The 57671-nt window shown below is 67.1% G+C and carries 51 protein-coding genes (2 of these 51 running past the window's edge); 25 read left to right on the top strand and 26 right to left on the bottom strand.

Annotated features, from left to right (window positions below; genetic code table 11):
• A protein-coding gene (locus AB0H50_RS24945; protein ID WP_357456912.1) for a hypothetical protein crosses the window boundary here: on the bottom strand, positions 1-68 show its start. It extends 343 nt beyond the left edge of the window; 68 of the gene's 411 nt are visible here — the first part of the coding sequence; it begins with the start codon at positions 66-68; its stop codon lies beyond the left edge, outside the window.
• Between the two features lie 87 nt (positions 69-155).
• On the opposite strand from AB0H50_RS24945, the gene AB0H50_RS24940 reads away from it, so the two are divergent.
• Entirely contained in the window at positions 156-989 is an 834-nt protein-coding gene (locus AB0H50_RS24940; RefSeq protein ID WP_357456910.1) for a helix-turn-helix transcriptional regulator, read from the top strand.
• Here AB0H50_RS24940 and AB0H50_RS24935 read toward each other — a convergent pair.
• Positions 911-1216 carry a VOC family protein gene (locus AB0H50_RS24935; protein ID WP_357456997.1) on the bottom strand — a complete coding sequence of 102 codons (306 nt, stop codon included), beginning with the start codon at positions 1214-1216 and terminating at the stop codon, positions 911-913. The genes AB0H50_RS24940 and AB0H50_RS24935 overlap by 79 nt on opposite strands.
• Positions 1217-1450: 234 nt before the next feature.
• On the opposite strand from AB0H50_RS24935, the gene AB0H50_RS24930 reads away from it, so the two are divergent.
• Entirely contained in the window at positions 1451-2044 is a 594-nt protein-coding gene (locus tag AB0H50_RS24930; protein ID WP_357456909.1) for a hypothetical protein, read from the top strand.
• 310 nt (positions 2045-2354) lie between these two features.
• Entirely contained in the window at positions 2355-3269 is a 915-nt protein-coding gene (locus AB0H50_RS24925) for a serine hydrolase (RefSeq protein WP_357456907.1), read from the top strand.
• Positions 3270-3383: 114 nt separating this feature from the next.
• On the opposite strand, the gene AB0H50_RS24920 is transcribed toward AB0H50_RS24925, so the two are convergent.
• Complete coding sequence (locus AB0H50_RS24920) at positions 3384-3752, bottom strand: hypothetical protein (RefSeq protein ID WP_357456905.1); 369 nt, start codon at positions 3750-3752, stop codon at positions 3384-3386.
• Positions 3753-4169: 417 nt separating this feature from the next.
• Between AB0H50_RS24920 and AB0H50_RS24915 the strand changes: the two genes are divergently transcribed.
• Positions 4170-9632 (top strand): carboxyl transferase domain-containing protein, encoded by a 5463-nt coding sequence (locus tag AB0H50_RS24915; protein WP_357456903.1) that lies wholly within the window; start codon positions 4170-4172, stop codon positions 9630-9632.
• A gap of 82 nt (positions 9633-9714) precedes the next feature.
• Here the strand turns inward: AB0H50_RS24915 and AB0H50_RS24910 are convergent, their stop codons facing one another.
• Positions 9715-10287, bottom strand: a complete 573-nt coding sequence (locus tag AB0H50_RS24910; RefSeq protein ID WP_357456901.1) for a hypothetical protein — start codon at positions 10285-10287, stop codon at positions 9715-9717.
• A gap of 4 nt (positions 10288-10291) precedes the next feature.
• On the bottom strand, positions 10292-10603 hold the full coding sequence (locus tag AB0H50_RS24905; RefSeq protein WP_357456900.1) for a hypothetical protein: 312 nt from the start codon (positions 10601-10603) through the stop codon (positions 10292-10294).
• 440 nt (positions 10604-11043) lie between these two features.
• Between AB0H50_RS24905 and AB0H50_RS24900 the strand changes: the two genes are divergently transcribed.
• Entirely contained in the window at positions 11044-11745 is a 702-nt protein-coding gene (locus AB0H50_RS24900) for a TetR/AcrR family transcriptional regulator (RefSeq protein ID WP_357456898.1), read from the top strand.
• 251 nt (positions 11746-11996) lie between these two features.
• On the opposite strand, the gene AB0H50_RS24895 is transcribed toward AB0H50_RS24900, so the two are convergent.
• Complete coding sequence (locus tag AB0H50_RS24895; RefSeq protein WP_357456896.1) at positions 11997-13220, bottom strand: lipase family protein; 1224 nt, start codon at positions 13218-13220, stop codon at positions 11997-11999.
• Between the two features lie 164 nt (positions 13221-13384).
• On the opposite strand from AB0H50_RS24895, the gene AB0H50_RS24890 reads away from it, so the two are divergent.
• Genes AB0H50_RS24890 through pcaC form a run of 7 tightly spaced genes read left to right on the top strand, consistent with a single transcriptional unit; the run spans position 13385 to position 20008 of the window.
• Complete coding sequence (locus AB0H50_RS24890; RefSeq protein ID WP_357456894.1) at positions 13385-14560, top strand: 4-hydroxybenzoate 3-monooxygenase; 1176 nt, start codon at positions 13385-13387, stop codon at positions 14558-14560.
• The gene (locus tag AB0H50_RS24885) at positions 14553-15368 is read left to right on the top strand and encodes a CoA-transferase (RefSeq protein ID WP_357456892.1); all 816 of its coding nucleotides are present in this window, start codon (positions 14553-14555) and stop codon (positions 15366-15368) included. Before AB0H50_RS24890 ends, AB0H50_RS24885 begins: the two co-directional genes overlap by 8 nt.
• Positions 15365-16117, top strand: a complete 753-nt coding sequence (locus tag AB0H50_RS24880; RefSeq protein WP_357456890.1) for a CoA-transferase — start codon at positions 15365-15367, stop codon at positions 16115-16117. Before AB0H50_RS24885 ends, AB0H50_RS24880 begins: the two co-directional genes overlap by 4 nt.
• A gap of 29 nt (positions 16118-16146) precedes the next feature.
• Positions 16147-16878, top strand: a complete 732-nt coding sequence (gene pcaH, locus AB0H50_RS24875) for a protocatechuate 3,4-dioxygenase subunit beta (RefSeq protein WP_357456888.1) — start codon at positions 16147-16149, stop codon at positions 16876-16878.
• Positions 16871-17416 carry a protocatechuate 3,4-dioxygenase subunit alpha gene (gene pcaG, locus AB0H50_RS24870; protein ID WP_357456886.1) on the top strand — a complete coding sequence of 182 codons (546 nt, stop codon included), beginning with the start codon at positions 16871-16873 and terminating at the stop codon, positions 17414-17416. The genes pcaH and pcaG overlap by 8 nt, the downstream gene beginning before the upstream one ends.
• Positions 17409-19628 carry a 3-oxoadipate enol-lactonase gene (gene pcaD, locus AB0H50_RS24865; protein ID WP_357456884.1) on the top strand — a complete coding sequence of 740 codons (2220 nt, stop codon included), beginning with the start codon at positions 17409-17411 and terminating at the stop codon, positions 19626-19628. The genes pcaG and pcaD overlap by 8 nt, the downstream gene beginning before the upstream one ends.
• Before the next feature lie 26 nt (positions 19629-19654).
• Positions 19655-20008: a 4-carboxymuconolactone decarboxylase gene (gene pcaC / locus AB0H50_RS24860; RefSeq protein WP_357456995.1), complete on the top strand. Its 354-nt coding sequence runs from the start codon at positions 19655-19657 to the stop codon at positions 20006-20008.
• 119 nt (positions 20009-20127) lie between these two features.
• Here pcaC and AB0H50_RS24855 read toward each other — a convergent pair whose 3' ends face one another.
• Complete coding sequence (locus AB0H50_RS24855; protein ID WP_357456882.1) at positions 20128-21588, bottom strand: aldehyde dehydrogenase family protein; 1461 nt, start codon at positions 21586-21588, stop codon at positions 20128-20130.
• A gap of 109 nt (positions 21589-21697) precedes the next feature.
• On the opposite strand from AB0H50_RS24855, the gene AB0H50_RS24850 reads away from it, so the two are divergent.
• The 3 genes from AB0H50_RS24850 to AB0H50_RS24840 all read left to right on the top strand — a co-directional run bounded on the left by AB0H50_RS24850 (position 21698) and on the right by AB0H50_RS24840 (position 24645).
• The gene (locus AB0H50_RS24850; protein ID WP_357456880.1) at positions 21698-22174 is read left to right on the top strand and encodes a MarR family transcriptional regulator; all 477 of its coding nucleotides are present in this window, start codon (positions 21698-21700) and stop codon (positions 22172-22174) included.
• 108 nt (positions 22175-22282) lie between these two features.
• Positions 22283-23125 carry a p-hydroxycinnamoyl CoA hydratase/lyase gene (locus AB0H50_RS24845; RefSeq protein ID WP_357456878.1) on the top strand — a complete coding sequence of 281 codons (843 nt, stop codon included), beginning with the start codon at positions 22283-22285 and terminating at the stop codon, positions 23123-23125.
• 14 nt (positions 23126-23139) lie between these two features.
• Positions 23140-24645: a long-chain fatty acid--CoA ligase gene (locus AB0H50_RS24840; protein WP_357456876.1), complete on the top strand. Its 1506-nt coding sequence runs from the start codon at positions 23140-23142 to the stop codon at positions 24643-24645.
• Between the two features lie 371 nt (positions 24646-25016).
• Here the strand turns inward: AB0H50_RS24840 and AB0H50_RS24835 are convergent, their stop codons facing one another.
• From AB0H50_RS24835 to AB0H50_RS24820, 4 genes are all read right to left on the bottom strand, one after another.
• The gene (locus AB0H50_RS24835) at positions 25017-25676 is read right to left on the bottom strand and encodes an MspA family porin (RefSeq protein WP_357456874.1); all 660 of its coding nucleotides are present in this window, start codon (positions 25674-25676) and stop codon (positions 25017-25019) included.
• Between the two features lie 69 nt (positions 25677-25745).
• Complete coding sequence (locus AB0H50_RS24830) at positions 25746-26396, bottom strand: MspA family porin (protein WP_357456994.1); 651 nt, start codon at positions 26394-26396, stop codon at positions 25746-25748.
• A 93-nt stretch (positions 26397-26489) separates the two neighbouring features.
• Positions 26490-27833, bottom strand: a complete 1344-nt coding sequence (locus AB0H50_RS24825) for an MFS transporter (RefSeq protein WP_357456872.1) — start codon at positions 27831-27833, stop codon at positions 26490-26492.
• Between the two features lie 129 nt (positions 27834-27962).
• Positions 27963-28844 (bottom strand): amidohydrolase family protein, encoded by an 882-nt coding sequence (locus AB0H50_RS24820; protein ID WP_357456870.1) that lies wholly within the window; start codon positions 28842-28844, stop codon positions 27963-27965.
• 83 nt (positions 28845-28927) lie between these two features.
• Between AB0H50_RS24820 and AB0H50_RS24815 the strand changes: the two genes are divergently transcribed.
• Complete coding sequence (locus AB0H50_RS24815; RefSeq protein WP_357456868.1) at positions 28928-29695, top strand: IclR family transcriptional regulator; 768 nt, start codon at positions 28928-28930, stop codon at positions 29693-29695.
• 88 nt (positions 29696-29783) lie between these two features.
• On the opposite strand, the gene AB0H50_RS24810 is transcribed toward AB0H50_RS24815, so the two are convergent.
• From AB0H50_RS24810 to mftA, 6 genes are all read right to left on the bottom strand, one after another.
• Complete coding sequence (locus AB0H50_RS24810; RefSeq protein WP_357456866.1) at positions 29784-30125, bottom strand: hypothetical protein; 342 nt, start codon at positions 30123-30125, stop codon at positions 29784-29786.
• A complete protein-coding gene (locus AB0H50_RS24805) occupies positions 30125-30337 on the bottom strand; it encodes a hypothetical protein (protein ID WP_357456864.1) in 213 nt (70 codons plus the stop codon). The genes AB0H50_RS24810 and AB0H50_RS24805 overlap by 1 nt, the downstream gene beginning before the upstream one ends.
• A gap of 22 nt (positions 30338-30359) precedes the next feature.
• Positions 30360-31601, bottom strand: coding sequence for an oxygenase MpaB family protein (locus tag AB0H50_RS24800; protein WP_357456862.1), 1242 nt, complete (start codon positions 31599-31601; stop codon positions 30360-30362).
• Positions 31602-32434: 833 nt separating this feature from the next.
• Positions 32435-33631 (bottom strand): mycofactocin radical SAM maturase, encoded by a 1197-nt coding sequence (mftC, locus tag AB0H50_RS24795; protein ID WP_357456860.1) that lies wholly within the window; start codon positions 33629-33631, stop codon positions 32435-32437.
• A gap of 19 nt (positions 33632-33650) precedes the next feature.
• Positions 33651-33941, bottom strand: coding sequence for a mycofactocin biosynthesis chaperone MftB (mftB, locus tag AB0H50_RS24790; protein WP_357456858.1), 291 nt, complete (start codon positions 33939-33941; stop codon positions 33651-33653).
• A complete protein-coding gene (mftA, locus tag AB0H50_RS24785; RefSeq protein ID WP_357456856.1) occupies positions 33931-34041 on the bottom strand; it encodes a mycofactocin precursor MftA in 111 nt (36 codons plus the stop codon). Before mftA ends, mftB begins: the two co-directional genes overlap by 11 nt.
• Between mftA and mftR the strand changes: the two genes are divergently transcribed.
• Positions 34022-34732, top strand: coding sequence for a mycofactocin system transcriptional regulator (mftR, locus tag AB0H50_RS24780; RefSeq protein WP_357456854.1), 711 nt, complete (start codon positions 34022-34024; stop codon positions 34730-34732). The genes mftA and mftR overlap by 20 nt on opposite strands.
• A gap of 210 nt (positions 34733-34942) precedes the next feature.
• On the opposite strand, the gene AB0H50_RS24775 is transcribed toward mftR, so the two are convergent.
• Positions 34943-36778 carry an acyl-CoA dehydrogenase gene (locus AB0H50_RS24775; RefSeq protein ID WP_357456852.1) on the bottom strand — a complete coding sequence of 612 codons (1836 nt, stop codon included), beginning with the start codon at positions 36776-36778 and terminating at the stop codon, positions 34943-34945.
• A 421-nt stretch (positions 36779-37199) separates the two neighbouring features.
• Here AB0H50_RS24775 and AB0H50_RS24770 point away from each other — a divergent pair, with 421 nt between their 5' ends.
• Both AB0H50_RS24770 and AB0H50_RS24765 read left to right on the top strand, forming a co-directional pair.
• Positions 37200-38174, top strand: coding sequence for a YncE family protein (locus AB0H50_RS24770; RefSeq protein WP_357456851.1), 975 nt, complete (start codon positions 37200-37202; stop codon positions 38172-38174).
• A 331-nt stretch (positions 38175-38505) separates the two neighbouring features.
• On the top strand, positions 38506-39246 hold the full coding sequence (locus AB0H50_RS24765; RefSeq protein ID WP_357456850.1) for a hypothetical protein: 741 nt from the start codon (positions 38506-38508) through the stop codon (positions 39244-39246).
• A 136-nt stretch (positions 39247-39382) separates the two neighbouring features.
• On the opposite strand, the gene AB0H50_RS24760 is transcribed toward AB0H50_RS24765, so the two are convergent.
• A complete protein-coding gene (locus AB0H50_RS24760) occupies positions 39383-40573 on the bottom strand; it encodes a lipase family protein (RefSeq protein WP_357456992.1) in 1191 nt (396 codons plus the stop codon).
• Positions 40574-41021: 448 nt separating this feature from the next.
• Positions 41022-42755, bottom strand: coding sequence for a GMC family oxidoreductase (locus AB0H50_RS24755; RefSeq protein WP_357456848.1), 1734 nt, complete (start codon positions 42753-42755; stop codon positions 41022-41024).
• A 99-nt stretch (positions 42756-42854) separates the two neighbouring features.
• Here AB0H50_RS24755 and AB0H50_RS24750 point away from each other — a divergent pair, with 99 nt between their 5' ends.
• From AB0H50_RS24750 to AB0H50_RS24740, 3 genes are all read left to right on the top strand, one after another.
• A complete protein-coding gene (locus AB0H50_RS24750; RefSeq protein ID WP_357456846.1) occupies positions 42855-43538 on the top strand; it encodes a MerR family transcriptional regulator in 684 nt (227 codons plus the stop codon).
• 108 nt (positions 43539-43646) lie between these two features.
• Positions 43647-44342, top strand: a complete 696-nt coding sequence (locus AB0H50_RS24745; protein ID WP_357456844.1) for a WHG domain-containing protein — start codon at positions 43647-43649, stop codon at positions 44340-44342.
• A gap of 123 nt (positions 44343-44465) precedes the next feature.
• Positions 44466-45455, top strand: a complete 990-nt coding sequence (locus tag AB0H50_RS24740) for a diiron oxygenase (protein ID WP_357456842.1) — start codon at positions 44466-44468, stop codon at positions 45453-45455.
• A 42-nt stretch (positions 45456-45497) separates the two neighbouring features.
• Here AB0H50_RS24740 and AB0H50_RS24735 read toward each other — a convergent pair whose 3' ends face one another.
• Complete coding sequence (locus tag AB0H50_RS24735; RefSeq protein ID WP_357456840.1) at positions 45498-46232, bottom strand: TetR/AcrR family transcriptional regulator; 735 nt, start codon at positions 46230-46232, stop codon at positions 45498-45500.
• A 398-nt stretch (positions 46233-46630) separates the two neighbouring features.
• Between AB0H50_RS24735 and ctaD the strand changes: the two genes are divergently transcribed.
• A complete protein-coding gene (gene ctaD / locus AB0H50_RS24730; protein ID WP_357456839.1) occupies positions 46631-48385 on the top strand; it encodes a cytochrome c oxidase subunit I in 1755 nt (584 codons plus the stop codon).
• A 70-nt stretch (positions 48386-48455) separates the two neighbouring features.
• Here the strand turns inward: ctaD and AB0H50_RS24725 are convergent, their stop codons facing one another.
• Together AB0H50_RS24725 and AB0H50_RS24720 are read right to left on the bottom strand one after the other, a co-directional pair.
• Entirely contained in the window at positions 48456-49019 is a 564-nt protein-coding gene (locus tag AB0H50_RS24725; RefSeq protein WP_357456837.1) for a TetR family transcriptional regulator, read from the bottom strand.
• Between the two features lie 19 nt (positions 49020-49038).
• Entirely contained in the window at positions 49039-50259 is a 1221-nt protein-coding gene (locus tag AB0H50_RS24720) for a cytochrome P450 (protein WP_357456835.1), read from the bottom strand.
• A gap of 207 nt (positions 50260-50466) precedes the next feature.
• On the opposite strand from AB0H50_RS24720, the gene AB0H50_RS24715 reads away from it, so the two are divergent.
• Together AB0H50_RS24715 and AB0H50_RS24710 are read left to right on the top strand one after the other, a co-directional pair.
• A complete protein-coding gene (locus AB0H50_RS24715) occupies positions 50467-52086 on the top strand; it encodes an amidohydrolase (protein ID WP_357456833.1) in 1620 nt (539 codons plus the stop codon).
• A gap of 135 nt (positions 52087-52221) precedes the next feature.
• The gene (locus tag AB0H50_RS24710; RefSeq protein WP_357456831.1) at positions 52222-53553 is read left to right on the top strand and encodes a helix-turn-helix domain-containing protein; all 1332 of its coding nucleotides are present in this window, start codon (positions 52222-52224) and stop codon (positions 53551-53553) included.
• A 46-nt stretch (positions 53554-53599) separates the two neighbouring features.
• Here the strand turns inward: AB0H50_RS24710 and AB0H50_RS24705 are convergent, their stop codons facing one another.
• The 3 genes from AB0H50_RS24705 to AB0H50_RS24695 form a co-directional block, all read right to left on the bottom strand.
• Positions 53600-54925, bottom strand: a complete 1326-nt coding sequence (locus tag AB0H50_RS24705; RefSeq protein ID WP_357456829.1) for a family 1 glycosylhydrolase — start codon at positions 54923-54925, stop codon at positions 53600-53602.
• Positions 54926-55370: 445 nt separating this feature from the next.
• Complete coding sequence (locus tag AB0H50_RS24700; RefSeq protein WP_357456827.1) at positions 55371-56171, bottom strand: class I SAM-dependent methyltransferase; 801 nt, start codon at positions 56169-56171, stop codon at positions 55371-55373.
• A 110-nt stretch (positions 56172-56281) separates the two neighbouring features.
• Positions 56282-57671, bottom strand: the 3' portion of a protein-coding gene (locus AB0H50_RS24695; RefSeq protein ID WP_357456825.1) for an MMPL family transporter. 833 nt of this gene lie beyond the right edge of the window; only the last 1390 of its 2223 coding nucleotides appear in the window; its start codon lies beyond the right edge, outside the window — the gene reads right to left on this strand; the stop codon is at positions 56282-56284.

The raw sequence follows: 57671 nt of genomic DNA, 5'->3' as shown, positions 1-57671 counted from the left end.
TCCACGCGCAGGATTGTGCGCAGTAAGTCGTGAGGGGTGTCGAGGTCCGGAACTGTCGTTGTCGTCATGACGGCAACGCTGCCAGCGGTCGATCATGGTCTCAATGACCTCGGAGGTCATGGAGGACTTGATCGGTGCTTGGATATCCTGCGCGAATGACTCGATCGGCACAGCACTCCCCGGTGGGCACACTCCTACGCGAGTGGCGGCAGCGGCGGCGATTGAGTCAGCTCGATCTGGCACTGGCCGCCGACAGCTCCGCGCGGCATCTTTCCTGCCTCGAGACCGGCAAGTCCCAACCCAGCCGGGCCATGGTGTTGAAACTCTGCGAAGTCATGGCAGTGCCGCTGCGAGAACGTAATACGGTGCTGTTGGCGGGTGGGTTCGCGCCGGAGTATCGGGAGAGCAGTCTCGATGATGTGGAACTGGCATCCGCGCGAGCAGCCTTGGACACCATACTGGCCGCGCACGAGCCGTATCCCGCGGTGGTGGTGGACCGCTACTGGAATGTGGTCGCCACCAATCGCGCGATGGGTCTGTTCAAGGACGAGGTCCCCCAACATCTGCTGGCCGAGCCACGGAACATGTACCGTCTCGCCCTGCACCCAGCCAGTGCCTCCGCCTCCACGCACCTGGTCAATCACCGCGAAGTCCGAGACTTCCTCCTGGAACGGCTGTTTCGTCAGGTCCAAACCACTGACGACCCGATCCTGCGCAACCTGTACGAGGAGGTCTCCCAGTACCCGGTGCCCCCAAAGACCGAATCGGAAGCGGCCGCAATGCCACCGAGCCCGTTCGCGGTTCCCCTGCGCATTCGCACCCCGAAGGGTGAACTGCGAATCTTCACCACAATGGTCACCTTCGGCGCGCCCTCCGACGTCACCCTCTCGGAGCTGGCGATCGAATTGTTCTATCCGCTGGACGAATTCACGGCCGACACCCTGCGCAGCCTCTTCGAGATCACCATCGGCGATGCCCTACCCGCTTGAGTACCGGGTGGGACCGTGAGGCAGAAGGGATGTCCCGAGAGGTCGAGAAGCACCCGCCAGCGATCGGGTGCCGGCTGAAACTGGGCCTTGACCGCGCCACAGTCGATCGCCGCCTTCTCGGCGATATCGAGATCGGTGACGAACAGATCCAGGTGCATCTGCTTAGGCACCCGGTTGCCAGGCCAGTCCGGCGGTATGTGGTCCTCCACCCGTTCGATCGTCTGCATCGCCCCCGGCCCCCGCAGCACAACCAGATCGTGTCACAAGGAGTTCGATCACGTGCTGTCGATCGCATCGATCTCGGCACGGACCTCGGCAAGGGAGGACGGAGTATTCAGGGATGGCGACACTAGCTCGAATCATGTTGCCGTGGAACGTTTTTGTTTGCCGATCAGATCGCGGCCACTCGGCGCACCGCTGGCTCGGGTACGGGCGTCGGTTCTCGGTGGCAGGATGCGGGTGTGGGTGACTATTTCGAACGAATCGTCGACCTCGATGTGACCTCGGCCGACGCGAGCGCGCTGGCCGAGCACATGGTGGACTGGATGGTGTCGCGGCGATGGCTGCTTCGGGAGACTTCGCGTGACGCGGTGTACAGCCTCCAGGTCGAGGAAGGCTATGTGCCAGGCCCCGACTGGCCGCAGATCACCCAAGACTGGGGTGACGACTGGATCCCCGGCCCCGTCGCCGTCATCGTCGGCCGCCACGACCACTATCCCGGACAGGGCGGCATCGAACCGGCCTCCGCGGTATGCCCACGCTGCCAGGCCACCATCGTGATCATCGACTACCCGCAACAATGGGAAGCCGATCCCGCCGTGTGGCAGCCGTTCTCGGACGCGATCGACGCCTGGAAACGAACAGGCACCGGCGCGGCAATCTGCCCGTCCTGCACCACACCGAGCCCCATCACCACCTGGCGATGGGCAGACGGCTTCGCCCTGGGCGCCCTCGCCTTCGACTTCTGGGGTTGGCCGCCCCTGACCGAGGCCTTCATCACCGAATTCGCCGCCCGACTCGGGCATCGAATCGAACACCACACCGGCAAATTCTGAACCGAGGCTTCCGGCAATCAGCTGAGCGCCGCGAGTTTCCGCGCACTCGGCCCGGCCCTGACCGAGCTGGCCGGTGGCCGGGATCTGATCCTGGATGGGATAGGTCTGGAGTAGGCACCGCTCGCGCCGACCACCGTCTACCAGCCTGCCGGTGCACGCAATCTCATGCCGCTGAGCGAGCGGTCGCCCGCTGGAAGGTTCGGGCTCAGAGCATCCTGGATTAGCCGATTGCATGCTATCGCTGGAGTCGAGCGGTAATTCGGTCGGTGAAATCCCACTGATCGACAGAGTCGCACGGCAGAATGCGGCCATGCGAACATTTGCCCGATTGTTGCAGTCCACCGTCGCCGTGGCGCTGGTCGTGGTAGCCGGTCACGGCGTCGCGGCCGCTCCCGCCGCAAGCGTCCCGCATATTCAGTTGCCCTGGCTGACTCCTGAGCCGGACGGAGTGCGGGCGTCGGGAGCAGCGCTGGCGGACGGAATCATTGGCACGGTGCTGTGGTCGCGACAGCCGGACACTCCGGTCCCGATAGCCAGCATCGCGAAGGTGATGACGGCACTGGTCGTGATCGACGCCGGCGACCTCGACCGGACTATCACCGTGCCGCAAGAAATCATCGCCTACTGCACCACGTACGACGGAAGCACCGCAGGCCTGGTCCCCGGCGAGGTACTCACCACGCGACAGCTCCTCTACGCGATGATGCTGCCGTCGGGCTGCGACGCCGCCTACACCCTTGCCGAGGCATACGGGCCCGGCCAAGACGACTTCATCGCCAGAATGAACGACATCGCGCGTCACATGGGCCTGGCCGGAACACATTTCACCGACCCCAGCGGACTGCCCGCCCCCACCGACCACTCCACCTACTCCACACCGGCGGACCTGGTGACCCTCGGCCTTCGCGCCATGCGCCAGCCGGCGTTCCGCGAGATCGTCAGCGCGCAGAGCTATCACCTGCCTGCGGGCCCGGGCAACCGCGATCATCTCTGGCAGACCACGAACCGGCTGCTGCGCGACTATCCCGGCACCATCGGCATCAAAACCGGATGGACCGACGCCGCGGGAACCTGCCTGCTGTTCGAGACGGTCCGGGCAGGAATACCGCTGATCGGTGTGGTCCTGCATAGTTCACCCAACAGCGACGTCGCCGCAAAGGATGACGCCGAGCGCATGCTGAATTGGGCCTACGACCCGATCCTGAGCGTGCTGCCGATCGGCTAGCGCCGAATTCGGCAGGCTGCCTGCGGATCCCGATGCGCACGGATGACGAGTGTGCCGCTCGTTCGGATGCCCTGGTAGGCGCGAACAGCGCCTCGACCAACTATCCGCGGATTGTCAGCTCGCTGTGATGTCCGTGTTCAGGCTCGCCGCGGTGAGATTCCGGGCGGCGAAACCGGCGATGGTGCATGCCTGGCGCGCGTGGGCTTCTGGGTGCGCGGTGCGCTGTTCCAGCGCGGTACGGATCCTCTCCAGCGATGCGGTGGCTTCGCGGGTCGCTCGACGTAGCACGGTGTACCGGTGGTCGAGTTCGCGGTAAGCGAGGTCGATGTCACGGTAGCGACGGTGTAGGTCATCGATGTGGTCGAGCAGGTCCTCTACCTCGCGTGTGGTCAGCGCGAGGTGTGGATGTTCTTCCCCCGAGAGGATCGCCTCACCCGCGATCTCGGCACAGCGAGCGTGCAGTACATCGAGGATGTCGGGCACACAGATCACCTCCCACACTGCGGCGGAGCGTTCCAGAGCTTCTCGGGCACACTTCCGACGATCGTAGACGGCCCGCCGTCGCGTGGCCCGGAAACAGGAGAACATGCGAGAGAAGCAGGGCAGGTCAATACATCTGGCAAGTGGTGGGCTCGAGTCCGGTGGCGAGCGTCTCGAACCCGGAACGCTACTACATCCAGAGGCGATAACCATGAGGTATACCGACGCGTTCGAAAAGGTCCGTCAGCAGCCCGACGAGGAATTCCTCGACTGCTGTCATAACCTCAGAGGAGACATTGCCCACGATACGCGTGGGTAACAGCCGCACGCTGTGCACCTGCGGAAATCGAGGTGCACACTACGCGGGACCGGTAGTCGTAACCCGCCCGACCGGGCCAGTTCTGGGAAAGGAGCCGGCGAGTGTTCAACCGCATCGCCATCGTGAACAGGGGAGAGGCCGCCATGCGCCTCATCCATGCTGCCCGAGATCTGGCCGCGGAAACCGGGCTACCGATCGAAACCGTCGCTCTGTACACCGACGTCGACCGGAACGCGACGTTCGTGCGGGAGGCCGACATCGCCTACGACCTCGGTGCGGCGTCCGCGCGCCCGTACCTGGATCTCAAGGTACTCGAGCGTGCGCTGGTGGCTACCGAGGCCGACTCCGCTTGGGTCGGTTGGGGTTTCGTCGCGGAGGACCCGGCGTTCGCGGAGTTGTGCGAGCAGATCGGAGTCACCTTCATCGGCCCGAGCCCGGAGGCCATGCGCAAACTCGGCGACAAGATCGGCGCCAAGCTGATCGCCGAGGATGTCGGCGTGCCGGTCGCGCCATGGAGCCGCGGCGCGGTCGAGACCGTGGACGCCGCCTTGGCGGCCGCGGCCGAGATCGGCTACCCACTGATGCTGAAGGCGACCGCGGGCGGCGGCGGCCGCGGTATCCGCGTGATCACGAACGAAGCCGAACTCGTCGACGCCTACGAGCGCACCCGTCAGGAAGCTGCACGCGCCTTCGGCAGCGGCGTGGTCTTCCTGGAGCGGCTGGTCACCGGCGCCCGGCACGTCGAGGTTCAAGTGATCGCGGACGGCCAGGGCACCGCCTGGGCACTCGGCGTCCGCGACTGCTCGGTGCAGCGGCGCAACCAGAAGATCATCGAGGAGTCGGCGTCGCCGGTGCTGCTCCCCGAGCAGACGGCCGAGCTCAAAGCGTCGGCCGAGCGGCTGGCGATCGCCGTCGGCTACCGCGGCGCCGCGACCGTGGAGTTCCTCTACCACCCCGGTGACAAGCAGTTCGCCTTCCTCGAAGTCAACACCCGCCTGCAGGTCGAGCATCCGATCACCGAGTCCACCACCGGTTTCGACCTGGTCCGGGCCCAGCTGCTGGTTGCGTCCGGAGGCCGGCTCGAGGGCGAACCTCCGGCGGAACGCGGGCACGCCATCGAGGCCCGGCTCAACGCCGAAGACCCCGACCGCGATTTCGCGCCCGCCCCTGGCCGTATCGCGCGGCTGGATCTGCCTGCCGGGCCGGGCATCCGCGTCGACACCGGAGTCAGCGAGGGTGACACGATTCCCGCCGACTTCGACTCGATGATCGCGAAGATCATCGCCTACGGCCGCGATCGTGACGAAGCGCTTGCCAGGCTGCGCCGGGCACTGACGCAGACCAGGGTCGTCATCGAGGGTGGCGTGACCAACAAGAGCTTCGTGCTCGATCTGCTGATCCAGCCCGAGGTACTCGATGCCAGCGCGGACACCGGCTGGATCGACCGTGTTCGCGGCGAAGGCCGTCTCGTCTTGCACCGCCACTCCACCATCGCGCTGGCCGCTGCCGCCATCGACGCCTACGAGGAGGAAGAGCGGGTGGAGCGGCACCGTCTGCTGTCCACGGCGTCCGGCGGGCGGCCCCAGGTGCAGCACGAGAGCGGTAGGCCGCGCGACCTCAAGTTGCGCGGCGTCGGCTACCGCGTGCGCGTCGCACGCGTCGGTGCTCATCGGTTCCGTGTCGGTGTCGAGGCAGGTGGCGATATTCGTACCGCCGACGTGGATCTCGAACGCTTCGATCAGCACTCCGGGCAGATCGTCGTCAACGGTGCCCGGTACCGCTTGATCACCGGCACGCACGGCCCGATCCACATGGTCGACGTCGACGGTGTGGCGCATCGGATCAGCCGCGACGAGGGCGGCGTCGTCCGCTCCCCGGCCCCCGCACTGGTCGTCGCCACGCCGCTGGAGATCGGCGACGAGGTCGAGGCGGGCGCGCCGGTCCTGGTGCTGGAGAGCATGAAGATGGAAACCGTGCTGCGCGCGCCGTTCCGGGCCCGGTTGAAGGAGTGCGGTGTTTCCGTCGGCACTCAGGTCGAGACCGGCGCGCCACTGCTGCGGCTGGAACCGCTTGCCGAAGACGACGAGGACTCGGACACCGCGGCGGTCGGCTCGGTCGAGCTCGATCTGCCCGGTGAGCCCGCACCGGTTCAACCGCATGTGCGTCTGACCCGCGGCCAGCAGGATCTGCGCAGCCTGCTCCTCGGCTTCGACGTCGACCCGCACGACGACCGCCGAGTGGTCGATGACTATCTCGTCGCGCGCCGAGTCGCCATCGCCGACAACCGCAGGCCCCTCGCCGAGGAACTCGAGCTCGTGCAGGTCTTCGCCGACCTCGCCGAACTGAGCCACAACCGGTCCTGGGACGAGGACGGCGGCCAAGGCCACGTCCACAGTGCCCGCGAGTACTTCCACACCTATCTGCAGAGCCTCGATGTCGAGCGGGCCGGGCTGCCCGCGGCATACCAGGCCAAACTCGCCAAGGCGCTCGAGCATTACGGCGTCACCGATCTCGAGCGCACCCCTGACCTCGAAGCCGCGGTCTTCCGGATCTTCCTCGCCCAGCAACGTCCGGCCGACACCGTCACGATCATCACGACATTGCTGCGCGAGTGGCTTCGGGAGCCGGTGCCGGACAGGGCGCTGCGCGAGCCTGTCGGTCTGACGCTGGAGCGGCTGGTGGCCGCGACACAGGTCCGCTTCCCCGTAATCGCGGACCTCACTCGCGGGCTGGTGTACGCCTGGTTCGGCCAGCCGTTGCTGCGGCGTAATCGCGCCCGCGTGTACGCCGATGTCCGCAAACACCTGAGCCACCTGGACGCGCACCCGGACGCCCCCGGTCGCGGCGAGCGCCTCGCCGAGATGGTGCGCAGCACCGAGCCGCTGGTGCGGCTGCTCGGCCAGCGGCTGGCGCGCGGAAGCGCCGACAACACGGTCATGCTGGAGGTGCTGACCCGGCGGTACTACGGCAACAAGGGCCTTGCCGACGTTCGGACCCGTGAGGTCGGCGGGTGCGCGTTCGTGATCGCCGAGCGGCGGGGCCTCACCCTGGTCTCTGCCGCCGTGAGGTTCGACGCCCTCGCCACCGTCCTGCGCGGGCTCGCCGAACTGGCGAGCGGCGCCGCGTCCATCGAGGCCGACATCTACCTCGGCTGGGAGAAGCAGCCGGAAGACTTCGATGCGATGGCCGAGGCTTTGCGGGAGGCGCTCAGCGCACAACCGTTGCCGAATCAGGTGTGCCGAATCACCGCGACGGTCGCGGGTAGTGGCGGTGCGGTGATGCACCACCATTTCACCTTCCGCCCGTCGGCCACCGGAGTGGCCGAGGAGCGATTGATCCGTGGCCTGCACCCATACATCGCGGAGCGGATGCAGTTGAAGCGGCTGCGCAAGTTCGACCTCACCCGCCTGCCGTCCTCGGACGAAGAGGTCTACCTGTTCCGGTGCGTCGCGAAAGAGAATCCGTCGGACGAGCGGCTCGTCGCGTTCACGCAGGTCCGTGACCTGGCGGCCCTGCGGGAGCAGGATGGCAGGCTGCTCGCGCTGCCGACAGCCGAGAGCACCATCACCGCCTGCGTCGACGCGATTCGGCGAGTACAGTCCCGGCGGCCGTCGGGCAAACGCCTGCACACCAATCGGATCGTGATGTACGTCTGGCCGCCGCTCGACCTCACCCGCGCCGAGCTGGAGTCGATCATCGAGCGCGTGGAAGCCACGACCGTTGGCGCAGGGCTGGAGGAACTCCTCCTCATCGCGCGCCAGCCCGATCCGGAGACCGGCGAGTTGGTCAAGATCGCCGTGCGGGTCGCCTTCGACGTCACCGGCGGCACCACGGTGACCATCGGGGAACGGATCGACGAGGTGATCGAGCCGCTCGACGAGTACCGGCAAAAGGTGCTGCGAGCCGGCAGCCGCAACACCGTGTACCCCTACGAACTCACCGGGCTGCTCGGTGAATTCGCCGAGTACGATCTCGACGACGACCACACGCTCGTGCCGGTCGACCGGCCCAAGGGACGCAATACAGCCGCGATCGTCGCCGGCGTGGTCACCACGCCGACCGAGCGGCATGCGGACGGCGTCACCAGGGTGGTCTTGCTCGGTGATCCCACGAAATCGCTTGGCGCACTGTCCGAACCGGAATGCCGCCGGGTGATCGCCGCACTGGACCTCGCCGAACGGATGCAGGTACCGCTGGAGTGGTACGCGCTGTCCTCGGGCGCCCGGATCTCGATGGAGTCGGGCACCGAGAACATGGACTGGGTGGCGGCGGCGCTCAAGCGGATCGTCGAGTTCACCCAGGACGGCGGCGAGATCAACATCGTGGTCGCGGGCATCAATGTCGGCGCCCAGCCGTACTGGAACGCCGAGGCGACGATGCTCATGCACACCAAGGGCATCCTGGTGATGACACCGGACTCCGCGATGGTGCTCACCGGCAAGCAGTCGCTGGACTTCTCCGGCGGTGTGTCGGCCGAGGACAACTTCGGCATCGGCGGTTACGACCGGGTGATGGGCCCCAACGGGCAGGCCCAGTACTGGGCGCCGAACCTGCTCGCCGCGCGTGACGTGCTGATGTCGCACTACGACCACACCTATGTGGCCCCCGGTGAGCAGGCGCCACGGCGGTCGGGGACCGTCGACCCCCTCGATCGCGACGTCTGCGACTTCCCGCATGCTATGGCGGACAGCGACTTCACGACCGTCGGCGAGATCTTCTCCGCCACCGCCAACCCGGACCGCAAGAAGCCTTTCGACATCCGGACCGTGATGCGGGCGCTGTCCGACCAGGACCACCCGGTGCTGGAACGCTGGGCGGGCATGGCCGACGCCGAGACCGCGGTGGTGCAGGACGCGCGGCTCGGCGGCATCCCGGTGTGCCTGCTCGGCATCGAATCCCGAGGCGTGCCGAGGCGCGGCTTCCCGTCCACCGATGGCCCGGACACTTACACGGCGGGCACGCTGTTCCCACGGTCGTCGAAGAAGGCCGCGCGAGCCATCAACGCGGCCAGTGGCAACCGGCCATTGGTGGTGTTGGCGAACCTGTCGGGCTTCGACGGCTCACCGGAATCGATGCGGAAGCTGCAGCTCGAGTACGGCGCCGAAATCGGTCGCGCGATCGTGAACTTCCAGGGACCCATCGTGTTCTGCGTGATCTCCCGCTACCACGGCGGCGCGTTCGTGGTGTTCTCGAAGGCGCTGAACCCGAATATGACCGTGCTCGCGCTGGAAGGTTCGTTCGCCTCGGTCCTCGGCGGCGCACCGGCCGCGGCAGTGGTGTTCTCCGGTGAGGTCGACACTCGAACCGCAGCGGATCCACGAGTGCGAGACCTGGAGGCGCGCGCGGCGAACGCGACCGGCGCCGACCGCATGGCCCTGACCGCAGAGCTCGACGAGATCCGATCGTCGGTGCGCGCCGAGAAACTCGGTGATGTCGCGGCGGAATTCGATCGCGTGCACAATATCCAGCGCGCTGTCGAGGTCGGTTCGGTCGATGCCATCATCACCGCCTCCGACATGCGCCCACGCATCATTGCCGCCATCGAGGCAGGCCTGCCGGGGTGATCACAGATGACCTGCCGATTGCTCGCTGCCGGTCGGCAGCGAGCATCGGCAGGTCGACGCGATCACCCTCGATCGCCTATCGTCACAGCTTGCTTCGGCACTCCTCATCCCCGTCGGTTTCCTGTTCGGGGAGAGGGCTGTCATTTTGTCGGCTATGTCGGATGCCTCGCCATCCCAGTGGGAGCTGGACGCGGCCGGCCCGGATATCGCCGATGAGCTGTGCGTAGCCTTCACGCACCTCGCCGAGATGGACCCACGCCGAGTGTCTAAGCTCCTCGCAGTCGGCGTGCAGCACCGTCCACCACGCCTCGGCGTAGGACTTTGCGACATGGCTGATCACCTCACCAAAGGAGTGAGTGTGGCGGCGGGCGCACCGGCTATGGCGGACGTAGAACACCGCCCAAGAGTTGATCTTGTCGATGACCTTCGCGATATCCGCATGAAGGGCCGCCTCGGTGACGTCGGCTGGACGCCGAGGATTCAAAACCGCCGAAATCAGGGCGGCGTGTAGATCGCCCAGTTCTCTCGCCCACGCGATCAGCGGCAACGGATCGGCGAGACGACCACCGATCGCGGCCAATAGTTGATCCGGCGACAGCAGAGATCCCGTATCCGTCGCCGGATCCTCCGGTGCTGCCGCCATACCCACGTCCACGGGATCACATGTCCTTTGTCGCGGGCCGACGCTTCAGGCGGGCCAGATGGTCCGCCGTCGCCGGGCCGTCACAGTCGAGGAGCAGGGTATCCAGCGAAACATGTTGTGTGGCAGCGAAATTCGTTGCCAGCGGTAGACATTTCGCCGGGGTCGTCTGCTCGGGCGCAGGGCCCATAACGCGATGGATGGCGACCACCTGGCAGCGAGGGCTCATGGCGCGGGGTGACCATCCGCTGCGGCTGGTGACGACGTTGTGGTCGCCGCCTCGGGCGATGCGCGTCGAGACGTTGGTGTGATGGCCAGAGAGATCGGTCATGCGAAGCGCGGATCGGATGGTGCCGTCGAGGCTGTGCGTGCGCGGTGGTTGCCGATGGCCGTAGACGCCGGACCGTGCAAGCCGTTCGACCTCGCCGATGTCGGGAGCGGGCGAGGGCTATGGACGGTGACTTCGGTCGGCGATGCGAACCCGTGGCCGAGGAGGTCGGCACCGTGGCCGCTACATGTAGTGCGCAGAGTCCACAGGCCGCGGAAGCGGGCTCGGGGATGGAGTTGGAAGGGGCGTTGTTCGATCGCGGCCTCGGCTGGACAAGCGTGTTGTTGCATTTTTGTTGCTCGAATGTGGGTGAAGGGTGATGCGGCAAGTGCACCGCTGTGATTTAGCGCATAATGCTAGTACTGACTGCGCACTCAGTCAACGACCGGGTCGAGCAGGCAGTGGACGCTAGGGTTTGCGGGAAAATGGGACGAGGAGGGGTGGTGGCGGTGGGTAGGCGTGCGGCGGAGCCGGGGAAGTCGGGTGCGATTCTCGATACTTTCACGCGCCATGTCGCCCAGAAGGGCTACGACGGGACCAGCTTCAGTGGCGTTGCGAGTGAGCTGGGCATCTCGCAGGGCTTGATCGTGCACCATTACGGCACGAAGGCTCGCTTGCTGGAAGCCCTGCATATTTCCTATATGCGGCGGCGGATCGATGAGGCAGAGCGCATCATGGCGGCGTTTCCTACGCCGACCGAACGGCTTGCCGCGCTGTTGCACGCGTCCATGCTCTATCAGGTGCACGATCGAAATCGGACTGTCGCATTCCAGCGCGAGGTCGCACGGTTCGCGGAGCAGGATGAGAATTCCGAGGGACGCAAGCTGCGCAGGGATTACATCGGAATCCTGCACGGCCTGCTCGATGCGGGCATTGCTTCGGGCGAGTTCCGGCCTGTCGAGATAAGTATCCGGAGCCTGCTCATCTTCGGTGCCGCTCAATGGGCGTGGACGTGGTTCGAGCCGGAAGGGCGTAGTTCTGCTGAGCAGGTCGGTGCCGAACTGGTGGATCTCACTCTTGGATCTCTGCTGATAGATCGGAGATCGTTGCCGCGGCTCAGCGATCCCGAGGGCCCGCTTGTCGCCGCGGTGATCAAGATCATCACCGCGGCAGAAGAAACGCCGGGAGAACTGCCGGACAGCTGACCATGTTTCGTGTCGGGGGTCTACGTGCGTTGCGGCGCGCAACGCGGCCATTCCGATCGTCACCGTCGATTCGCTGGCGGCCGCGCTGGCCAGGGTCGATACCGCCGACGGCAAGCCCCGCTACGACGTACAGATCGCGGTGCCGAACCGGGTCGTCGACGCGCTGGCCGCGACCACGCAGCGGCGAGTGGCGCCGGCGCGCCCGACGTCGCGGTCGCTGACCCGGCACGCGGTGCGTCCGGGCTGTGCGGTCAGGCGGGGCAGTTGCTCGGCGCCTGCTTGCCCGCCAAGCGGTCGGCTACCCACGCCGGGAAACCCTCGGCGCCGCGAGCGACGACGCTTTCGTGGTCGAGGCCGGGGTATTCGTTGTACTCGACCGCTGAGCCGGCCTTGCACAGCGCGGTGCGCTCACGGGCGGTGAGTTCGACGGGGGTGGTGATGTCCTCGGCACCCTGGTAAATCGTGAACGGCATGGCGCCGGCGGGACGGAAGCCATCGGCCTCGGCCATTGCGTTCGACCAGGGAGCGCCCGCCGCCATCGCCTCGGGCTTGTAGTAGTCGCGCAGCGGCTGTGCGGCGGTCCACATGTCGAAGCAGCCGTCGGCGAGTACCGGCAGCATCTCCATCGCACTGGGCTCGAGGAAGTCGGCGTAGCGCAGGTCCGGGTTGGCGGCCTTGATGCCGGGCAGGGTCGCGATGACATAGCCCGCGTTCTCGGGCCCCTTCATCGAGTTCAGGGTCAGGTCGCGGATTCGGACCGCGGGGGCGATGAGCCCAGCGCCCATTCCTTCGAATTCCGGCGCGTAGCTGCGGGCGATCGACTCGACGTGCATGGTGGTACCGCCGCCCTGCGACCAGCCGTACTCGACGTATCGATTCGAGGTGTTCAATTCGGGCAGCGTGCGGACCGCGCGCAGCACATCCAAGGAGGCGCGGGCGTTCACGTCGCCGACCATGTAGTACGCAGGCCCGGGCAGTCCTTGGCCCGGGTAGTCGCTCATCGCGACTACATTGCCCTGTGCGAGCAGCGCTTCGATGCCGGGCACCCTGGACTCCTCGCCCGCGCCGAGGCTGCGTCGCGACGGCGCGCAGTTGTCGGCCAGTCCGGTGGTCTCGTGGTTCCACAGGACCAGATCGCGCGGGCTGCCGGAGCTGCCGACCGGCGCGTAGATCTCGCCGGAGACGTATGCCTTGACGCCGGGGCTGATCTCGGAGACATAGACGACGTTCCAGCCCTGGGCGCCTGCCGGTGCATCGGATCGTGGTTGTGCCCAGTAGATCTCGCCCGGCTCGGCATCGGCAGGCGGCTGGTCGGCGATGTCCCAGAACGTGGTGCCTGCCGGGCCGGCCTTCGCCGTCAGCTGGACCGGCGCCGCATCGTCGTCCGAGCTGCCGCATGCGGTGAGGGTGAGGGCTGCGGCGAGGGCGAGCGCGGTGCTCGCGATCCGAAACGCGCCGCGTCGGTGGCCGGTCATCTGATGCTCCTACTGGTGCGGGAATGGTGCGGGTCACAGCACACCATCGGTGTGCGGTGCGGCGGCGCCCGGTTCTCATTGAATGGAAGACGACATGGTGTCGCGGCTGGTGGCGGGGACATTCTGGGCCCACCTACCAGCCCAGATGAGGAGTTCGAACCATCATGCGAACCCGAGTCGCGATCATCGGATCCGGTCCGGCCGGGCTGCTGCTGGCGCAGCTGCTCGACCTGTCAGGCATCGATTCGGTGATCGTGGAACGACAGACCGCCGACCATGTGAGTTCCCGCATCCGCGCGGGGATCCTCGAGTCGGGCACCGTCGACGTGCTCAGGAAAGCGGGTGTGGGCGAACGGCTCTCGGCCGAGGCCATCGAGCACCGCGGAATCTATCTGCAGTGGCCGGGGGAGCGCAGGCATCTGGACTTCGTCGAGTCGGCCAATCGCGCCGTCTACGTCTACGGACAGACCGAGGTCACCAAGGATCTGCTCGCCGCACGCGAAAAGGCAGGTCAGCAGGCGTTCTACCAAGCCGGTGAGGTCGCGCTGCACGATCTGACGACCGACCGGCCCTACGTCACCTTCCGTGACGCCGACGGTGTCGCGCAGCGGATCGACGCGGATGTGGTCGTCGGCTGCGACGGCTACCACGGGCCGAGCAAGCAGGCCATGCCGGAGCGCCGCAGCTGGGAGCGCGCCTACCCGTTCGCGTGGCTCGGCGTGCTCGCCGAGGTCGCGCCCTCGACCGACGAGCTGATCTACGCCTGGCACGAGGACGGGTTTGCGCTGCACAGTATGCGTTCCGACACCGTCAGCCGGTTCTACCTGCAGGTCGACCCGGCCGAGCGGATCGAGGATTGGTCCGACGACCGGATCTGGGAGCAGCTGGCGACCCGGCTGCAGCTCGACGGCTGGGACCTGAAAACCGGTCCGGTGCTGGAGAAGAGCGTGTTGCCGATGCGCAGCTTCGTCACCACGCCGATGCGGCACGGCAGGCTGTTCCTGGCCGGCGATGCGGCCCACATCGTGCCGCCGACCGGGGCGAAGGGACTCAATCTCGCGGTCGCCGATGTGGCCGTGCTGGCCGAGGCGCTGGTCGCGCTGCTCGCCGGCGGGTCGCCGGAACTCGCGGATGCCTACTCCGACACCGCATTACGCCGGGTCTGGCGCTGCACACACTTCTCCTGGTGGATGACCAGCATGCTGCACCGGCACGGCGACGACTTCGACGCGCAACTACAGCTCGCACAGCTGCGCCGGGTCGCGGACTCTTCCGCGGCGGCCAGGGAACTGGCCGAGAATTACGCGGGCCTGCCGATCCCGGGAGGCATCCATGGCTGAGATCATGTCGCTGGCCGATGCCGTGCGCGCGCTGGTGCACGATGGCACCACCGTCGCGCTGGAGGGCTTCACCCATCTCATTCCGATGGCGGCGGGTCAGGAGATCATCCGGCAGGGCCGTCGCGATTTGACGCTGGTGCGGATGACTCCTGATCTTGTGTACGACCAGCTGATCGGGGCCGGCTGCGCGCGAAAGCTCGTCTTTTCGTGGGGCGGGAATCCGGGTGTCGGCTCGCTGCACCGGTTCCGGGAAGCGGTGCAGCAGCAGTGGCCGCGCGCGCTCGAGATCGAGGAGCACAGCCATGCGGGCATGGCGAACCGCTATGTCGCGGGCGCGTCCGGGCTGCCGTTCGCGGTGCTGCGCGGTTACGCGGGAACCGATCTCGTGCGGGTCACCTCGACCATCGCGTTCGTCGAATGCCCGTTCACCGGGGAGCGGCTGGCCGCGGTGCCCGCGCTGAACCCCGACGTCACGGTCATCCATGCGCAACGGGCCGATCGGAACGGCAACGTGCAGCTCTGGGGGTTGCTCGGCGTGCAGAAGGAAGCGGTGCTGGCCGCGCGCGCCGCCCTGGTGACCGTCGAGGAACTGGTCGACGAGCTGACCCCGATGCCGGGTGCGATCGTGTTGCCGCACTGGGTCATCGGTGCGGTGGCCGTCGTCCCCGGCGGCGCGCGGCCTTCGTACGCGCAGGGCTACTACGAACGAGACAACGACGCGTATGCCGAGTGGGACCCGATCGGACGCGACCGAGAAGCGTTCCAGCGGTGGCTGAAAGACCTGACCGATGCGGAGGCGACGGCATGACAACGCTCGAACACACCGCGGACGAGATGATGTCGATCGCCGCGGCCCGTGCGCTCGGTGGTGGTCAGCGTGTCTTCGTCGGCATCGGCTTGCCCTCTACCGCAGCAAATCTGGCGCGGCGCATGCACGCACCCGACCTGGTCCTGATCTACGAATCCGGCGCGATCGGCGCGAAGCCGGACCGATTGCCCGCCTCCATCGGCGACGGGATTCTCGCCGACACCGCCGATGCCGTGGTCGGCGTGCCGGAGATGTTCAACTACTGGCTCCAGGCCGGGCGCATCGACATCGGCTTTCTCGGTGCGGCGCAACTGGATAAGTACGGCAATATCAACACCACGGTGATCGGGGACTACGCCGATCCCGCCATCCGCCTGCCCGGCGCCGGTGGCGCACCCGAGATCGCGGCCTCGTGCGGCGAGGTGTTCGTGGTGACCCGCCAGAGCAAGCGCAGTTTCGTCGACCGGGTCGACTTCATCACCTCGGTCGGACACGGTCGCGGCCTCGGCGACCGTGCGAAACTCGGCCTTCGCGGTGCGGGCCCGACCACCGTGATCACCGATCTCGGTGTCCTGCGGCCTGATCCGGAGACCGGTGAGCTCATCCTGACCGCGTTGCACCCCGGCGTGACCGTGGATCAGGTGGTCGCTGCGACCGGATGGGAACTCCGCGTTGCGCCAGAGCTGTCGGTCACCGCACCGCCTACCGCAGCCGAGCTCTCGGCCCTGCGGGCGCTGCAGGAGGCGTGATGTCCGCTGGAAGCACGAGAGGAACTCACATGGTCAACCGACCAGATTCGTCGGACAGCATCGCCTACCGTCTCGATCCGCCGGGCACGCACCCGGCGCTGGACGAGCGGGCCTACCGCTCCACCGCGCTGCGGCATCCCACCCGGCCGCTGGTCTTGCTGCCGCACCTGCTCACCGAGGTGAGCGCTCCCGTGTTCGGCGAAGACCGCCTCGGCCCGAACGACGCCGACCTCACCCGGCAGCACGCGGGTGAGGCGCTGGGACAGCGCATCATCGTCACGGGCAGGCTGCTCGACGGCGACGGCAAGCCGATCCCGCACTCGCTCGTCGAGATCTGGCAGGCCAATGCCGCGGGCCGCTACCGGCACACCGGTGATCGCTGGCCCGCTCCACTCGATCCGAACTTCAGCGGCGCGGGGCGGACCCTCACCGACGACCAGGGCCGCTATTCGTTCACCACGATCAAGCCGGGCGCCTACCCGTGGCGCAATCACGACAATGCCTGGCGGCCCGCGCACATCCACTTCTCGGTCTTCGGCCGCGCGTTCACCCAGCGGCTGGTGACCCAGATGTACTTCCCCGACGACCCGCTGTTCGCCCAGGACCCGATCTTCAACGCGGTGCCGGAAGCGGCGAGGCCCCGGCTGATATCCCGGTTCAGTCTCGCAGGGACCCAGCCGGAATGGGCGATGAACTTCGAGTTCGACATCGTCCTGCGTGGGCGCGATGCCACGCCGTTCGAGGAGCCGCACGATGACTGAACACCTGCTCTCGACCCCGTCCCAAACGGTCGGGCCCTATCTGCACATCGGATTGACCTGGCCCGACGGCGCATTCGCGGTACCCGTGGGCACGGCGGGCGCGGTGTGGATCCGCGGCGAGGTCTTCGACGGCGCGGGCGAGCCGATCACGGACGGACTGGTGGAGACCTGGCAGGTCGACCACACCGCGTTCGCCGAGCCCGATCGATCCCGTTCGGCGCGTACCGGTTTCGGGCGCAGTGACACTCGCGACGGCGGGTACGCCATTCATACGGTTGTCCCGCCGGAACTTCCGGCTCGGGGCGCAGCGGTTCAAGCGCCGCATCTCGATGTGTCGGTCTTCGCCCGTGGACTCCTGCACCGCGTCGTCACCCGGATCTACTTTCCGGAGTTCGACTCCGCCAATGCCGCCGATTCCGTGCTGAATTCGATCGAACCGGCCCGCCGCGAGCGGTTGCTCGCGCGGCGGGCCGGTGACGGCTATGTCTTCGACATCCACCTCCAAGGTGAGCTCGAGACGGTGTTCTTCGATGTCTGAGCTGTTCGGGCCGCTGCGTGCCGCGGGCCCGGTGGCCGCCGAGACCGGCGATGCCGCCTGGCTGACCGCCCTGCTCGACGCCGAGGCGGCCCTGGCGGGAGCGCTCGCCGACTCGGGGGTGATCGCGCCGGAGCACACCGAGGCGATCGCCGCCGCCTGCAGGCCGGAGCTCTACGACGTCGCCGAGATCGGCGCGGAGGCAATCGGCGTCGGCAACCCGGCGGCGCCGGTGGTGCGGGCATTGACCGCGCGGGTCGCGGATCCGGCCGCGGCCGGCGTGGTCCATCTCGGCGCGACCAGCCAGGACATCATGGACACCGCGGCGATGCTGATCGCCGCGCGCTCCATCGACGCCTTGCTCGTGGATGTCGCCGCCTGTACCGAGCTGCTGGCGCGGCTGACCGAACAGCACGCCGCCACCCCCGCTGTCGGCCGGAGCCTGTTGCAGCAAGCCCTGCCGATCACCTTCGGGCTCACCACCGCGGGATGGTTGTCGGCACTCGGCGCCGCGGCCGACCGGATGACCCAGGTGCGGGTGGAACGGCTGGCCGTCCAATTGGGCGGTGCGGTAGGCACTCTGGCGTCCCTCGGCGCCGACGGACCGGCGACGTTGGCCGCCTTCGCACGGCGCCTGAACCTCGCCGAGCCCGAACTGACGTGGCACACCGACCGGACCCGGATCACCGAAACCGCCGGTGCGCTCGGCACTCTCGCCGCCGCCGTGGCCAAGATCGGCCGCGACCTCACGCTACTGTCGCAAACCGAGATCGGCGAGGTGTCCGAACACGCGCCGGGCCACGGTGGTTCGTCGACCATGCCGCACAAACGGAACCCGATCGCGGCGGTCTGCGCCGTCGCCGCTGCCGCGCAGGCCCCCGGCCTCGTCGCCACCCTGTTGGCCGCCGCTCCCGACCTGCAACGCGGTGCGGGGTCATGGCATGCCGAATGGCAGCCCTTCACCGAACTGCTCCGCTGCACCGGAGCGGCGGTGTCGTGGCTGCGGACCAGCCTGTCCCGCTTGCGGATACACCCGGCGCGGATGCGCCGCAATCTGGCCGCCACCGGCGGTGCGTTGCTGACCGAACGGGTGAGTACCGCGCTGATACCCCAGCTGGGCAGGCTGACAGCACACGAGGTGGTGGCGGAATGCGTGGCCCGAGCCGACGGCAGGCTCACCTTCGCCGACGCGTTGCGGGCGCACCCGAGACTGGTCGGACTACTCGATCGCGCCGAGGTCGATGCACTCGTCGAACCGTCTACCTACCTCGGCAGCACGCAGTTCTTCGTCGGCCGAGCTCTGGCCGAACACGCGGGCCGACAGCGCGCCGGGAACACGAGTCTCGACACGGGCCTTTCGCGTGCCGCGAACCGGGCAGGCCACGGACGTGCTGAGCCGGTCGTCGCCCGAGGTGGTGTCCGCGCCGGACCTCGCACAACCGGGCCGGTCGACCTGCGGAGCGAGAGTTCCGGGGATGGCTCGGGCGAGGCGGTGTTGCTCGTCAACGCACTCGGGAGCGACCTGTCGATCTGGGACGACTACGTGCGGCCGTTGGCCGGCAACGGGTTTCGGGTAATCCGGTGTGACACCAGGGGCCACGGCGATTCGCCGGTCCCGCTGGGGCCGTACTCACTCGCCGACCTCGGCGGTGACCTCGAAGCGGTTCTCGATCGGCACGGGGTCGAGTCGGCGCACGTCATCGGGATCTCGCTCGGTGCGATGACCGGGTTGTGGCTGGCGCGGCACCGGCCCAAGCGGGTGCGGCGGCTGGTGGCCTGCTGCACGTCGGCTCGGCCAGGGAACCCGCAGCTGTGGCGCGCTCGGGCCGCGCAAGCGCGGGCCGAGGGGATGGCCGCCATCGCCACCGCCAGTGTGGGCCGGTGGTTCACGCCGGAGTTCGCCGCAGCGCACCCGATGTCGGTCGCAGAGAAACGACTGCTCACCGCGGATACGCCCGCCGAAGGCTATGCCGCCTGCTGCGATGCGCTCGCCGATATCGACCTGCTCGACGAACTGCCCGCGATCACGGCGCCGACTCTCGTGTTGTCGACGGCGCAGGACCCGGCGTTCCCGCCGGACGACGGCAAGTCGATCGCCGACCGCATCCCCGGTGCCCGGTTCCGGATCATCGACAATGCCGCGCACCTGGGCATTGTCGAACAGCCCGGCTCGTTCCTGACCGCCATTGCCGACCATCTCCAGGAGTTCTCGTGACCAGTGATCAGAACACCGACGCCGCCATGGCCGTGCGAAGGGCCGTCCTTGGGGACACGCACGTCGACCGAGCGCAGGCCAAAACCACCGAATTCACCCGACCGTTCCAGGAATACCTGACCGCGGCCGCGTGGGGCGGTGTGTGGACTCGCGACGGCCTCGACCGCCGCACCCGCAGCGCGATCACGCTGTCGGTGCTCACCGCGCTCGGCTGTCATGACGAGTTCGCCATGCATGTGCGGGCGGCGCTGCGCAACGGCCTCACCGAAGCCGAGATCGGCGAGGTGCTCCTGCATACCGCCCCCTACTCGGGAATTCCCAAGGCCAACAGTGCTTTCGCCATCGCCGACCGGGTGTTGCGCGAATCCGCCGCCGAATAGGGCAGGCGCACAGACGAAAAGCCCGGCTCCCACGAGGAGCCGGGCCTTTCGCGCGCTGCCGACCAGTCGACGGCAAGGCCGGACCACCCGGGCGAACGGGTGATCCGGCCGGACCGGGCTCAGCCGGGGAATGGCAGCTGCTCGGTGGCCAGGGTGACCCAGCGGGTGTTGGAGAACGCGTCGATGCCCCAGCGGCCACCGAAGCGGCCGTACCCGGAGTTGCGGACGCCGCCGAACGGCGCCTGCGGCTCATCGCCGACGGACTGGTCGTTGATGTGCACGATGCCGGTGCGCAGGCCGGCCGCGACACGCAAGCCGTGGGTGGCGTTCTCGGTGATGATGCCCGCCGACAGGCCGTGCTCGGTGTCATTGGCCATGGCGACCGCCTCGGCGTCGGTGGCGAAGGTGTCGACGACGCACAGCGGGCCGAAGGCCTCGTCGTGGTGCAGGTTCGCCGCGGGGGTGACACCGGTCAGCACGGTCGCGCGGTGCAGCGCCCGTTCCGGCTCGCCGCCGCCGGCCAGTACCGTCGCGCCCTTGGCGACCGCGTCGGCCACCAGGCCCGCGATGCGCTGGGCGGCAGCGGGATTCACCATCGGACCGATAACGGTCCGCGGATCCGACGGATCACCGGTCGGCAGTCCCGCCACCGCGCCCGCGAACTTCGCGGTGAACTCCGCGGCCAGCGACTCGTGCACCAGCACCCGGTCGGCCGACATGCAGATCTGGCCCGAGTTGGCGAACGCGCCGAACACCGCGGCGCGGACCGCGTAGTCCACATCGGCGTCGTCCAGCACGATGATCGAGTTCTTGCCGCCCAGCTCCAGCACGGCGGGCTTGAGGTGCTCGGCCGCGAGGGTGCCGATGATCCGGCCGACCCCGGTCGAACCGGTGAAGTTCACCGCGCGCACTCGCTCGTCGGTGATCAGCGTGCGCGCGATCTCGGGTGCGTCAGCGGGATCGTTGGTGACCACATTGAGGACACCGGCGGGCAGCCCCGCCTCGTGCAGCACGTCGGCGACGAGCAACCCGCTCGAGATCGGCGCGGCCTCGCTGGGCCGCAGCACCACGGTGTTGCCTGCGGCCAGCGGTGCGGCGACGGCTCGCGCCGACAGGATGATCGGCGCGTTCCACGGCGCGAACGCCGCGACGACACCCAGCGGTTCGCGCACGGCCATGCTCAGCACACCGGGTGCGCCCGAGGTCAGCACGTCACCGCGGGGCGCGGTGATCGCCGCGGCGGCCTCGCGAAAGACGTTCGCGGCGAGCATGACATTGAAGCCGGCCCACGGTGCCGCGCCGCCGACTTCGCTCGCCATATGTCCGATGGCCTGCTCGGCGCGCGCGTCCAGCAGATCGGCGGCGCGCAGGAAGATCGCGCGACGCTCGAACGGGGGCATGGCGGCCCAGGCGGCGAACGCCGAGTCGGCGGCGTCGACGGCGGCGGTGACATCGGCGGGTGTGGCGGCCGCGACCGTGGCGTAGGCGGTGGCCGACCAGGGATCGGTCACGGTCGCGGTCCGCGCCGACGTGGCCGGAACCTCCTTGCCGCCGATCAGAAGAGCACGAGAAATGGGCATGATGTCACTATGGGCTTGCTGTGGCCGGGGCCACTACGGCACTTTCATTGAATGGAAGCCCAGGGTGCGGACGCGCCGCCGGACGGTCGCGCGGTGTAAAGATGGCCGGGTGACCGATCGGCCGAAACCCGAAGCACCATCGACGCTTTACCTGATCAAGCAACTGGAACTGGCGGTGCGCGCGCTGATGGACGACGCGCTGCGCCCGCTGGGCCTGACCACCTTGCAATACACCGCGCTCACCGTGCTGGAGCGCCGCAGCGGCCTGTCCTCGGCGCAGCTGGCGCGCCGGTCGTTCCTGCGTCCGCAGACCATGAACGTCATGGTGCAGACGATGGAGGAACGTGGTCTGATCCTCCGCCACCGCGACCCGGCCAACCGGCGGGTCCTGGTCGCCACCCTGACCGACCACGGGCGCGACGTCCTGCGCGAAGCCGGGCCGCTGGTCGCCGCGATCGAAGGCAAGCTTCTCGACGGGCTGAGCGCGCGCCGTCGCGCGGAATTCCGCGCGGCGCTCGCCCACGGCACCGCGACCCTCGCCGCCGAGGCAGGCGCTCGCGATCTGGGTGAAATGCCCACGGACTGAACGATTCCGGCGTCGATACCGGGAGTGGAAACAGGTATTGACGGACTGGATTCGGTGGGGTAGACCTTTCGCCGTAATCATCAGCAATACTGATAAAGGATGTGTGCGATGGACACCAGCGCCGAACCCTGGGGCAACACCGTCGACGTGCAGTTCGACGACGGCATCGCGTGGGTGACGCTCAACCGGCCCGAGAAGCGCAATGCGATGAACCCGACCCTCAACGACGAGATGTGCGCGACCCTCGACGTGCTCGAGTACGACGACCGCTGCCGCGTCCTCGTGCTCACCGGTGCGGGTGAATCGTTCTCCGCCGGAATGGATCTGAAGGAATACTTCCGCCACGTCGAGGCCGCGGGCACGGTCGCGGCGCAGCACCGCGCGCGCCGGGCCAGCACCGAATGGCAGTGGCGGCGGCTGTCCTACTTCGCCAAGCCCACCATCGCGATGGTCAACGGCTGGTGCTTCGGCGGCGCCTTCAGCCCGCTGGTCGCCTGCGACCTCGCCATCGCCGACGAGAAGGCGCAGTTCGGCCTGTCCGAGGTGAACTGGGGTATCCCGCCGGGGTCGGTGGTCACCAAGGCCATGGCCGCCACCGTGAACCAGCGCGACTCGTTGTACTACATCATGACCGGCGAGCCCTTCGACGGTGCGCGCGCCGCCGAGATGCGGTTGGTCAACGAGGCCGTGCCCGCCGATCGGCTGCGCGGCCGGACCCGCGAGCTGGCGCTGAAGCTGGCCGGCCTCAATCAGGTGGTGCTGCACACCGCCAAGGTCGGCTACAAGTTCGCCGCCGAGATGACCTGGGCGCAGTCCGAGGACTACCTGTACGCCAAGCTGGACCAGTCGAGGACGCTCGATGTCGACGGCGGCAGGGAGAAGGGTCTGAGTCAGTTCCTCGACGACAAGACCTACCGTCCCGGTCTCGGCGCCTTCGACCCGTCCAAATAACCGCGAAGAGAGGGATGAACGTGCGGAATCGGGGACTCGGCTCGTGGCCTGCGCGCCGCGCCCGGATGACACCGACGGCCGTCGCCGTCACCGCGGATGATCGGGAGATCACCTACGCGCAGCTGCGTGAGCGGGTCGACCGTGCCGCGCAGGCCCTGCGCGCCCTCGGCGTCGGCGCCGGGGACCGGGTCGCGTACCTCGGCCCGAATCATCCCGTCTACCTGGAGATACTCTTCGCCGCCGGCCGACTCGGCGCGGTCTTCGTGCCGCTGAACAACCGGTCGGCCGTGGCGGAGATCGAGTACGCCCTCACCGATTCCGGTGCGCGCGTGCTCGTGCACCACGGCGAGCACGATGCCGCGGTCGCGGCCCTGCCCGGCACCGCAGGCCTCGGCATCGTGCGCGTCGGTGGCGTCGGCGGCTACGACGACCTGCTCGCCGCCGCATCGGCCGAACCGATCGACGTCGAGGTCGGCCTCGACGACGACTGCCTGATCATGTACACCTCCGGCAGCACCGGGCGGCCCAAGGGCGCTGTGCTCACCCACGGCAACCTCACCTGGAACTCGTTCAATGTGCTCGTCGAGAGCGATATCGCCGGTGACGAGGTGTCGCTGGTGGCCGCGCCGCTGTTCCACGCGGCCGCGCTCGGCATGATCTGCCTGCCGACCCTGCTCAAGGGCGGGCGGGTGGTGCTGCTGGCCAAGTTCGATCCGGCGAGGGTGCTCGCGCTGATCGAGCAGGAGCGCGTCACCTGGATGTTCGGTGTGCCGACGATGTTCGACGCGCTCGCCGCGCAGCCGGGCTGGGCCGGCGCCGATCTGTCCAGCCTGCGGATTCTGTTGTGCGGTGGCGCCCCGGTGCCGCATGCCACCATCGCCCGTTACGTCGAACGCGGCCTCGGCTTCGTCCAAGGCTATGGGATGACCGAGGCCGCGCCGGGCGTGCTCGTCCTGGATCGGGCGCACGCCGAAGCCAAGCTCGGCTCGGCAGGCGTGCCGTCGTTCTTCACCGATGTGCGCGTCGTCGACGCCGACGGCGCGCAGGTGGCGCCGGGGCAGCGCGGCGAGGTCCTCGTCAGCGGGCCCAATGTGATGCGCGGCTACTGGAACCGGCCCGACGCCACCGCGGATGCGTTGCGCGACGGCTGGTTCCACTCGGGCGATGTGGCCACCATCGATGCCGATGGCTACGCCTACATCGTGGACCGGGTCAAGGACGTGATCATCTCCGGTGGGGAGAACATCTACCCCGCCGAGGTGGAGAACGAGATCGCCCATCACCCGCAGGTCGCGGCCTGCGCGGTGATCGGGGTCCCGGACGAGAAGTGGGGTGAGGTGGGCCGGGCGGTCGTCGTCGCGAGGGAGGGGACACAGCCCGACGCCGACGAACTGCTCGCCTTCCTGAGGGGACGCTTGGCAGGGTTCAAGATTCCCCGCTCCGTCGTCTTCGTCGACGAGTTGCCGACCACCGGCTCGGGCAAGATCCGCAAGACCGAGGTCAAGAAGCAGTACGGCTGAGCCACCCGCTCGATGCCGGACACCACGGCCCCTCGATCCGCCACCAGGGATCGAGGGGCCGTGTGCTGTGTCCGGCATCGGCATCAGAACCTGCTGCGCCCGTCACGGCACCGGGACGGGCGCACCGGCACCCGGCACCGGGATGGGCGACCGGCACCCGGCACGGGCGCACCGGCACCGGGGACGGGACGGGGGACCGGCACCGGGATGGGCGCACCGGCACCGGCACTGGAACCAGGGACGGCGATGGCTGGGCGGCGGCAAATGTCACCGCCGACTGCATCGAGCCGCGCCACCGGTTGCCTCCGGATACGACGAAACCGCCCCGGCTGCAAGGGCATCCGGGGCGGTTGCGGGGTCGTGTATCGAACTCAGCCGAGGCTGAAGGGCTGTCCCCACAAGGTCACCCAGCTGGTGACACTCTCGGTGACGACCTCGACACTCACGAAAGCCCGTGCCTGCGCGTACCCGCCACAACCGGACAGGCCGATCGTCTGGTCCGCCCAGGTGACCGACCCGCTGGTGCCGCCGAAGACGTTGTAGGGCTTGTGGGACTCGGCGCCGAAGTCGTCGGCCTTCTCCCGATCGAGAATGTAGAACGAGGTGGACTGGCCCGGGCCCAGCGAGAGTTCGCCGCCGGTATTCGCGCCCGCGGCGCCCTGGCCTTCACCACTCACCGAACCTTCGACGCCACCCGACACGCCGCCGCCGGCGATGTTGACCTGGCAACCGACCACATACCCGGGCAGGATGAGCCCACCGTCGGCGCCCTCGCCTGCCACCTCGACCTGCGCGCTGCCGGACACCCAGGCATTGCGGTGCACCGGCGTGGAACCGAGCGAGGGACTGATGGTTGCCGACTCGCCGGTCAGGCGCACCGTGACAACGGTGCCGTCGGAGAGGGTCTTCACCAATTCCCCGCCGGGGAGCGCAACGATCGTGTCGGCATTCGCCGCACCGGTTGCGAGCAGGCCGAGCGTGACCGCCGTTGCCGCACTGCTCAGGCGAAACAGATTCTTACGGTTGAACATCACAAATACTTTCGATCTATGTCGAATTCACCGATGCGAGAGGTGAATTCAGGACGGAGTGTCGACAACTCAGCCGATGCTGAACGGCGCGCCGTACAGCGTGGTCTTGGAGTAGTGGTCGCCGATGATCTCGACCACCGTGTACGCGCGGGCCTGCGCGTAACCCGCACAGCCCTGGATCTCGATTTCGGCGTCCTGGTATTCCACCGAATACACCCCCGGCTTCGGGATGTCCTTGTAGTCGATCTGGACGAACTTCACCTCCCCCGGACCGAGATTCACCCCGATGGACCCACCGGCACTCACTCCGCCGGTGCTGATCCCACCCGACACACCTGCGCCGATCGCGTCCTCGGCGATGCTCACCTGGCATCCGACGAGGTATCCGGTGTTCAGCTGCGACGCGCCGTGGGTGGACGAATTGTTCGACCCGGGAATGTCGGCAGGACCGTTGTTCGGGCCCACTTCGCCCTCGGGCGTGACCGAGATATCCGCGGTGGCATTGCCCGATACCCAGACCACCCGGCCCACGCCGTTCGCGGCCATCGACGGTGAAATCACCGCATGCTCCCCGGTGCGCGTCACCGTGACGCCCGGACCCTGCTTCGAACCATCCGGCAACGGCACGAAGGTATCGGCGACGGCCGGGCCGGTGGCGAGCAGCCCGGCGGCGACCGCGGCGGCGACGCTGCCGCCGGTCAGCACAGCTTTACTACGAATCACAGTTCTCGAACTTCCTGTTCCGATGGGATATCGAGGCGCCGCGGGCTGTTCCCCGGCAGCGCCTCCTCGGCCGCTTATCGCGGCGCGGTCTCACGAATTGACCGGTGCCGAAGCGACTTCGGTCTCGGCTTCGGGCTCGCGTGCCTGCAGCGCGGGCAGGTGTGCGATCGCGATCGCGATGCCCGACACCACGGTCAGGACCGCCAGATACACACCGATCAGCAGCGAACTGCCGGTGCCGGTGAAGATGGCGGTGGCGATGATCGGTGAGAGCGAACCGCCGAGGATGGCGCCGAACTGGTAGCCGATCGAGGAACCGCTGTAGCGCACTCTGGTCGGGAACAGGTCGGCGATCAGCGCGGGCAGCGGCGCGTACTGCGTCGTCTGGGCGATCAACGCGATCGAACAGGCCACAATCGCGAGCGCGACGACGCCGGCGTCGAAGATCGGGAAGAAGATCAGCGCGGCGATGGCCTGGAACACCGAACCGACCACCATCAGCTTGTTCCGGCCCCAGCGATCGGCCATGGCCGACAGCACCAGCATCGCGACGAACTGCACAATGCTCACCACGATCACCACGATCAGCAGCGAATTACGGGAGTAGCCGATCTCTTTCGTGCCGTAGGACAGGATGAACGTCAGCACGATGTAGCCGACGGCAGGACTGGCGGCGGAGGCGAAGATCGCGACGAGCACGCCGAGCGGATAACGGCGCAGCACCTCGACGATCGGTGCGCGCGCGGTCTTGCCGTGCGCGGATTCCTGGGCGAACAGCGGGCTTTCGGCCAGTTTGCGGCGCAGCCGCAAACCGTAGAGAACGAGCGCGATGCTGGCCACGAAGGCGATCCGCCAGCCCCAGTCGTCGAACGCGTCACCGGTGACCGCCGAGAGCAGCAGCATCGCCGAGTAGGCGATGATCGCGCCGGCGGGCACACCGAGCTGGGTGGCCGCGCCGTAGAACGTCTTGCGTCCGGCGGGCGCGTTCTCGACCGACATCAGCGCGGCCCCACCCCATTCCGCGCCGACCGCAAGACCCTGCAGCAGGCGCAGGATGAACAGCAGGATCGGTGCGGCCACACCGATCTGGGCGTAGTTGGGCAGCAGGCCGACCAGCACCGTCGAGCCGCCCATCAGCAGCAGCGACATCAACAGCACGCGTTTGCGGCCGATCCGGTCACCGAAATGGCCCGCGATGACACCGCCGAGCGGGCGCGTCAGGAAGCCGACCGCGAAACTGGCGAACGCGCCAAGCTGGCTGATCGCCGGATTGCTCGACGGGAAGAACTGCGGCCCGAAAATCAGCGCCGCGGCGGCTCCGTAGAGAAAGAAGTCGTACCACTCGATCGCGGTGCCGATGAAACTCGCGGTGGCGGCCTGTTTGGCCGCTGCCGGAGTGATCGGCTTGCTGATTTCTGTGGGCTGGTTGTGCATCAACCCGCTCCTGTTCGAAAAGGTGACTGAATGCCGATCAGGAAAGGCGACAGCGGGAGCATGCTCAACGGATCTTTTCATTCAATGAGAACTGGGTCACAGCGCACTGTGGCAGCTATGAACCCGCGGTCAACCCAGGCGAAGCGCTCGGATCGCGTTGTCTTTCATGATGTTCGGCAGCAGGGCCGGATCGATCTCGAGCTGGGCGAAGTCGCGGATCCAGCGCTCGGGGGTGATCATCGGGAAGTCGGAACCGAACAGCACCTTGCGTTCGAGCTGACCGCGGATCGCGCGCACCAGCTGCGCCGGGAAGTACTTCGGCGACCAGCCGGACAGGTCGATGTAGACATTGGCCTTGTGGGTCGCGACCGAGATGGCCGCGTCCTGCCACGGCACCGACGGGTGGGCCATGATGACGGTCAGGCCGGGGAAATCGGCGGCGACGTCGTCGAGCAGCATCGGGTCGGAATAGCGCAGTTTGATCCCGCGCCCACCCGGTAGTCCCGCGCCGATGCCGGTCTGGCCGGTATGGAAAAGAGCTGGGACGCCGAGGCTTTCGATTTCGGCGAAGAGCGGATAGGCGCTGTGGTCGTTGGGTGCGAAGCCCTGCAGGCTCGGATGGAATTTGAATCCGCGCACCCCGAATTCGGTGACCAGCCTGCGGGCCGCGCGCACGCCGGCGACCCCGCGCGCGGGGTCGATCGAGGCGAACGGGATCAGCACGTCTCGGTGGGCGGCGGCGGCCGCGGCGAGTTCCTCGTTCGGCAGCGCCGGGTGCCCGGTCGCGGTTTCGGCGTCGACGGTGAAGACGACGGCGGCCATGCGCGCCGCGCGGTAGCGGGTGGCGAGCTCGTCGACCGTGGGTCGCGGCGGGGTGTCGGTCTTGAAGTACGCCTCGGCCGCGGTCATCAGCTCGGTGTCGAGGGCGAGGTTGCCGCAGTCGTCGGCGTGGATGTGCGTGTGGACATCGATGGCGGTGATCGCGTCGAGGTCGATAGCGGTTGCTGTCACAGGATTGACCTCGGTGGTCTCGGAGTGGTACACATCTCATCTATATCAGCAAAGCTGATGATTGAACGAATGGAGGCGGCAGCGTGGCCCGATCCTCGAGCGGCGAATCGTTGCTGTCGCGTGTGGTGCGTATCTACGAGGCGTTCGGCCCCGATCATCGGGCCGTGACCCTGTCCGAACTGGCCCAGCGCAGCGATCTGCCGCTGGCGACCGCTTCACGTCTGGTCAACGAACTGATCGACTATGGCTGGCTGCGGCGGGATGCCCAGCGGCGGGTGTGTGTCGGCGTGCGGATGTGGGAACTCGCTTCCCGCGCCGCGCCGACTCTCGGCCTGCACGACGCGGCCTATCCGGTCATGGCTGATCTGCACGCCGTGGTCGGGCACAGCGTGCAACTGGGCGTGCTGCAGGACCGTGAGGTGCTCTACATCGAACGGCTCTCCGCGCCGCGTGCCGTCCGCAACCGGGTCCGCGTCGCCGGGCGGCTCCCGCTCCACGCGACCTCGAGCGGGTTGGTTCTGCTCGCGCACGGCCCTCGCGAGCTGCAGGAATCGGTGCTGTCGAGTCCGCTGCGGGCGCTGACGCCACACACGATCACCAGCCCCGATCTGCTGCGCACGACGCTGGGCGAGATCCGGCGCACCGGCCTGGCCTATTGCCCCGGGTTCGTCGACGAGTGCGCCACCGGTATCGCGGTTCCGGTCCGCGCGGGCGGGCGGGTCGTTGCGGCGCTGTCGGTCGTTGTCCCCAACGACGCGTCGGCTCGGACCGCGGTTCCGGCTCTGCACGCGGCAGGTCGGGGGATCTCCCGCATGTTCGGAACCACGGCTCAGACGCGCGTGAGTGCTTGACCGGGATGCGGACAGCAGTGGATGCGCAGATGCTCTGAGCGAGAAGGCATCTGGGGTCCGGTCGATGGCCGGGTCGCCCGGCAGCACCCTAATTCGAGACAGGACTCGTCTTCACGTATCGGGTAGGGGCGCACGGATTCGGGAGTGCCGACATCGTGGCCAGATCGCAGATGCCACTGGTCAGCATCTGAAACGGGGTGACGCCGAGGAGCACGATGATTCCGATGATGTCGCCACGCTCGAAAAATCCCACGGCCGAGCGCGCCGCCGCCGATCCGGCGTCCGCCGCCGCCGATCCGGTTCCGGCTTCGGCAGCGGCCACCGGCGCGGAGGGCGGGGCGGAGCTGGGTTCGGCCGTCGCGGCCGCCGCGGTGCCGACGAGGCAGGCCACCGCGATGCAGGCGGAAGCAAGGCGAAGGGTAGTGCGCATCATCGCGCTCCTTTGTTGGTGAATGGACGTTCGGTTACCGGGTTCGAGATGATGTCATCGGGTAGCGGTGACACTGCGGCAATGATCTGGACCACCAGTTCCAGCGGCACTCCCGCGGCGGTCACGGCGGCGGTCAGGCCGCCGATCTGCACATAGATCGGCGCGGCCTCACGCGGCTCCCGCGTGGGCTCGAAAGATGAAGGGGCAGGCATCGTTTCAGTACCCGACCGTCGTTCAACGTGGCGGCCGGTTCATGTCGCGGTTCATCGTCGGGAGTTCGATGCTGATCGGCATTCGCAGTTCAGCGAGATAGATCAGGGCGGCTTTGCGGAGGAATTCGTCGAGGAGCCAGTAGGGATCCGCCGCTAGCGGTACAGCGGTGAGCAGCCCCTCGCGCACGGCAATGAAGGGACCCCAGCTGAACCGGAGCAGCGGGTCCCAGACCGGTTCCCTCGGGATGGACAGGCCGTCGGCGATCTTGTCACCGAGCAGGAAGCGGGTGAACGCTCCGAGGACCGGCTTGCTGAGGATCGCGAAGTCGATGTTGGCGCCCAGTCCGAGCAGCCGGTCGGCCAGCTTGGCGCCCTCGGGCGTCGGCGCGATGATGGGATCGAGGATCTGCGCCGCTTGGGAGTTGGCTTCGTCCCACGAGTTCGGGATGTATTCGTCGCGGACGCCGAGCATGTGCGCGGCCACCTGCCAGGAGTGCAGGAATGCCTCCGATTCGTGCACCGGGATCGGCACTTTCCAGGCGGTCAGATGCTTCATGACGGTCGTGGGCAGGCTGTGCCAGGTGACCATGATGTCGTTCTGGCTGATCGGAATGTCCTCCTCGGCGGAGCGCACCCAGTGCGGGGACTGTGGCAGCAGATGCCGCACCGCCGCATGGACCAGCCGGGTTTTGACGCAGGTGACGACCATCTCCCCGTCGGGGGCGTAGGCGTTCGCGCTGCCGATGTCATACCCGAGTTTGGCGGTTTTGGAGATGCGGTCCTTGAGATCTTGACCGCCTTTGGAGTAGTAGACCGCCCGTGCCTCCTTGGGAATGACGGTACTCATCATGCCGCTGGCGAACCCGTAGAGCACACCGAGATAGAGTCCACGCTTCTTGTTGAACTCGATCGCGGTACCCAACTTGGCCTGATCGGTCCACTGCGGCAGTTGACGCGTGTACTCCATGAAATCCCGCAACTCCGACGGCAATCCGTCGGGCAAGGGTTGACCGTTCCTGGTCCAGGTCCGCAACAACTCGTTGACCCGGGGGACTTCGCCCCTCTCGATCAATCCGGCGACCAACTCGTCGGCCTCGGGATCCCACACCGTCATCGGGTCGGCACCGGAACCGGATCCGGCGACCGAGCCCTGCGGTGACCAGGTCCACGGCTCCGCCCGCGCGGGCGAAACGATCGCCAAGGCGCCGAGCGCGCCCAGGATTCCGCTGGCCTTCAACGCATTACGCCTGTTGAGTCCATCCATGACGTCACTCCTCATCGAGTACGAGCAGACTTCGATCCCACGGAGAACAGCCACTGCACTCGGTGCTGGAATCTGAGGAATAGTTAGTAACTTAACAGCTCGCGGGCGTGCTGTCCGCGTTTTGCTCAACGTGCGTTCGATGTGCCCTGTTCGACCCGAAGCTGGCTGCGCCTGCTGTGGTCAATCGACTGTAAACCGTACGTCCGGCACATCTTTGACCGCTTTGCCGCGCCTCACGATGACGCAAGGGCGCCGACGGTCAATGTGCAGCCCCGGCGTATGCGCTGCGCAATCGATGAGAAATGTGGAATAACTTATCGCGGCAAGCGGCGAGGTTGCGATGTGCGGTGGTCGGGTCACGCCGCTGTCGCCCGGTTGGCTGAGTCATCCTGGCCCGCAACGGAACTCGCTGCGCTATCCCACCGCCGACTCGTCCTGGCGGGGGAGGCCCGCTGCCGCCGAGCCGGCCGCAGCGGCGCCCTGGCAGCACCTGCACCGGTGTGGCGTACCCGCTCGAGTGGTGGCGGCGATGTATTGCAGGGCTGCCGGAGTCGGGGGCCGCACAGTGCGTCAGCCGTGGATGTCGTTGTGCGAGAGGGGCGGCGGAGGTGCCGTAGTCGAATCGCTGACGTGGCCAAGCCGAAACAGTGTGACGGGGGCTCGCGCTCGACTATCGATTCGGGTTGGTAGCGGACGGTGTGTCCGGCGTCGAGCAGCCGCCACCAGAACCAATAGTTGGAGCGGCGCCCCGCCGAGCACGACTCGACCGCCGCGAAACAATCGCGTGCGGCGGTCGAGTCGCGAATTGGCGATCACCGCGGGAAAACGTCCGGTCAGCGCAGATCCGCCAGCGGGCTGGTGTCACAGGCGCGAGTCGATGCGGTGACGGCATTGCGGGCGGATGGCATCCCCAATCCGACGGCACGGTTGGGCCTGCTGCTGCGCCGGGAATGGTCTTTGTCCGGCGCGGGTCGCGCGCCCTGGGTTCCGACGGCCGCCAGGGCGAGTTCGGCATTGCCGCGCACACATTCGGGGTCGGGTCCGTCGAGGGGAAGGCCGGTGAAGAACTTGGCCGCCATGCAGCCGCCCTGGCAAGCGTCGTACGCCGAGCACGAACTGCACGCGCCCGCACTTTGCGGTTGCCGTAGCTCGGTGAACAATTCCGATGTCCGCCAAACCGTTTCGAATCCGCCAGGGCTTCGGACATTGCCCGCGAGGAACTGGTCGTGGATGGCGAACGGGCAGGCGTAGACGTCGCCGACCGGATCGATGAGACAGACCACCCGTCCCGCGCCGCAGAGGTTCAGCCCGGGAAGCGGGGTCGAGCCGAGCGCGTTGAGGTGGAAGAACGAATCTCCGGTCAGCACCCGCTCGCCGTTGGCGACCAGCCAGTCGTAGATTTGCAGCTGCTGCTCGGTGGTGGGGTGCAGATCATTCCATACGTCGGCGCCGCGTCCGGACGGCCGCAATCGGGTGATGCGCAGCTGCGCGCCGAAACGATCAGCGATGGCTTTGAATTCGTCGAGTTGGCCGACGTTGTGACGGGTCATCACCACGGAAATCTTGAAGTTCTCGAAGCCGGCTTCTGCCAAGTTCTCCATCGCCCGGTAAGCCATCGCGAACGAGCCCGGACCCCGCACCGCGTCGTTGACCTCCGCAGTCGCACCGTCGATGGAGATCTGCACGTCCACGTAGTCGGTGGCGGCCAGCTGTCGCGCCCGCTCCGGCGTGAGCCGCACACCGTTGGTGGAGAACTTCACTCCTACGTTGTGGTCGACGGAGTAGTCGAGCAGTTCCCAGAAATCGGATCGAACAGTGGGTTCGCCGCCGCCGATGTTGACATAGAAGACTTGCATTTGTTGCAGCTCATCGATGACCGCTTTGCATTCGGCGGTGCTCAGCTCGCGGGGATCCCGTCGGCCGGATGACGACAGGCAGTGCTCGCAGGCGAGGTTGCAGGCGTAGGTCAGCTCCCAGGTCAGGCAGATCGGCGCGTCCAAGCCATGTTTGAAATGTTCGACCAGTTTCATCGGGGTTCCTGTTCGCGGGTCACTCGGTGGTTCGCTGCCGGATGGTGCCTGCTTCGGCCAAGCCGGCGAGGGCGCGCAGATAGGGGCGGTGCTCGTCGGCCGGGACCGCGGCCGCCTCCAGCGCGGCGGTCACATTCGGGCTGTCCGCGAGTTCCTTCACGAGCGCCACCAGCAGTGGCGTCTTGAGGAACGAAAGCCGGCGCGTCGCGTAGTCGTAGACCAGAGCGCCGAACGGCTCGGGGCGTAGGGTCACCGACGCCGCGAGCGCGTAAGGCCGAGCCGGATCGAAGACCTCGAACTCAGTAGACACCGCACATACCGTCGATCGAGACCTCCTCGACGAGCAGGTCCTCCTCGATGAGGGCATCGTCGGCGCGGGATACGGTCGGGTTGGTTGCGGGCTCGCTCAAGACGGTCTCCTTCCGGTTTGGTGAGAATGTGACCCCGAGCATAATGACATCAGGTGACAAAATGGAAGAGGCGATGGCGACGCAATCCTCCGAAGGGCACGTCAGCAGACGCGGGCGACGCCGCGCCACCACTGCGGGCGAGTTGGAGCGAGCCGCGTTCGACCTCTTCGAGCGCGACGGATTCGACGCCACGACGGTCGAGGACATCGCCGCGGCGGTCGGTATCAGCAAGCGCTCGTTCTTCCGATACTTCGACTCCAAGAACGATGTCGTCTGGGGCAACTTCGGCGAGGGGTTGCAGCGCATGCGCGAGGACTTCGCTCGTTGTCCGGTGGACCAGCCGATCATGGACGCGGTGCGAACGGTGGTGGTGGATTTCAACCGCTTCGATGCCGATCAGGAGCCCTGGCATCGCAAGCGTATGGAGCTGATCCTGAAAGTGCCTGCCCTGCAAGCGCATTCGACACTGCGCTATCGAGATTGGCGGGATGTCGTCGCCGAGTTCGTCGGGCGTCGGCTCGGACTTCCGGCACATGATCTTGTGCCGCAGGCAGTCGGATACTCGACGTTGGGCGTCGCCATCGCGGCCTATGAGTATTGGTTGGCCGAAGAAGGGGCCGACCTCGCCGAGGTGCTCGACAAGGCACTGCGCGGTCTCGCGACAGGGTTCATGACGGAGGATCGGCGATAGCGCCGGAATTTCTCGGGTTCACCGAACTCGTCCTTGCATAGCTTCACAAGGGGATTGGCGCCGCCAGCTCCAAGGTTTCGATCATTGCTCCCGGCCCCAGGCACGTGGCCGGGTCAGCGACCTCGAGGTCAGCGAATACGATCGCTCGCCGGCCCGGCCGACTTGGGGTAGCACGATGCGGTCGGCCGGGCCCATCGGGCGTCCGACGCCTCAGAACGCGGCTTCGTCGAGTTCCATGATCGAAGCGTCGATCTCGGACAGGACGGCCCAGTCGGCGCTCAGGCGCGGCAGTACGGTCTTGGCGAAGAAGGATGCGACCGCGAGCTTGCCTTCGTAGAAGGCGCGGTCGGCGCCACTATCACTGGAATCGAGCACCGTGATCGCGATCTCGGCGGCAACGAGCAGACGCCATCCGACCAGCAGGTCGCCGACGGCGAGGAGGAAACGCACCGACTCCAGGCCGACCTTGTACAGCTCGGCGGGGTTCTCCTCCGCGTCGAGCAGGTGCTGGGTGAGCTGGCCCACCATGTCCTGTACGTCCTCGAGTGCGGTGGCGAGGAGGATCTTTTCGGCTTTGAGGCGGCCGTTTCCGGTGTCGGAGTTCGCGGTTTCCTGGATCTTGCTGGCGAGGTGGGCGAGTGCGACGCCGTGGTCGCGGGCGATTTTGCGGAAGATGAAGTCTTGGGCCTGGATGGCGGTGGTGCCTTCGTAGAGGGAGTCGATTTTGGCGTCGCGGATGTATTGCTCGATGGGGTAGTCCTGGAGGAAGCCGGAGCCGCCGAAGCATTGGAGGGATTCGGTGAGGTATTGGTAGGCCCGCTCGGAGCCGACGCCTTTGACGATCGGCAGTAGTAGATCGTTGACCCGGGCGGCGAGTTCGGTATCGGCGCCCGAGACATGCTGGGCGACAAGTGGGTCTTGGTGGGCGGCGGTGTAGAGGTAGATCGAGCGCAGGCCTTCGGCGTAGGCTTTCTGCATCATCAGTGATCGGCGGATGTCGGGGTGGTGGGTGATGGTGACTTTGGGGGCGGTCTTGTCGGTCATCTGGGTGAGGTCGCTGCCCTGCACGCGCTGTTTGGCGTAGTCGAGGGCGTTGAGGTAGCCGGTCGACAGGGTTGCGATGGCTTTGGTGCCGACCATCATTCGGGCTTCTTCGATGACTTTGAACATTTGTGCGATGCCGTTGTGTACTTCGCCGACGAGCCAGCCTTTGGCGGGGGTGCCGTGGCCGCCGAAGGTCAGCTCGCAGGTGGCGGAGGCTTTGAGGCCCATCTTGTGTTCGACGTTGGTGACGAAAACGCCGTTACGGTCACCGGGGTCGCCGGTCTCGCTGTCGAAGTGGTATTTAGGCACGAGGAACAGGCTCAGTCCCTTGGTGCCGGGTCCGGCGCCTTCGGGGCGTGCCAGCACTTGGTGGATGATGTTTTCGAAGAGGTCGTCGGAGTCGGCGGAGGTGATGAAGCGTTTGACGCCTTCGATGTGCCAGGTGCCGTCTTCTTGCTGGATCGCTTTGGTGCGGCCGGCGCCGACGTCGGAGCCGGCGTCGGGTTCGGTGAGCACCATGGTGGCGCCCCAGCGCCGCTGTACCGCCAGCGCGGCCCAATGGCGTTGTTCGTCGGTGCCGATGCCATTGATGATGTCGGCCATGCTGGGTCCGCCCGCGTACATGTAGGCCGCGGGCTGTGCTCCGAGGACGAATTCGCTGATAGCCCAACTCAAGATGCGTGGCGCGGGAACGCCGCCGACCACCTCGGCTTTGCCCACGCGCCACCACTCGCCGTCGTACCACGCGCGCACCGACCGTTTGAACGCGTCCGGCAATCGCACCGAATGCGTCTGTGGATCGAAGACCGGCGGATTGCGGTCCGTCTCGGCGAACGAATCGGCGACCGGTCCTTCGGCCAGTCGGGCGGCTTCGGTCAGCATCGTCCGCACGGTGTCGCCGTCCAGGTCGCCGAATGCTCCGGTTCGCAAGACCTCCTCGAGACCGAACACCTCGAACAGGTTGAACTCCAGGTCCCTGACATTGCTCTTGTAGTGCCCCATCGGCCCTGTCCTTCCGACGATTCTCGGCCTGGTTGCCGAGATCTGCCGGGCGCGCACGATCACGCCCAGCCGAAATTCTGGCAGGCAGGAAGCTCGAAAGGCAGTCGTAAGTTACTGGCTATTAGAGAGTATCTTTTCTGTCTGATGCGCGAACTAAAGGAGTACCTCTCGGTATTCGGGAATGGAAGTTACCGAGGGATTATCGCCGAGATCATCCTGCGGCGCTGCCGACCCGCACGCCTTCCACGGCCGATCCGCGTGCGATCGCCAGATGCGCCTCGGCTGGCGCCGGTGACGAGGACAGTCTGGGCGCGACCGCGCCTCGTCCGGCCAGGTAGCCCGCCGTCATCGGTCACCACATCATCGACGATCTCCACCGCGGGCGACTCCAGTCCGGCGCGCACGAAACTCGATCGCCATCGTGTCCTCTTCGATCTGTCGATTCGGCCCCGATTCGGCCCGCTCCTACGACAATGATCGAATGAGAACTGTTACGACAATCGCTGTCGGGGCCAGGCCGACGTGTCTAGCAGCATTTCAAGACCACGTTTGGGTCACGAATACCGACGACGACACTGTGTCGATAATCGAATGTGCAACAAAGTCTGTCATCGCAACGGTGACTGTCGGCTCACGTCCGACAGGTGTGACGTTCGATCCGCAGACCGGCGTTTTCGTGGCGAACAGCGGCGACGGCACCATTACCGTTATCGACCGCAACCGCACAGTGAAGGCCACGATCGAGCTCGATACGAACGCCGGCGGCCCACCGCAGCCGGTCGGCTTGGTGAATCTGCATCCCGCGGCCATGGTGGTCGTGATCAACCGTATGGGCGGGGTCGCGAAGATCGATCACGGCGGCCAGTTACCTGACCGCAGCAGCTTCTTCGACGGCGGCGATCATCCCTTCGTCTTCGACGGCGCCGACCGCAGCCCGCACGGGGTGGCAATCGCATCCGACACGACTCGGTTCGTATATGTGACCAATCCGGCCGCCGATAGTGTTTCGATCTTCGACACGAGTGCGGGTTTCCCTCGCCGCCGTGCGCTCGCCCCGGTCGGCCCGCGGCCGGTGGGCGTCGCCACTCATCCGACGCAACCACTGGCTTATGTCGCCAACTCCAAGTCCGGCACGCTTTCGGTAATTCGCGAGGAAGTAGAGATCGCGGCGGTCGACGTCGGCCCACGACCGTTCGGCGTGGCCGCCGGTCCCGTGGACCGGATCTGGGTCACCCACGACGGCGGTGCCGTGTCGCTGGTCGACGCGCTGACCAATACCGTCACCGCCACAGTCGAGGCCGGCTCGCGCGCGGCCGGGGTCGCGGTCGACCCGGGGACCGGCCAAGCCTACGTCGCCAATAGCGCCGAGGGCACTGTGACCGTCATCGATCCATGACATCGCCGCACATTCTCCAGAACGCGGTCTCTCGCAAATGACCGTTCGTCAAAGCCGTTCAGCCATAACCGTATAGAAAACAACCCGCAATCCAATTCGAATCAACCGACCTGGGCTCGCGCCCGGGCGAGCGTCGATGCACGGAGGCTCCGCGATTCGAGTAGTGGGGTACGCAGGAATTGTTCGCGCCGTGAGTGCATCGTGTCATCACGCGCTTCGGCGGGCGGATCCGAGGAACTTCGCTCCTTATCGCACCGGCACCCGGCCAACGGGTTCGGCCATTGCTCGCGAGGTGCCGCGGCATAGGCAGTCACGAAGAGCGGAGGATATGGTGGCAAGCTTTGTATCATGGCGTTTCGACGAGGACGCGCTACTGGAAGAGATTCTCAACGATCCGGATACCGGGACGAAAAAGCTCCAGGCGGGGAGCCCGCCGGAGAGCGTCAAGAAGGTGCAGCAAGCGTTGTTCGACCTGACTTGGACGCAACGGATCGACCCGCCCGTCTCCGATCGGTCCCAGTTCGTCATCGGCACCTACGGGCCACTGACCACGAAAACGGTGAAGGCCTACAAGACGCGTTACGACATCCGTTTTCCGCCCGGCGACCCGAACGGTTTCATCGACGGACTCACGGGCCCCCGTACGCTCGCGAAACTCGATCGCCATTGCGTCCTCTTCGATCTGTGTGACGCGAAGCTGGCAGGAAAGGCGGCCGAAGTGCGAAACGCGACCGGCCGCGAACACGATTCGCCGACGTTACCCATCCTCGGAACCAAGGGGGCAATGCGGCTGCGTTCTGGAGGCGGACTACCCGGAATTCCGAGCGGCCTATGGTTCAAGAAGGGGTTGGGCACTTTCGAGGTGTCGGGGCCCATTTTCATTGCCTACCAAGACAAAGGAAGCGAGAGCGGGGATCTGGGCTTCCCGTTCACCGACCAGCAGGCAGGCGATGCGCCGGGGCGCTTCCTTCAAGAGTTCGAAGGCGGCGAGATTCGGTTCGAGGATGGTCAGACCTTCGTCCTGTTCGGCAACCCGCCGAACGACATGGACGTGTCAGCAGACTCGTTCTGACCATCCACGACGCGTAGATCGCGTGCGGCTGCCCAGGATGTTCAGGGGCGGCGCACGGCCGACAACTCCGGCAGCATCGACGAGGCCGGCGGCTGTTCCTTATCGGTATGGCCGCCGGTCTCGAACCCTCGATTCGTCAGCAGTTGGACGGCGCGGGCTCGCCGCGAACCCGGGCGCCGAGCCAGGACAGCACCTCGGGTGCACCGATCATCGCGGCGGACAGGTGTTCGGGTGCGGACACTCGCAGCGTCTGTAACGGCACCCCGGCCCTGCACCAGCGGCTGTCGGTGTTGACGATGGCGTCGATCGGAATCAGCGGGTCGGTCGGCGAATGCCATTCGAACATCGGTACTTCCGGCACTCCCGGGTAGAGCTCCAGGCTGTTCTCCTCCACCACCGCCCGGGCTTCCGGGCTGTCGAACATCGAGGTGTTGGCGACGTAATCGCGGACACCGGTGTTGGCGCCCATGGCGAGGATTTCGTTGGTGCAGCTGTTGGCCAAGGCCTCGCGGACCGCGAGACCGCGCGGATTGAGGTACGAGCTGAGCGCCACCTGGTCCGGATACTCCCGTTCCAGACCCATCGCCACCCCCATTACCAGTCCGAAGGCCGGATGCGAACCGTAGCGCACGGCCTCCGCCATGGTCACCAGGTTCATCGGAACGCCGCCGATGGCCGCGCCCGCGAGTGCCAGCTCCGGCGCGTACGACGGTTGCAACGCCGCTGCCCACGAGGTGGCGATGCCTCCGCCGGAGTAACCGGCCATCACCACCGGGCTGCCCTGCGTGGCGAGCTCGGGTAGTCGTTTGGCCGCACGGATGCCGTCCAAGGTGATTTGACCGCCCAGCCGGGCTGCTCCGAGGGCGAATTGCGGCCCGAGATGATCCGGCAGCGCGATACTCCAGCCCTGCTGCAGAAACACGTTCAGGAACGGCGCCGTGGTCGTCAGATTCAGATCGCCGGTGTAGAGCTTGCGCGATACGGCACAGTCGGTGCCGAGCGAATTGATGAAATGCTGATACGACAGCAGCGGCGCGTCGGGCCGATTGCCGGCCGGCGTGACGATCGTGGTGGTGGCCGCGATCGGCGCGCCGTGCGAGTCGGTGGACCGGAATTCGACCAGCCGCACGGTGGCGCCGGGAAAGAGCAGCAGCGGCGGCATTGCCCGCACGTCGAGCACGTCACCGGGTTGGTGCGCTGCCAGATCCGGCGGGGCGGCGTAGAACGGGTCGGGATCGGGCCGCGGATACAACGGTTCCGCGGTCGCTGTCGCGACGAGCAGCAGCCCGACTGCTAAACCTCCGAGTGCACCGAGTACGTCGGTCACGCGGTTGCGCTTGGCGCCGAGAAGACGAAGAAACGGACGAGTCACGAGTGTTGACCTCCACGGATTGTGCAGGGAATTCGTCGACCAGCCATCTTGAATTCGAGTGCCTTTGTCAGCAAATGTTCAGCGACACGTCAAAGGGTAAGCCGAACACCGGGCGCGCAAGTGCCGAATCGACTCCGGAATCGGCGATCCTGGGTAGAACGATTCGGTGAAAGCGAGCATGAGTCGACCCTGTAGCTGCGGTTTCGATCGACGTGGTGGATCTTCGGACATCAGCACATGCCGCGGCCATCGATCCCAATCCGTTCGGCCATGCCCGTAGCGGAGCTGGCCGGATGAGTTTCGCGCACTTTTAAGGCGATCGTGGAGCTATCTCATCTGACGACAGTGCGGCCCGTGGCCGAATATGGCCACGGGCCGCACTGGAGCCGTCATCCGATCGCGATCAGCCCGCGGCCGGCGCCTCCTGGTCGGCGGGGCGCACCGGCGTGATCGGCAGCACGAGCGCGGCGGGCGCACCGGCCGGTACCACGGGCGTGGCCGGGACGACCGGCGAAATGCGCTGATACCCGGCGCTTTGCGGCGGCCTGGTGTCCACCTCGCCCTTGTTCGGCCAGAAGGCGGCCGCGCGCTCGGCCTGGGCCGTGATCGTCAGCGACGGGTTCACGCCGAGATTCGCGGAGACCGCGGCGCCGTCCACCACGCTCAGCGTCGGGTAGCCGAAGACGCGGTGGTAGCCGTCGATGACGCCGCGCGCAGGGTCCGCGCCGATGGTGGCGCCGCCGAGGAAGTGCGCGGTGAGCGGGACGTTGAAGATCTCGCCCCAGCTGCCGCCTGCGATGCCGCCGATCTCGTCGGCCACCTTGCGGGTCACCTCGTTGCCTACCGGGATCCACGTCGGATTCGGCTCGCCGTGGCCCTGTTTCGAGGTGAGCTTGCGCCCGAACAGGCCGCGCTTGGTGTAGGTGGTGATCGAGTTGTCCAGGTGCTGCATCACCAGCGAGATGATGGTGCGCTCGCTCCAGTTCTTGGTGCTCAGGAACTGCAGCAGCTGCAGCGGGTGGCGCAGCACCAGCAGCACGAACCGCAGCCAGCGCGGGATACGACCGCCGCCGTCGACCATCAGCGTCTGCAACATGCCCATCGAGTTGGAGCCCTTGCCGTAGCGGACGGGTTCGATGTGCGTGTCGGGCGTCGGGTGGATCGACGACGTGATCGCCACGCCCTTGGTGAAGTCGACGCCAGGGGTCACCTTCCTGGTCGCCGCGCCGACGATCGACTCGGAGTTGGTCCGGGTCAGCACGCCCAGGCGATCGGAAAGGCCGGGCAGCACGCCCTTGTCGCGCATGTCGAACAGCAGCTTCTGGGTGCCGCGGGTGCCAGCGGCGAGCACCACGTGCGCGGCGGTGTAGGTCTTGGGCTGCTTGCGGATCAGCGCGCCGGTGCGCTTGGTCTCGACGTCCCAGGTGCCGTCGGGCAGCGGCCGCAGCGTGGTAACCGTGGTCATCGGGACGACCTCGGCGCCTGCCTGCTCGGCCAGGTAGAGGTAGTTCTTCACGAGGGTGTTCTTGGCGCCGAACTTGCAGCCGACCATGCAGTCGCCGCATTCCACGCAGCCGGTGCGTTCTGGTCCGACGCCGCCGAAGTAGGGGTCGGCCACGGTCTTGCCCGGCTCGCCGAAGAACACGCCGACCGGGGTCTGCACGAAGGTGTCGCCGACGCCCATGTCCTCGGCGACCTTCTTGAAGATCTCGTCCGCGGGCGTCATGTGCGGGTTGCGCACCACGCCGAGCATCTTCTGGGCCTGCTCGTAGTACGGCGTCAGCTCCGCGCGCCAGTCCGTCATGTCGCGCCACTGCGGATCCTGGAAGAACGGCTCCGGCGGCACGTAGAGGGTGTTGGCGTAGTTCAGCGAACCGCCGCCGACACCGGCGCCGCCGAGAATCAGCACATCGCGCAGCAGGTGGATGCGCTGGATGCCGTAGCAGCCGAGGGCGGGCGCCCAGAGGAACTTACGCAGATCCCAGCTGGTCTTGGGCAGCTCGTCGTCGGCGAAGCGCTGTCCCGCCTCGAGCACGCCTACCTTGTAGCCCTTCTCCACCAGGCGCAGCGCGGTGACGCTCCCGCCGAAACCGGAACCGACGATGAGCACATCGAAGTCGGTTGCTCGCTGGGACATGCGGGAACTCCTCGGACAGTCGACAGTGACGCGCGTTACGCTAATGCGGACAGTAGGAGCTGTCAACGAAGATCCGGCCGGGTATCTATGCTGATTCGCGTGTCCCGATACAGCCGAGTCCAGCTTGCCGACCTCAGCGGCGTACCGGCGCGCACCATCCGCTACTACCACTCGCTCGGTGTGCTGCCGAAACCCGGCCGCGTGGGCAAGGAGGCGGTGTACACCGACGAGCATCTGGATCGGTTGCGCGACATCTCCGGTATGCAGGCGCGCGGGCTGCGCCTGGAAGCGATCCGCGAGGTATTCGACGCCGAAGCGCAGCGCGGCGTCAACGCCGACTGGCGGTCGGTGCTCGATCCGCGGTATGCGGGCGCAGCTGACCAGTCGGTCGTCATCGACGACGACGAACTGTCGTCGCTGCTCGGCGATCGCCGAGCCGACGTCCTCGACGAGCTCATCGCCGCGCAGTACGTCGAACGGTGCGAGGAAGGCTGGCGCATCCCCGACCAGCCGATGCTCAAAGGCGCGCTGATTCTCTACGACGTCGGCACCGACATCACCCTCGCCGGCGCCCTGCGCAAGCTCATCCGCGCCAGGATCGCCGAGCTGGCCGACGAGATGGTGCGCACCTTTCGCGACGCGGCCGCGACGAGCTACGGCGGGGAGGGCATCGGCACCGACCTGAGCCGGTTCCGTGAGCGCTTCCGCGCCGCCGCCTGGGAGGTCGGCGGCGCGACCCTGGCCGACGAAATCGAGCGCGCGGTCCGCGAACTGGACGGCTGACGAAACCGCGAGCTTTGTTCATCGGATCGGACGCTGCCAGACCGAGTCCGCCGATAGATGGCGCATGGCCTGGAGTGGAGGCGGGGGTACGCCCATAAAGTGGCTGCCATGACGACGCCGCGCGCCAGGGCAAGGGCCCAGACGATGGAGGACATCAAGCGGATCGGCCGCGAACACCTCGCCACGCACGGCGCCGCGGCGCTCTCGCTGCGGGCGGTCGCCCGCGATCTCGGCGTGGTGTCCTCGGCGGTGTACCGGTACGTGCGCAGCCGCGACGAGCTGCTGACCCTGCTCGTGGTGGACGGTTACAACGCGCTCGGTGACGCGGTGGACGCGGCCCTGGTCGGCGCGCCCGACGATCCGGCCGAACGGCTGCGCGTCGCGGGCCGTGCGGTGCGCGCCTGGGCGCTGGCCGAACCCGCTTGGTACGGACTGCTTTTCGGCTCGCCGGTGCCGGGCTACGAAGCGCCCGCCGAGCAGACCGTCGACCCGGGCGTGCGGGTGATCGCCGCCTTGCTGCGCGTCTTCGCCGACGCCTACCGGGCGGGTCTCTTGGCCGAGCCCAGCCGGCCGGTGCGGGTGTCCACCGCGCTGGCGGGCAGTTTCGCGGGCGTCCGCGACGAATTCGGTCTGGAGGTGCCGGACTGGCTGGTGGCACGCGGCGTCTCGGTCTGGAGTGCCCTCTTCGGCGCGGTGAACTTCGACGTGTTCGACATGTACGGGCGCGACACCTTCGCCGACCGCGCCGAACTGTTCGAGCTCATGCTGGACAACCTGCTGGATCTGCTGGGCTTCCGCGGCTGATATCCGGACAAACCTCACCCGCCCCATTGTGTGGGACCGCCAGTCCCAGATATTCTGATTTGCACCACGCGAGGAGCGTGCGCAGTGCCGGCGCCGAGCGCCGGCAGGAGCGAGGAGGCATCGATGACGCTGTCCGAATCGGTTCGTACCGGACTGTTCGATCGGGAGTACTGGGAGACGCTGGACACCCTGTCGGAGGGTTCGGTGCACCGGAAATTCGACCCGTACCTGGACATCGACTGGGACGGTCCGGAGTTCGCGATCGACAAGGACGATCCGCGGTGGATCCTGTCCCCTGAATTCGATCCACTCGGCGCGACCGACTGGTACCGGAACCTGCCGCGGCAGCGGCAGATCGAGATCGGCCGGTGGCGAACCGCGAACGTGATCAAGGTGGGCGCGGCCTTCGAGAGCGTGCTGATCCGCGGGATGATGCACTACATCATGAAGCTGCCCAACGGCTCCCCGGAGTTCCGTTACTGCCTGCACGAGATGACCGAAGAGTGCAACCACATCCAGATGTTCCAGGAGCTGGTCAACAGGATCGGTGACGACGTGCCCGGCATGCGGCCGATCTTCCGCACGCTGTCCCCGCTGATCGGCGTGGCGGGCGGCTACGCGCACGTCATCCTGTTCATCGGCATCCTGGGCGGCGAGGAGCCGATCGACCATTACCAGAAGGCGATCATCCGCGACGGCGGCAACATCCCGCCCGCCGTGCTGCGCACCATGGAGATCCACATCGCCGAGGAGGCGCGGCACATCTCCTTCGCCAACGAGTTCCTGAAGGCGCACATCGAACGGCTGAGCCCGGCGGGTAAGGCCGTGTGCGCCTTGGCGTTTCCGCTGGCCATGCGCTGGCTGGCCGGAGAGATCATGGTGCCGTCGCGTTCGTTCGCCAGGCAGTTCGACATCCCGCGTGAGGTGTTCCGCGAGGCGTTCTGGCAAGGGCCGCAGTCGCGCCGGATCCTGTCCGGCTACTTCGGCGACATTCGTAAGCTCGCGGGCGACCTGGGCCTGATGAACCCGGTCACCAGGCGGGTGTGGTCGATACTGCACATCGACGGCGACGCCGCGCGCTACCGCAGCGAGCCCGAACGTCGCATCGCCTGAGCGCTTTTCGCGCGCCGCGTCCGCGCACGGGCCGGATGCGGCTCAGGGCGCGGTGTCGATGCTCGACAGCCGCGCGAGCGCGGCGAGCAGCGGTTCGTCGGGATCCAGGGTGATCCGGTGCGCCCGCGCCACTCCGTCCAGCACGCTCCAGGCGTAACCGGCGAGTTCGGCGACGAGCTCGTCGCGACCCATGGCGCGAGCCGTGTCGCGCGCCCAGCGCGACACGGTGGCTTCGGTCATGGACACGATCGCGAAGGTCATCGTGTCCGCGGCCGCCTCGTCCACCACGCCGACCACCCCGGCCAGACCGGACACCAGCCGGCGGGTGCGACCCGCGATCCGGTCTTTCAGGCTGCTCACAGCGTCCACGTCGTCGGGGTCGCCGAGCGCGGGGCCGTGCCGCAGGAAGTCGTAGAGACGCGCGTGCCGATCGATCCAATCCACGACCGCTGCGATGGTGCGGCCCAAGATGACGTGGATGGAACCGTCGGAGATGTCGAGCGCGGTGTCGATGTCGTCGGTGAACCGATCGCCGATCGCCGTCCTGGTGCGCCGGTCCAGTTCGTCACGACCCGAAAATTGGCGGTACACCACCGATTTCGACAATCCGGAGCGCTCGGTGATCTGCTGCATCGGCACCTCGACGCCCATCGGCGTCTCCTCGATCAGCTCGATCAAGGCCGTCACGATGCGGTCGCGCCGCCGGTCGTTGTGCGGCTGCCAGCGGGCCTGCCTGCCACCGATCGGCTGCGGGGCGGGTGACGAGGACGTCGGCACGGCTCGAGTCTAGAGCACGGGCGAGACCCGGGGCGGCGTTGCCGATTCCGAGGCCGCGGGGGAGGAATGGTGCATGACCGCCGGACCCGCAGGGTGGTGTCGCGAGGACACCGAGCCCGGCGGTCATGACCTGCCGACCATAACCGAGCGATGCCGGGTTGTCCGGCGGATCACGGTCGGCGCGGTGTGTCGCGGTGGAGCGGTGCGAACTGCCACCCGAGGCAGACCGGTCGGTTCGCATTTCCGCTGTTCGCGCGGCAGACAACGACACGACAACAACTGGCCGAATCTCCACTCTTGCGGAATTGCCCGGCGTATGCTCGCCGTCGTTCGACCCGTGGGGATCCGCACCGGCGACACATCCTCCGGACCGGAATCTGACGCGCGAGGAGGATGTGGTGACTGCCGTAGCTCCCAGGCCGGAGCCGGAACTCGAGGCCGTCCGGCCGTACCCGCAGCGGGTGGGGCCGAAGGGGTCGTTCATCTTGAAGTTGGTCACCACGACCGATCCGAAGATGCTCGGCCAGATGTATCTGGTCACGTCGATGTCGTTCTTCATGATCGGCGGCCTGATGGCGCTGCTGATGCGTGGTGAACTGGCCAGGCCCGGTCTGCAGTTCCTGTCCACCGAGCAGTTCAATCAGCTGTTCACCATGCACGGCACGATCATGCTGCTGTTCTACGCGACGGCCGTGGTGTTCGCGTTCGCCAATATCGTGCTGCCGCTGCAGATCGGCGCCCCTGACGTCGCCTTCCCGCGCCTGAACGCCCTCAGCTACTGGCTGTACCTGTTCGGCGCGACCATGGCGACCGCCGGTTTCGTGACGCCGGGTGGCGCGGCCGACTTCGGCTGGACCGCGTATCAGCCGCTCAGCGACATCATGCACTCGCCGGGCGTCGGCGGCGACCTGTGGATCCTCGGCCTGGCCGTCTCGGGTCTGGGCACCATCCTCGGCGGGGTCAACATGATCACCACCGTGGTCGTGCTGCGCGCACCGGGCATGACCATGTTCCGGCTGCCGATCTTCACCTGGAACATCGTCGTCACCAGCGTGCTGATCCTGCTCGCCTTCCCGGTCCTGACCGCCGCGCTGTTCGCCATCGCCTACGACCGCCACCTGGGCGGCCACATCTACGACCCGGCCACCGGCGGCGTGATCCTGTACCAGCACTTGTTCTGGTACTTCGGCCATCCCGAGGTCTACATCATCGCGCTCCCGTTCTTCGGCATCGTCTCGGAGATCTTCCCGGTCTTCTCGCGCAAACCGATCTTCGGCTACACGACGCTGGTCTACGCGACGCTGGCCATCGCCGCGCTCTCGGTCGCGGTGTGGGCGCACCACATGTTCGCCACCGGCGCGGTGCTGCTGCCGTTCTTCTCGTTCATGACCTTCCTCATCGCGGTGCCGACCGGGGTGAAGTTCTTCAACTGGATCGGCACGATGTGGCGCGGTCAGCTGACCTTCGAAACGCCCATGCTGTTCTCGGTGGGCTTCATCGTCACGTTCCTGTTCGGCGGTCTGTCCGGCGTGATCCTGGCCAGCCCGCCGCTGGACTTCCACGTCTCCGACTCGTACTTCGTGGTCGCGCACTTCCACTACGTGCTCTTCGGCACCATCGCCTTCGCGACGTACGCGGGCATCTACTTCTGGTTCCCGAAGATGACCGGCCGCATGCTCGACGAACGGCTCGGCAAGTGGCACTTCTGGACCACGTTCGTCGGCTTCCACATGACCTTCCTGGTGCAGCACTGGCTCGGCAACGAGGGCATGCCCCGCCGCTATGCCGACTACCTGCCCTCCGACGGGTTCACCGCGCTGAACACCGTCTCCACCATCGGCTCGTTCATCCTGGGCGCCTCGCTGCTGCCGTTCATCTGGAACGTCTTCCGGAGCGCGCGGTACGGCGAACCCGTCACGGTGGACGACCCGTGGGGCTACGGCAACTCCCTGGAGTGGGCGACCACCTGCCCGCCGCCGCGGCACAACTTCTTCGAACTGCCCCGGATCCGGTCGGAGCGACCGGCATTCGAACTGCACTATCCGCACATGGTCGACCGCATGCGCGCCGAAGCGCACGTGGGCTGGGGCGCGCCGCGGCATGGCCAAGCCGTCAGCGAACCGGCCGCGACGGCGGCCGACCGGGAGGCCTAGGCGCGTCACTCACGAAGGCCGCGGACACCGGCAACAGCTCCGGTATCCGCGGCCTTCGGCTGTGCGGGGGTCAGGCGCGGGTGAACAACGGCGCGACGAAGTGTTCCAGCATCGCGCGTTCGTCGGCGTCGTCGACGCCGGGGACGGCGAGCAGCGAGACGATGAGCCGCGTCAGCCAGCGCGCCAGTTGCGCCCGATCTCGGTCTCCGGCAATCGATTCCGGTAGGAACGCGGCCGCGAGCGCCGCGATGACCTGTGAGGATTGCCCGATCTTCACCGCGAGCCCGGCGTCGGCGGGCCGGAACCAGGCGATCAACAGCGGGTCGGCGCGCACCGCGCGCACCGCGGTCAGCACCGCCGTCACTATGCGCTCACCCGGATCGGCGATTCCGTCGACCTCGGCGACCACCGCGGCGCCGATGCGGCGCGCTTCCCGGTGAACGAAGGCCAATCGCACCGCGTGACGGTTTTCGAAGTAGCGGTAGACCGTCGCGCGGGAACACCCTGCGGCCTTGGCGATATCGGCCATCTGGGTATCGGCGACGCCTCGGTCGGCGAACAGGCGCGCGGCGGCATCGAGGATTCGCTGCGCGGCCAGTTCGGTGCGCTCCTCGGCCAGCCAGTCGGCGCTCATGCCTGCGCCTCGCCGACGTTCATGCGCTCGCCACGAACGGAACGCGCACCGGCCACCGCACGTAGTTGCCCTCCGCGTAGCGGACGCCGTCGAAGTCGACGGTGAAGTCGGGGCAGCGGGCGAGCAGCTCCTGCAGCGCGATGGTGGCCTGCATGCGGGCGGCCGCCGCGCCGAGGCAGTGGTGGTTGCCGTGGCCGAAGGTGAGGATCGTCTTCGGCCTGCGGGTGACATCCAATTCCGCTGCGTCCGGGCCGAATTCGCGCTCGTCGCGGTTGGCGGAGGCGTAGAGCAGCAGCGTCCTCCTGCCCGCGGGGATGGTGACGCCCTCGATCTCCACGTCCCTGGTCACGGTGCGCGCCATGTTCTGCACCGGAGAGGTGAGCCGCAGAAATTCGTCGACCGAGCCGGGGATCAGGCTCGGGTCCTCGATGAGGCGCCTGCGTTGGTCGCGATGCGTGGTCAGCAATTGCACCGCGCCGCCGAGGTTGCCGGTGGTGGTGTCGTTGCCGCCGGTGATCATGGTGAACGCGAAGCCGATGATCTGCAGGATGCCGGGGATGTCGTCGGGTTCGCCGAGACCCGAGGCCACCAAGTGGGTGACGGTGTCGTCGGCCGGTTCGAGGCGGCGGCGTTCGATCATCGCGGTGAAGTACTGGGTGAGCTCGCCGACGGCGGCCTGCGCCGAGTAGACGTTGCCGGTGGCCGAGGCCGCGACGATGCTGTCGGTCCATTCGTCGAACTTCGGCCGATCCGCCTCGGGCACACCGAGATAGTGCGCGACCACCATGGTCGGCAGTGGCTTGAACAACTCGACGGAGATGTCGCCGCCACCCGCTGCACGCAACCGTTCGATGCGCTCGACCACGAATCGCCGTACCGCGGGCCGGATCTCCTCGACCTGCCGCGGGGTGAATCCCTTCGCCACCCTGCGACGGAAGATCGTGTGGTCAGGGGCGTCGGTGAAGACGAACGGTTTGTTCTCACCCAGCCCGATCTTCTCCAGATCGTGGTAGTCGACCGTGATGCCCGAGGCCGAGGAGAAGGTCTGCGCGTCGCGCACCGCGTCGTAGACGTCGCCGAAACGGGAGAGCACGTAGTAGTCCTCGTCGGGACGGCCGTCCGGGATCACGCGGTGGACCGGATCGTGGGCGCGCAGCTCGGCGTACATCGGCCAGGGATCGCGCCAGGTGTCCCCGGACCGGAGTGTGAACCCGCCTGCGTGTGACAAACTCGCTTGCATATATCGACGGTAAGACGAATATCACTGTTTGTCTAGAACGCGTTTCAGTGAAAGGTCGCCTCGGCGAGGCGCGGAGATGAGTCGGCAAACCCCGTTTGTACGCACGAAGGGCCAGTACCAACTGTTATCGTCGTACCTCGCAAGCTCTTCGCAATCGAGTGGCTACATGGCTCGTCCGCTGGCCCGATCGCGTCCACGGAGGTTCCGATGAGCACAGCCGACCTGATCTTCACCGGCGGCACGATCCTCGCGATGGATCCCGAGCACGAGGGCGCTCGCGCGCTCGCCGTGTCCGACGGACGTATCGCCGCGGTCGGCGGAGCGGACGTGCTGATGATGCGCGGACCAGGCACCGAGATAGTCGATCTCGGGGATCGCTGCCTGATGCCGGGATTCGTGGAGGCGCACACCCATCCAACCCAGGATCAAATGCTCTACTCCGACACCGTGATCGATATTCGCCCGGTCACCACCTGCCCGAGCGCGGCGGACGCGCACGCCGCGATCCTGCGCACCGTTGCCGCGGCTCCCGCCGGGCGACCGTTGATCTTCTACGGTCTGGATATCTTGCTGCAGACGGGTTTTCCCGAGCCGACCCGGGCCTGGCTGGACGAACTCGGGCCGGACCGGCCGATCGTGATCTGGCAGGACTCCGGACACCTGGCGTGGGCGAACGGCGCCGCGATGCGATTCGCCGGCCTCTCCGACGACCTGCCCGATCCGGTCGGCGGGCACTACGCGCGCGACGACTACGGGCGCCTGACCGGGAAGGTCTACGAGACGCCCGCGGTGCTGTCGGTCATCGGGCCCGTCCTCGCCGATCAGCTCGCGGGCCCGGATCTGCTGGCCCGCGAACACGCCGACCTCGCCGCGCGGGGCGTCACGCTGTGCAGCGACATGGCCTTCGCCCAGCAGATGCGACCGTTGACCAGCGCGCTCTACCAACAGCAGCGGGCCAAGGTGCGCATGCGGGCATACGAGATGGCCGATCCGGCGGGGGAGACGTACTGTCCGCTGGACAACGGCGACGACATGTTCCGGCAGATCGGGATCAAGATATGGGTCGACGGGTCGCCATGGGTCGGCAACATCGACACCTCGTTCCCGTATCTGAACACGCCGGCCACCGCCGCGCTCGGGCTCGGACACGATCACCGCGGCCACGCCAACTACTCCGAAGAGCAACTGCACGACATCGTCGGCGCGTACTACCCGACGGGCTGGCAGATCGCCTGCCATGTGCACGGCGATCTCGGCGTCGACCTGATCCTCGACGTCTACGAAAGCGCGCTGGCCAGGTACCCGCGCCCGGATCACCGGCTGCGCCTGGAGCACTGCGGGGCGATGACCCCCGAGCAGTTCCGGCGTGCCGCGCGACTCGGCATCACGTGCAGTTTGTTCGTCGATCACGTCTATTACTGGGGCGACGTGCTCGTCGACGACCTGTTCGGCCCCGACCGCGGCGCGCACTGGGTGCGCACCCGATCGGCACTCGATGCGGGTATGCGCGTGTCGTTCCACAACGACTGCCCGGTCACCGAGGAAGAGCCGCTGCGCAATATGGCCGCCGCGGTCACCAGGACGTCGCGCAGTGGACGCGTGCTTGCGCCGGAGGAAAGAATCACCGTCGATCAGGCGCTGCGCGCCCAGACCATCGACGCGGCCTATCAGCTGTTCGCCGACGACATCACCGGTTCCCTCACCCCCGGCAAGTATGCGGACCTGGTCGTCCTCGACCACGATCCGCGGCGGGTGCGGCCGGAGCAGCTGGCCGATATCGGGGTACATGCCACGTATCTGGCCGGAGAGCCGACCTACCACGCCTGACCGGCCTTCTGTTACATGTCACAAGTTCCTCTATTGACTGGACCCAAATCTCACAAGCCATGTTTGATGCGGCCCACCGCACCGTGATTCCCGTTACGTTGGATCGCTGTGCAATTCCGGCCGGAAGGACCCGCAATGACCGCCCCGAACATGGCCGATCCCGATCTCATCGTCTCGGGCCGTCCGGTCTCGACGCACCTCAAGGACACCAGGACGTTGTCCCAGCGCATGGTGGGGCACTTCGTGAAGAACGTGGTGCCGTGCGGCACGCTGCCCGGCGAGGCGCTCAGCGGCGACGTCACCGCCGTGACCAGGGTGTGCCTGGAATTGGCCGTGCAGATGCTCGACGGCAACGAGGGCGGCGGGGACATCGAGCGCGTCGGCGCTGCGGCCGCGGGCTGGGCGCGCGAGGGCATTCCGATCGACACCATCCAGCACGCCATCCACGAAGGCTTCAAACTCGGCTTCGACCTGATCCTGGCGAACGCCACCACCCAGGACCACGAGAGCCTGGTGAACGTGGCCCGCCGCTTCATGGACATTCTCGACACCATCATCACGACGGTCTCGGTGGCGTACGTGCGTGAACTACGCGCCGTGGTGAGCGAACATCACACGGCCGTGCATACGCTGACCTCGGCATTGCTCGGCGGCAACAGCACCTCGACCATGGCCCGCGAATGCGGCATCCAGATCGCCGAGTCCTATCACGTACTCGCGCTGGCGGTGCCGCCGCACCGCGACGAGAGGAATCCCACGCTGGACGGCAAGGTGGTCGCCCGGCGCAAACTGCGCAGGCTGCAGGCCGAGCTGGCCACCCGTTGCGGCGACAGTGCTCTCTCGCTGCTGAGCGTTGACGGTGGCACCATCCTCATCCCGACCACGACCCTCGCCGACGCGGAACTGGACGAACTGGTCACCCACCTGTCCAGGGCCGCCCAGGTTCCGGTGCGCGCCAGCGCGGTCGAGGCCACGCCGGAACGCATCCCGCAGGCCGCCGACCAAGCCCACGAGCTGCTCGACATGGTGCACCGGATGAACAGCGTGTCGGGTCTGTACCGCTTCAACGACCTGGCACTGGAATATCAGCTCACCCGCCCCGGCCCGGCGCGCGACTTCCTCGGCTCGCTGCTCGATCCGCTGGACGACTACCCCGAATTGCTGGAAACCTTGCAGGTGCATATCGGCACCAACTTGAACCGGCAGCGGACCGCGCGCCTGCTGCATGTGCACACCAATACCGTCGACTACCGCCTCAAGCGGATCGGTCAGCTGATCGCGTTCGACCCGACCCAGGCCTCGGGCCTGTGGTATCTGCGCTCGGCGCTGGTCGCCCGCGCGCACCGCACCGGAGATCCGGCCGGCAACATGCCTCCGCTCGCCAGATACGACGAGCCCGAACGTGGGGGCGAGCAGGACGCAGTGGTGCACGACATCGCGGCGTCGCCTCGCGTACGGCGTTCCTGACGGGCCTCGGCGTGCGGCGCCGGGCTGCACGCCGAGGCGGGGTGGGTCAGCGGGGCAGAGTGACCGGATCGGCGCAACTGGCGAGCGCGTCCACGAAAGAGCACTCCTTCGGCAGTCGCGTCGGCAGGTAGTCGGCCGGGACGCCACCTTCGCCAGTGATGGCGCGGTAGGCCGCGACCGCGTCGGTGGGCCGCCTGGTCAGCGCGGGGTCGGTCAGCACGTCGACGGTGTAGAGGCCGAAACGCGGGGTGTAGGAACCCCATTCGTAGTTGTCGGTGAGGCTCCAGTAGTTGTAGCCGATCAGGTTGATGCCGTCGGCCTTCGCGCGTTGCAGCCAGTAGACGGTGTCGCGGAGATTGTCGGCGCGACTGTAGGCGTCCCAGCGCGGCAGGCCGTTCTCGGTGGGCATACCGTTCTCGACGACGTATAGCGGCTTGCCGGGGAAGGCGTGCGAATAGTGTTGCAGCGCATAGTAGATGCCCTCGGGCTGTAGCGGGTTCTTCCACAGCTCGGTGAAGTTCGTCATCCCGGTGAGGTTGTCGGGGGAGAGGCCGTAGTAGTAATCGATGCCGATGTAATCCAGCTTGGCGGCGATCTTGTCGATGAGCGGCTTGTTGACCGCGTCCTCGGCGGCGGGGATGTAGGCGACATTGCTGGTCACCATCGCGCCGGGCTGCACCGCGTGGATGTGGTCGTAGATAGCGTTGTGCGCCTGGGCGATTCGATCGTGCATGACGGGTGCGTCGGCGGCCGCGATGCCGCCGTGGCGGATCTCGTTGAGCACGTACATGATCGGCTCGTTGAAGGTCACCCAGAGGGGATCGGCCTCGGCGTAGCGGTCGACCACCCGCCTGGCGTTGGCCAGCCAGTCCTCGACGATGGCCGGATTGCGCCAGCCGCCGCGGTCGACCTCCCACCCCGGGTAGACCCAGTGGTCGATGGTCAGCATCGGCTGCATGCCGGCGGCCTGGATCGCGGCGATCACGTTGTCGTAGAAGCGGAATCCGGCCTCGTCCCACTCGCCGGGCCGGGGCTGTAGCCGCGCCCACTCGATGCCGATGCGGTACACCCGCACCCCCAGCTGAGCGGCCAGCTCGATGTCCGACCGGTACCGGCTGTAGAAGTCGATCGCGTTCTCGTACGGATCCTCGGTCTTGCCCGCGGCCACGTATCGCGACCAATTGCTGTCCGGCGCATGGCCTTCCGACTGATAACCGGACGCGGCGACGCCCCACAGGAAGTCGCTGCCGAACGGCTGCACCTGCGTGGGCGGCGCGGGGCGGGCCTGCACCGGCGCGTTACCGCCGACGAGCAGCGCGGCGGTGGTGGCGGCGAGGGTGACCAAGACGTGGCGGCGACTGGGGGATCGCATCGAACTCCTGTTCCGAACGGGTGACCGGCGCTCGTGGACCTCCGGTGCCGAGAGCGCCGGGTCGGGTGGGATCACGGCGAACACTGTAACTGGTCACCAAACCGCATCGGGGGAGGATTGCGATGCGCGGCAAGCGGACTCGGGGAGGGGAGGACCCGGAGTGGTGGGCTTGTCGGTCGGGGGAGGGAGTGGCAGGTCGAGCCCGGCTCGCTCCTCACGGCAGTGACTGCGCATCTCGGTGCCGGTGGGGCTTGGCCTGTCCAACAAACAAAATGCTGATACGTAGATATGCGCATCTATCTATGAAACCTCACCTTCACAAAAACGACACCACGGGCCACTTTCAGCCACAACCAAGCGAAAGATCCGAAACCGCCAAAGCTTTAGACGAGGAGGGAGCGCAACGGCACCGAGAACCAGCGCGGCGGATCGGAACGAAACGGGATCAGTCGGTGACAACCGCCGTGGCGATGACGTAGCCCTTGGGATCGCGCCAGGTACGACCGGGGTGGTGCGCGAACCAGTCCTCGACGTCGGCGCTGAGATCGGCGAGGACGGCGTCGCGATCGGGGTGGTCGGCCGGGATGCCGCGGGGGCCGAAGATGGCTTCGGCGAAGCGGATGAGCGGTGCCGGGGTGTCGAAGACGAGCGCGTTGTCGTGCCGCTGGACTCGCACGGCGCCGAAGACGTCGGACATCAGCCCGGGCAAGGTCTCCGAGTCCACGGACCGGAATGGCGTCTCGCCGAGGTCGATGCCGTAGCTTGCGGCGTGCGCGTCGACGAGTTCGCCGAGGTGCAGACAGGTTTCGGCGTGGTTGACGACGACCGCGACGGTGCCGCCGGGTTTTGTGGTGCGGCGGAATTCGCGCAGCGCCGTCGCGGGGTCCGGGACGTGGTACAGCATATGGCGGGCGGTTAGCACATCGAAGCTGTTGTCGTCGAAGGGGATTCGGCGGGCATCGGCGCGGATGCCGCGCACTCCGGGGACGGAGTCGGCCGCGGCGACCATGGCCGCGGACGTGTCGATGCCGAGAAGCGGGCCCCGGTGTCCGAGCGCGACCAGCTTGGCGAGGAAGCGGGCGTCGCCGCAGCCGACGTCGGCGAGGTACTCCGTGCCGGAGAGGTCGAGCGCGGCGAGCACGTCGGCGCTCGGGTCGTGTGGCTCCTCGGAGTAGCGCTCGTGAGTGTCGATCCGCACCCTCAGCGGGGTGGGATCGGCGTATTCGGCGTCGAGACGGCTGCTCATCGGTGCACGTCCTCCGGTCCGGTCGGCGGTGGTGACGCTCCCTTCTGGCGGTGAGCGTACTCCGGACGGGGGTGGCGACCGCGCTTTTTCGTGCCCGACTCGGCCGACGGTCAGGTCCGCGTGGCCGCGGATACCGCGACCGGAGCCGCGTCGGGAGTGCCGGGGGCGTGGTGTTCGTCGTCGAGGACGGGTTCGCCGAGGCCGATCTTGCGCTGGATTCGCTGCATCCACGCCGGGGCCCACCAGCACCTGTCGCCGAGCAGCTTCATCACGGCGGGAACCAGCAGCATGCGCAGGAGGGTGGCGTCGATGAACAGTGCGGCGATCATGCCGTAGGCGATGTACTGCATCATCACCAGATCCGAGAAGGCGAACGCCCCGGTGACCACCAAGAGGATGAGTGCGGCGGCGGTGATGATGCCGCCCGTGTGGGCGGTGCCGACGCGGATGGCCTCGGTGGTGTCCGCGCCCCTGGCTCTGGCTTCCACCATGCGGGACAGCAGGAACACCTCGTAGTCGGTGGAGAGCCCGTAGATGATCGCGATGATGAGCACCAGTACCGGGGACATGATCGGCTGCGGCGTGAAATTGAGCAGCTCGGCGCCGTGACCGTCGATGAAGATCCACGTGAGGATGCCGAGGGTGGAGCCGAGGCCGAGTGCGCTCATGAGCGCGGCCTTGATCGGTAGGACAATGGATCCGAAGGTCAGGAACATCAGCAGCGTGGTGACGAGCACGACCGCCGCGATCATGTACGGCATGCGGTCGAGGAGGGTGTCGATGCTGTCTTCCTGGATGGCGGGCTGGCCTCCGACGAGGAGAGTGAGACTGTCGGGCAGGTCGAGCGCGCGCAGGTACTCGATGGTCGGGCCCGCGTCGTTGGAGTCGGCGAGGGTGGCGCGCATGCGGTAGAGGTCGGTGCGGCCGGGCGCGGAGGCGGGCACGCTGAATTCGCTTGCGAGTCCTGGCGCCTGATTGACCTGGCGATAGAGCTGGCCTATCGCGGCGCGGTCCTCGGAGACGACGATGAGCTGGAGCGGGTCGGGCTGGCGTTTGGGGAAGAGTTCGTCGAAGTGCTGCTGGGCGAGTCTGGTGGTGTTGTCCGGCGGCAGGTAGGTCTCGCTCATGCCGCCGAAGGAGAGGTTTTCGATGGGGATGATGAGCAGGCAGAGGCCGAGGACGATCGGAACGGCGACGCGGAGTGGGCGGCGCATGACCCAGTCGGTGGTGCGACCCCAGAAGCCGTTCTCGATCTCGGCGGCGGTCTTGGTGCGGCGGAATCGGCTGAGGCCCAGGCTGTCCACGCGCGGTCCGAGAATGCCGAGCGCGGCGGGCAGGATGGTGATCGCGGCGAGGGCCGCCAGCAGGACGGTAGACATCGCGCCGTAGGCGAGGGATTTGAGGAAGCCCTGCGGGAAGATCAGCAGGCCGCCGAGGCTGGCGACGATCATGGCGGCGGAGAAGACGACGGTGCGGCCCGCGGTACTGACCGTGCGGCGG

The sequence above is a fragment of the Nocardia sp. NPDC050793 genome (genome assembly GCF_040654065.1).
In the GTDB taxonomy this organism is placed as follows: domain Bacteria; phylum Actinomycetota; class Actinomycetes; order Mycobacteriales; family Mycobacteriaceae; genus Nocardia.
Note: the sequence above shows the minus strand (reverse complement) of the source record. Positions and strands in the feature narration are given on the sequence as shown.

What these genes read in the sequence shown, in the direction of transcription:
- pcaD (WP_357456884.1), top strand. Translation starts at nt 17,409, where the DNA reads ATGTCTGAGCTGTTCGGGCCGCTGCGTGCCGCGGGCCCGGTGGCCGCC.
- AB0H50_RS24935 (WP_357456997.1), bottom strand. Translation starts at nt 1,216, where the DNA reads ATGCAGACGATCGAACGGGTGGAGGACCACATACCGCCGGACTGGCCT.
- AB0H50_RS24745 (WP_357456844.1), top strand. Translation starts at nt 43,647, where the DNA reads ATGACGACGCCGCGCGCCAGGGCAAGGGCCCAGACGATGGAGGACATC.
- AB0H50_RS24940 (WP_357456910.1), top strand. Translation starts at nt 156, where the DNA reads ATGACTCGATCGGCACAGCACTCCCCGGTGGGCACACTCCTACGCGAG.
- AB0H50_RS24845 (WP_357456878.1), top strand. Translation starts at nt 22,283, where the DNA reads ATGGACACCAGCGCCGAACCCTGGGGCAACACCGTCGACGTGCAGTTC.
- AB0H50_RS24895 (WP_357456896.1), bottom strand. Translation starts at nt 13,220, where the DNA reads ATGACCGGCCACCGACGCGGCGCGTTTCGGATCGCGAGCACCGCGCTC.
- AB0H50_RS24800 (WP_357456862.1), bottom strand. Translation starts at nt 31,601, where the DNA reads ATGGATGGACTCAACAGGCGTAATGCGTTGAAGGCCAGCGGAATCCTG.
- AB0H50_RS24855 (WP_357456882.1), bottom strand. Translation starts at nt 21,588, where the DNA reads ATGCCCATTTCTCGTGCTCTTCTGATCGGCGGCAAGGAGGTTCCGGCC.
- AB0H50_RS24715 (WP_357456833.1), top strand. Translation starts at nt 50,467, where the DNA reads ATGAGCACAGCCGACCTGATCTTCACCGGCGGCACGATCCTCGCGATG.
- AB0H50_RS24700 (WP_357456827.1), bottom strand. Translation starts at nt 56,171, where the DNA reads ATGAGCAGCCGTCTCGACGCCGAATACGCCGATCCCACCCCGCTGAGG.
- AB0H50_RS24905 (WP_357456900.1), bottom strand. Translation starts at nt 10,603, where the DNA reads ATGACCGATCTCTCTGGCCATCACACCAACGTCTCGACGCGCATCGCC.
- AB0H50_RS24775 (WP_357456852.1), bottom strand. Translation starts at nt 36,778, where the DNA reads ATGGGGCACTACAAGAGCAATGTCAGGGACCTGGAGTTCAACCTGTTC.
- AB0H50_RS24725 (WP_357456837.1), bottom strand. Translation starts at nt 49,019, where the DNA reads ATGAGCGCCGACTGGCTGGCCGAGGAGCGCACCGAACTGGCCGCGCAG.
- AB0H50_RS24740 (WP_357456842.1), top strand. Translation starts at nt 44,466, where the DNA reads ATGACGCTGTCCGAATCGGTTCGTACCGGACTGTTCGATCGGGAGTAC.
- AB0H50_RS24880 (WP_357456890.1), top strand. Translation starts at nt 15,365, where the DNA reads ATGACAACGCTCGAACACACCGCGGACGAGATGATGTCGATCGCCGCG.
- pcaH (WP_357456888.1), top strand. Translation starts at nt 16,147, where the DNA reads ATGGTCAACCGACCAGATTCGTCGGACAGCATCGCCTACCGTCTCGAT.
- AB0H50_RS24720 (WP_357456835.1), bottom strand. Translation starts at nt 50,259, where the DNA reads ATGCAAGCGAGTTTGTCACACGCAGGCGGGTTCACACTCCGGTCCGGG.
- AB0H50_RS24890 (WP_357456894.1), top strand. Translation starts at nt 13,385, where the DNA reads ATGCGAACCCGAGTCGCGATCATCGGATCCGGTCCGGCCGGGCTGCTG.
- AB0H50_RS24710 (WP_357456831.1), top strand. Translation starts at nt 52,222, where the DNA reads ATGACCGCCCCGAACATGGCCGATCCCGATCTCATCGTCTCGGGCCGT.
- AB0H50_RS24805 (WP_357456864.1), bottom strand. Translation starts at nt 30,337, where the DNA reads ATGCCTGCCCCTTCATCTTTCGAGCCCACGCGGGAGCCGCGTGAGGCC.
- AB0H50_RS24835 (WP_357456874.1), bottom strand. Translation starts at nt 25,676, where the DNA reads ATGTTCAACCGTAAGAATCTGTTTCGCCTGAGCAGTGCGGCAACGGCG.
- mftC (WP_357456860.1), bottom strand. Translation starts at nt 33,631, where the DNA reads ATGAAACTGGTCGAACATTTCAAACATGGCTTGGACGCGCCGATCTGC.
- AB0H50_RS24925 (WP_357456907.1), top strand. Translation starts at nt 2,355, where the DNA reads ATGCGAACATTTGCCCGATTGTTGCAGTCCACCGTCGCCGTGGCGCTG.
- AB0H50_RS24705 (WP_357456829.1), bottom strand. Translation starts at nt 54,925, where the DNA reads ATGCGATCCCCCAGTCGCCGCCACGTCTTGGTCACCCTCGCCGCCACC.
- pcaG (WP_357456886.1), top strand. Translation starts at nt 16,871, where the DNA reads ATGACTGAACACCTGCTCTCGACCCCGTCCCAAACGGTCGGGCCCTAT.
- AB0H50_RS24885 (WP_357456892.1), top strand. Translation starts at nt 14,553, where the DNA reads ATGGCTGAGATCATGTCGCTGGCCGATGCCGTGCGCGCGCTGGTGCAC.
- pcaC (WP_357456995.1), top strand. Translation starts at nt 19,655, where the DNA reads ATGGCCGTGCGAAGGGCCGTCCTTGGGGACACGCACGTCGACCGAGCG.
- AB0H50_RS24840 (WP_357456876.1), top strand. Translation starts at nt 23,140, where the DNA reads ATGAACGTGCGGAATCGGGGACTCGGCTCGTGGCCTGCGCGCCGCGCC.
- AB0H50_RS24755 (WP_357456848.1), bottom strand. Translation starts at nt 42,755, where the DNA reads ATGTCCCAGCGAGCAACCGACTTCGATGTGCTCATCGTCGGTTCCGGT.
- AB0H50_RS24810 (WP_357456866.1), bottom strand. Translation starts at nt 30,125, where the DNA reads ATGCGCACTACCCTTCGCCTTGCTTCCGCCTGCATCGCGGTGGCCTGC.
- AB0H50_RS24825 (WP_357456872.1), bottom strand. Translation starts at nt 27,833, where the DNA reads ATGCACAACCAGCCCACAGAAATCAGCAAGCCGATCACTCCGGCAGCG.